Source organism: Pseudomonas sp. AD21 (assembly GCF_002878485.1).
In the GTDB taxonomy this organism is placed as follows: Bacteria; Pseudomonadota; Gammaproteobacteria; order Pseudomonadales; family Pseudomonadaceae; genus Aquipseudomonas.
Genome location: NZ_NQYG01000005.1, coordinates 136447 through 193782 on the forward strand (window position 1 = coordinate 136447; position 57336 = coordinate 193782).

Here is a 57336-nt window from a genome sequence, read left to right on the forward strand (position 1 = left end):
GCGCCGAATATTTCATGCCGTCCAACGGCGGCATCGGCAGCCAGATGATCGGCGCACAACAGTTGCTGCGCATGGACCTGATCATGGCCGGGATGCTGCTGGTCGGGCTGACCGGCGCCCTGCTCAACCTCATCGGCCAACGCCTGGAAATTCGCGCCACTCGCTGGAGACACGCATGAACGCACCGATTGTCAGCTTCACCCACGTAGGCAAATCCTTCGACGTCGACGGTTTCGAGCTGGAGGCGATTCGCGAATTCAATCTGGACATCGCCGAGGGCGAATTCGTCGCCATCGTCGGCTCCAGCGGTTGCGGTAAATCCACCTTGTTGCGCTTGCTGGTGGGCCTCGATACGCAATTTCGCGGACAGATCACGGTCGATGGCAAAGCCGTCAGTGGCATCGGCGGCGAGCGCGGCATCGTGTTTCAGGAGCACCGTTTGTTCCCATGGTTGACCGTGGCCGACAACATCGGCCTGGGCCTGGTCAACGAGCCACTGGCTGCCTCCGAAAAGCAGCGGCGCATCAACGATTTCATCGATCTGGTCGGCCTGCGCGACTTCACCCGCGCCTATCCACACCAGCTCTCCGGCGGCATGGCCCAGCGCGTGGCGATTGCTCGCGGGCTGGTCGCCAGCCCACGGATTCTGCTGCTCGACGAACCCTTCGGCGCGCTCGACGCACTGACCCGCCAGCAGATGCAGGACGAGCTTCTGGCGATTCGTGCTCGCGCAAAAATCACCACGATTCTGGTCACTCACGATGTCGAGGAAGCGATCTTTCTCGCCGACCGCGTGGTGGTAATGGAGCCGCGTCCGGGACGGATCAAACAGGTGGTCGACATCGCCCTGCCGCATCCGCGTCAGCGCAGCAGTTTCGACTTCCATCAACTGCGTGAAGAGCTGCTGCACGAACTCACCAGTGACGACCATTACCAACCGAGCGTGCCGGTACAGATCCGCGATCTGCCGCTGTCGTTCATTGCCTATTGAGAGGAGCTTCATCGATGCCGCAACGACCCAATTTTCTGGTGATCCTGGCCGACGATCTCGGCTTCTCTGACCTCGGCGCCTTCGGTGGCGAAATCGCCACGCCGAACCTGGATGCCCTGGCCAGCAACGGCCTGCGTCTGACCGATTTCCACACCGCGCCAACCTGTTCACCAACCCGCTCGATGCTGTTGACCGGCACCGATCACCACATCGCCGGCATCGGTACCATGGCCGAGACCCTGACCCCGGAACTGATTGGCAAACCGGGTTACGAGGGTTACTTGAATGACCGCGTGGTCGCCCTGCCCGAGCTGCTGCGCGAGGCCGGTTACCAGACGTTGATGAGCGGCAAATGGCACTTGGGCCTGAAGGCCGAACAGGCGCCGCAGGCCCGTGGTTTCGAGCGTTCGTTCTCGTTGCTGCCGGGGGCGGCCAACCACTACGGTTTCGAGCCGACTTACGATGAGCACACCCCGGGCCTGCTGAAGTCGACCCCGGCGCTGTACATCGAAGACGACACATTCCTCGACGAATTGCCCAAGGATTTCTATTCGTCCGATGCCTTCGGCGACAAGCTGCTGCAGTACCTCAAGGAGCGCGATCAGAGCCGGCCGTTCTTCGCCTATCTGCCCTTCTCCGCACCGCACTGGCCGTTGCAGGCGCCGGCTGACATCGTCGAAAAATACCGTGGCCGCTACGACTCAGGTCCCGAGGTGTTGCGTCTGGAACGCCTGGAAAAACTCAAAACCCTCGGGCTGATCGAGCCCGACGTCGAACCGCACCCGCTGATCCAGCTGAGCGCGCAATGGGATGCGCTGAGCGCTGAGCAAAAACAGATTTCCGCACGGGCGATGGAGGTCTACGCAGCAATGGTCGAGCGCATGGACTGGAACATCGGCCGGGTGGTCGATTACCTGCGCCAGCAAGGGCAACTGGACAACACCTTCATTCTGTTCATGTCCGACAACGGAGCCGAAGGCGCGCTGCTGGAAGCCTTCCCCAAGTTCGGCCCGGAGTTGATGACCTATCTGAACCAGCACTACGACAACAGCCTGGACAACATCGGCCGGGCCAATTCCTACGTCTGGTACGGGCCGAACTGGGCGCAGGTGGCCACCGCGCCGTCACGGCTGTTCAAGGCGTTTACCACCGAGGGCGGGATTCGTGTGCCGGCGCTGCTGCACTACCCGCAACTGCCGATCAAAGGGCAGATCAGCCACGGCTTCGGCACGGTGATGGACATTACCCCGACCATTCTCGACCTGGCCGGCGTGCGTCACCCGGGCAAGCAATGGCACGGCAAACCGGTGGCGCCGTTGCGCGGCAAATCGTGGCTGGGCTTTTTGTCCGGCGAGACGGCGCAGGTGCATGACGAGCACACCGTCACCGGTTGGGAATTGTTTGGACGGCGGGCGATTCGCCAAGGATCGTGGAAAGCGGTGTGGATCCCCGGGCCGGTGGGGCCGGCGACCTGGCAGCTTTATGATCTGGCCAGTGATCCGGGGGAGATTCATGATCTGGCGTTGAGTCAGCCTGATCGGCTCAGCAGCTTGATCGGGCATTGGCAGAGGTATGTGGAAGAGACCGGGGTGATTCTCAGTGCTTCGCCGTTTCAGCCGGATTGAGGTTGCCTGACAAAAAGCTATCGCGAGCAGGCTCACTCCCACAGTTGGAATGCGTTCCCCTGTGGGAGCGGGCTTGCTCGCGAAGAGGCCCGTAAACTCACCCATCAAGCCCGGGCAGTGCGCACCTCTTCCTGCACCACTTCATCCCGACGAACAAACCGGTTTGCCCGCCCAAACGTGCCGAAATCATTGAACCGCACCCCCATCTCACGCATCACTTTATGCGCCACCGGCACCGTCATCTGGCGAATGTAGAACGGTTCCTTGACCACGAAATGGTGAATCCCGTGGCTGCTGCCGAAGTTGAAGCAGAACGCCTGCAACGGCCACAACCACCACGGATTCAGCACCTGACATTGCTGCAGCACATTGCCTGGCTCGACATCACCGTAGTAATGCATGTTCGAGCTGATGAAGTGCAGGCAAAACGTGCGCAGTACGTTCGGGCCGATGATCACCACTGCCGCAATGTCGATCACCTGCATGACCGACAGCGTGGTCGCCGACCATTCAATCGGCGACCCCATGAGGTAGGCGACCCCATTCGCCGCGTGGAAGCCGAGAAACACGTACCACGCGCCCCAATGCACCAGCGCCAGCGGCGCGTAGACCTTCAGCGAGCGTTTGATGATGCTGATTTTGTGCGCCCAGGTTTTCGCCCGCAGCATGCGGATGAACGCCGACATCACGTTGTCACCGACCATCAGCAACCGGGCAAAGCCCCACGGTTCGCCGTTGGTGATCGCCCGTTCCTCCATGTCGGTTTCGGTGCCGGAAACCTTGTGGTGGTTGAGGTGCAAGTGCCGGCGAATCCACGGATTGATCGTACTCGGCCGCGCCAGCCACACCAGGCCCATCATCAGGTTGTGCGGCACGCGCTGTTTGCGGAAATACATGCTGTGGATCAGGTCGTGTTCCAGCTCATGGGTCAACGAGGCAAAAAACGCGTTGAGCAGCAGGCATACCCACCACGCCATGTGGCCAGTGATGTACAGCGCCGCCGAACCGATCATCCCGGCCAGGGCAAAGGCCAGAATCCCCGCACCCAACGCATCCTGATGCTGCAGGATCGGGTAGCGCTCACGCAGTTCAACGCCCTTGGCCAGCACCACTTCGCGAATATGCGCTGATCGCTGGGCAGCATTGTGTCGCTGGGGGCTTGCAGAAGTACGGTCCATGCTTCCATCCTCTGGTTATCGATGTTCGCATCCTGCGCTGTGCAGTTGCAGAACACGCTAGCCGAGAACGCCAACCTGTTGACCGGAAGCGCCAATCAGCATGAAGGAACCGACCTCCCTCGCCAGCTGGACCCGTGCCTTGCGCAAGCAACTCGATGCGCTGGGGCTGGACAGCATTGCCCTGTGCCAACAGGCCGGCCTCGACCCGCAGCTGATGGACGATCCGAACGCGCGCTATCCGCTGTCCGGCACCACGCGCCTGTGGGAGCTGGCGGTGCAGACCAGCGGCGATCCGGCAATCGGCCTGCGGGTCTCGCGGTTCGTCAGCCCGACCACGTTCCATGCGCTCGGTTATGCGCTGGTGGCCAGCGGCAGCCTGCGCGAGGTGTTCGAGCGCATCGTGCGTTATCACCCGGTGGTCAGCGATGCGCTGGAGCTGGAACTGAGCCGCAGCGATGACCGCTATCTGTTTCGGCTGAACATCCCGTCAGGCAATCCGGCGCCGGCCTTCGAGGCCATCGATGCGTTTGCCGCAATCTACGTGCGCACCTGCCGAAATCGCCTGGGCCGTGACTACGCGCCGCTGGCGGTGTACTTGCGCCGTCCGGAGCCGGGCGATGCGCATCAATGGCACAAGGTATTCCGCGCCCCGGTGCACTTCAGCGCCGCCGAGGATCGTCTGGAGTTCGCCCTCGCCGACTTCGACAGCCACCTCGACGACGCTAACCCGGAACTGGCCGAACACAATGAAGCGGTGCTCAAGCGCACCCTGGCCCAGCTCAAGCCGCTGACCTGGGAACGCAAGGTGCGCGACGCCATCGAAGAACAACTGCCCGAGGGCGAGCCCAGTGCCGAGCGCATCGCCCAGGCGCTGCACCTGAGCCTGCGCAGTTTGCAAAGGCATCTGGCGGATGAAGGGTGTCGCTTCGACACGCTGCTCAACGAGAGCCGCGAGAATCTGGCGTTGCTGCACCTGCGCGATCCGCAGTGTTCGTTGAGTGAAGTGAGTTATCTGCTGGGGTTTGCTGACACAAGCAGCTTCAGTCGGGCGTTCAAGCGCTGGACGGGGATGACGCCGGGGCAGTTTCGCGATCAGTTACGTTGATTGATCCGGAATTTGTGCTGAATCGACTGGCCTCTTCGCGGGCAAGCCCGGCTCCCACAGTGACCGTGTCGTACACAAAATTCATATACGCCAGATAAACCTGTAGGAGTGAATTTTAGAGTGTGGCGAGAGCTCGCAATCGCTCGGCATCGAGGATCTCGATCTCGCCGTAACCCAGCCCGATGATCCCCTGCCCCTGCAAATCCTTGAGGATCTGGTTGGTGGTCTGGCGTGACAGCGACAGCATCGACGCCAGCTGTTCCTGAGGCAGTTGCAGTACCCGACGCGGCGGGTCGATCTCGCCGTAGCCTTCGGCAATCATCAGCAGGCGATGGGCCAGGCGCGCCGGGGCCGGCAGCAAACTGAGCTGTTCGAGGTTGATGAAGGTCAAGCGCAATTTCTGGCTCATCAGCAGCGCCAGATGCCGCCAATAAAGCGGGTGCTCGTCGAGGATTTTCAGAAGCGTGTTTTGCGCAATGTTCAGCAGGGTGCACGGCCCGACGGCGTAGGCGTCATGGGTGCGCGGCTGGCCGTCGAACAGGCAGATCTCGCCGAACCAGTGCGGCGCTTCCACCAGGCTCAACAACGCCTCCTTGCCCTGCTCACTTACTGCACCGATACGGATCGCGCCGTCGAGCACCGCGTACAAACCGCACGGCGCATCACCGCGCTGAAACAGCCGCTGCCCCGCGGTCAGCCGGCGTTCCCGGGCCGCCGTCAGCAGACTATCCTGAAAGGATGCAGGCAGATGACTGAACCATTGCCCGGTCATCAGCTGTGAACGCTTATCCATGAACACTCCAAATTGTCGCCTGCCTGACAGAGCTAATGCCGAACCCTGGGCATGCTGCTCTCACCCTACAGGAGGAACAACAATGAAAAGCCTCGTCGATCATTTGAGTCAATACGCCGCGTATCACCGTGACCCGCGCAACATCGCCAGCCACTTTATCGGCATTCCGCTGATCGTGGTGGCGGTGGCAGTGTTGTTGTCGCGACCAGAATGGTCACTGGGCGGCTTGTGGCTATCGCCGGCGGTGCTGCTGGCACTGGCCTCTGCGTGGTTCTACCTGCGCCTGGAAGTGAAACTCGGCGTGTTGATGACGGTGCTGATGGGCCTGTCGGTCTGGGCCGGGCACACGCTGGCGCAGCAGAGCACCACGGTCTGGCTGAGCAGCGGTCTGGCGATGTTTGTGATTGGCTGGGTAATCCAGTTTGTCGGGCACCACTACGAGGGGCGCAAACCGGCGTTTGTCGATGACGTGAGCGGGCTGATCGTCGGGCCGCTGTTTGTGGTGGCGGAAGTGACCTTCCTGCTCGGCATGCGCCATGAGTTGAAAGAGCAGATCGAGGCGCGGGCGGGTGTGGTGCGGGTCAATCCGAATCGTGCAGCCGTGTAGACCGCTTTCGCGAGCAAGCCCGCTCCCACAATGGAATGCATTCCAAAGGTGGGAGCGAGCCTGCTCGCGAAGCTTTTGATCTTAAAGGCTGGCGACTTTCTGCCAGACCTTCGGTTTGAAGAACAGCGTTTCACCCTTGGCCAGACCGATCAGGCTGTCATGGTCTTTCACCACTTCAGCCTCGATCAGATCCGTCTGCCCTTCCACCTTCAACGTCACCCGCGTGGTTGCGCCCAACGGGCGGATATCGCGCACTTCAGCGGCGTGGTGATCTTCCAGCTCATGTTTGGACAACGACACTTCGTGCGGGCGGAACAGCACGTGGTTGTCGTCACTGAGCAGCAAGCGGTTCGAGTCGCCGAGGAAGTGATAAACGAAATCGCTGGCCGGGTTTTCGTAGACGTCGCCCGGTGAGCCGATCTGCTCGATCACACCCTTGTTCATCACCACGATGCGGTCAGCGACTTCCATCGCCTCTTCCTGGTCGTGGGTCACGAATACCGAGGTCAGGTTGATGTCTTCGTGCAGACGCGCGAGCCAGCGGCGCAGCTCTTTACGGACTTTGGCGTCGAGGGCGCCGAACGGTTCGTCGAGCAGCAGCACTTTCGGTTCCACCGCCAAGGCGCGAGCCAGGGCGATACGCTGACGCTGGCCGCCGGACAATTGCTCCGGGTAGCGATCCGACAGCCAGTCCAGTTGCACCATGTTCAGCAGTTCGTGGACCTTGACCGCGATCTGGCTTTCGCTCGGGCGCTGGTTTTTCGGTTTCATGCGCAGGCCGAACGCGACGTTGTCGAACACCGTCATGTGGCGGAACAGCGCGTAGTGCTGGAACACGAAACCGACGTTGCGATCACGCACGTCGTGGCCAGAGACGTCTTCACCGTGAAAGACGATGTTGCCCTGATCCGGGGTTTCCAGACCGGCAATAATGCGCAGCAAGGTGGTTTTGCCGCAGCCCGACGGACCGAGCAACGCGACCAGCTCACCGCTGTGGATGTCCAGGCTGATGTTGTCCAGCGCCTTGAACGCATTGAAATTCTTGCTGACGTTACGCACTTCGATCGACATGAATTATTCCTCCGCGGCGCTGGCGCGCAGGCGGTTGATACGGTTTTCGCTCCACTGCTTGAGCAGCAGGATGAAGAGCGCCAGGATCAGCAACAGGCTCGCCACGGCGAACGCGGCCACGTGGTTGTATTCGTTGTAGAGGATCTCGACGTGCAGCGGCAAGGTGTTGGTCACCCCGCGAATGTGCCCGGAGACCACCGACACCGCACCAAACTCACCCATGGCCCGCGCGGTGCACAGCACCACGCCATAGATCAGGCCCCATTTGATGTTGGGGACGGTGACGTGCCAGAACATCTGCCAGCCGTTGGCGCCGAGCAGACGTGCGGCTTCCTCTTCCTGCGTACCTTGCTCCTGCATCAGCGGGATCAGTTCGCGCGCCACGAACGGCACGGTGACGAAGATCGTCGCCAGCACAATGCCAGGCAGGGCGAAAACGATCTGGATGTCGTGATCCTGCAGCCACGGCCCGAACAGGCCCTGGGCACCGAACATCAGCACGTAGACCAGACCTGCGATCACCGGCGATACCGAGAACGGCAGGTCGATCAGCGTTACCAGCATGCTCTTGCCGCGGAACGAATATTTGCTCACGCACCACGCGGCGCTGACCCCGAACACCAGGTTCAGCGGCACCGAAATCAGCACGGCAAACACGGTGAGTTTCAGCGCCGACAGCGCATCCGGCTCAAAGATCGCGGTGAAGAACGCACCGAGGCCGTTTTTCAAACCCTGCGACACCACGATGAACAGCGGCAGCAGCAGAAACAGGAAAAAGATCAGCCAGCCAAGACCGATCAGGACTCTGCGCGAAGTGGCACTGCCACGGCGCGCAGCGTTGGCCGAGGACGCGGCCGCAATAGACGATTGGGACATGGTTCGCGCCTCCTTATGGGGTTTCGATGCGCCGCTGCAGCAAGTTGATCAGCAGCAACAGAACGAAGGAAACCACCAGCATCAGCACGCCGATGGAAGTGGCGCCGGTGTAATCGTATTGGTCGAGCTTGACCATGATCAGCAGCGGCAGGATCTCGGTTTTCATCGGCATGTTGCCGGCAATGAAAATCACCGAACCGTACTCGCCGACACCCCGCGCGAACGCCAGGGCAAAACCGGTCAGCCAGGCGGGCAGCAGCGCTGGCAGCAGGATGTGGCGGAACACCTGCAGTGGCTTCGCCCCGAGGCAGGCGGCGGCTTCTTCGACTTCACGCGGGATGTCGGCCAGTACCGGCTGCACCGTGCGCACCACGAACGGCAGCGTGACGAAAGTCAGCGCCAGGGTGATGCCCAACGGGGTGTAGGCGATTTTGAAACCGAGGTCGGCGGCGAACTGCCCGACCAGGCCGGTCGGGGTGTACAGCGCGGTCAGCGCAATACCGGCCACGGCCGTCGGCAGGGCGAACGGCAGATCGATCATCGCGTCGATCACCTTGCGCCCGGGGAAGGTGTAGCGCACCAGCACCCAGGCCAGCAGCGTACCGATGATGCCGTTGATGATTGCCGCACACAGTGCGGTGCCGAAACTCAGCTTCAGAGCGGCCAGCACGCGCGGGGCGGAGATGATCGTCCAGAACTGATCCCAGGTGAGTTGGGCGGCGTGGACGAACATCGCCGCCAGCGGGATGAGCACAATCAGGCTGAGGTACACCAAGGTGTAACCCAGCGTCAGCCCGAAGCCGGGTATGACGGGGGAGATACGACGCGACATAAAAGTCCCTGGTTAAAAACGCATCAATGTGGGAGCGGGCTTGCTCGCGAATGGGCCCTATCATTCAACATTTATGCCGTCTGACACACCGTCTTCGCGAGCAAGCCCGCTCCCACATGTTTTGTGCCTGAACATCAGGCTCGTTTCATTTGAGATTACTGCGCCTGATAGATCTGGTCGAACACGCCACCGTCGTTGAAGAATTTCGGCTGCGCGGATTTCCAGCCGCCGAAGTCCTTGTCGATGGTCACCAGTTCCAGTTTCGGGAACTGCTGGGCGTACTTCGCCGCCACGTCCTTGTCACGCGGGCGGTAGAAGTTCTTCGCGGCGATCTCCTGACCGGCCGGGCTATACAGGTGCTTCAGATAGGCTTCGGCGATCTGCTCGTTGCCCTTCTTCTCGGCATTCTTGTCGACCACAGCCACTGGCGGTTCGGCGAGGATCGACAGCGACGGCACAACGATGTCGAACTTGTCGGCGCCGCCTTCTTCTTTCAGCGCCAGGAACGCTTCGTTTTCCCAGGCCAGCAACACGTCACCCTGACCGTTGTTGACGAAGGTGATGGTCGAGCCACGGGCACCGGTGTCCAGTACCGGAACGTGCTTGAACAGGGTCTGTACGTACTCTTTGGCTTTTTCTTCGCTGCCGCCGTTGGCTTTCAGGCCATAGGCCCACGCGGCGAGGAAGTTCCAGCGCGCACCACCGGATGTTTTCGGGTTCGGGGTGATCACCGAGACGTCGTTCTTGACCAGGTCACCCCAGTCCTTGATGCCTTTCGGGTTGCCCTTGCGCACCAGGAACACGATGGTCGAGGTGTACGGGGTGCTGGCGTCCGGCAGACGCTTCTGCCAGTCGGCCGGCAGGGTCTTGCCGAGTTTGGCGATTTCGTCGATGTCGCCGGCCAGCGCCAGCGTCACGACGTCGGCCCGCAGACCGTCGATTACCGCGCGACCCTGCTTGCCCGAACCGCCGTGGGACTGCTGGATTTTCACGGTATCGCCGGCATGGTCCTGCTGCCAGAACTTGATGAATTCGGCGTTGTAGTCCTGATACAGCTCACGGGTCGGGTCATACGACACGTTGAGCAGTTCGTAATCCTTGGCAACCGCGGAACCGGCAAACACAGCACTGGCCAGGGCGGCCAAAGCGTAACGGCGAATCGACGACATGGTGAAAGCTCCTGGAATTCTGGGTGGTGGCTTTTTCTTATGTGTTGCTGGAGTCGGGTTGCTCATTCAAAGATCGCCGCCTGCGACAGCTCTTGCGCACAGCCCCCCTGCAGAAGCTGGCGCAGGCTGCGATCTTTTTCAGCTCGGTTTGTTGCCCGGCTGCTGCAAACGGAATTTCTCTTTGCGTTCGATCTGTACGACCTGGGCGTTGTGCACAGTGATCTCCACCGCGCCGAAACGCAGATCGCGCAGGGCGCTCTGGATTTCACGCAAGATGGTGGTTTCGTCCTGACCGTCAACGCTGCGAAGGGATGCGCTCATGGTGCTGCTCCTTTGAATGGGATATGCCTGGCAGTGGGCGGCACTGCGTTCGGCGTGGGAGCAATATAAGAGAGGCGCAGATATTCTTAAAAAGACTATTTAAGAATGTTTATATAACTAGAAAACATTATCTGGCGGGGCAAGGGTTTGCGCAGATTCGGGACCGACAGATAACCCTGTGGTGAGGGGATTTATCCCCGCTGGACTGCGCAGCAGTCCCAAAATTTTCAGAGTCGATTCGCAACCCAATGGGGATAAATCCCCTCGCCACAGGTTTTGTACTCACCACAGATACTGGATTCAGCCGATAACAGGAGCCTTCGCCCAATCAATCTCCCCCGCCGGCACCGGCCGCCCAAACCAGTAGCCCTGGCCCAGATCACATTCCTGATCCAGCAGAAACGCCGCCTGCTCGGCCTGCTCGATGCCTTCGGCGTGCACCTGCATGCCCATGCTGCGGGCCAGCGCGATGATCACGCGAACGATCGCCACATCGTCCTCGTCAGACGGCAGCCCGGCGACAAAACCCTGATCGATCTTGAGCTTCTGCACCGGCAGGCGCTTGAGCCGCAGCAGCGATGAATACCCGGTGCCAAAATCGTCGATGGCCAGGCGAATGCCCAACTCGCGCAACCGATGCATTTGCTCAAGCGCCACTTCCGGGTCGTCCATCACCGCACTTTCGGTGACTTCCAGCTCCAGACAGGCCGGATCCAGCCCGGTCTCGTGCAGCACCTGCGCCACCTGCTGATACAGCTCGCGCCGGGCAAACAGCCGCGACGAGACGTTCACCGCGACGAACGACAGGACAATCCCGGCCTGCTGCCATCGGCACATCTGCGAACACGCCTGGCGCATGACCCAGGCGTCGATTTCGGCAATCAGCCCGGTGCGCTCGGCAATCGGAATGAATTCCGCCGGCGACACCACCCCCCGCTGCGGATGCTGCCAGCGCACCAGCGCTTCGACACCGATCAGGCGACGGGTACTCAGATCGTGAACCGGTTGGTAATAGACGCGCAGTTCCTGCTGCTCCAGCGCGCGTCGCAGTTCGAAAGCGATCTCGACCCGTTGCTGCGCATGGGCGGTCAGTTCTTCGGTGTACAACGCATAACCGTTGCGCCCGCTGCTCTTGGCCTTGAACAGCGCGGCGTCGGCATTGCGCAACAGTTGGTCGGCACTCAGCGCGTCGCTGGGGAACAGGCTGATGCCGATACTGGCGTTGATGAACAGCTCGTGCCGGTCGATGCCGAACGGCTCCTTCAGCGCATCGAGAATGCGCTGGGCCAGCGCCGCAGCCTGCACCAGTTGTGGACAACTTTCCGCCAGCACCGCGAACTCGTCACCGCCGAGCCGCGCCAGGGTAATCCCGGGGCCGAACAGGTCCTGCAGGCGCGCCGCTACCGCTTTGAGCAAACAGTCGCCGACGTTGTGCCCGAGGCTGTCGTTGATCATCTTGAAGTGATCGAGATCGATCATCAGCAAGGCGCAGCCGCGCTTGTGAATCTGCGCCGAGGCCAGCGCCTGCTCGGCGCGGTCGCTGAACAGCAGGCGGTTGGGCAGGTCGGTCAAAGGATCGTGGTGGGCGAGGTGCTTGAGTTCGTGTTCGGAGTCCTTGATCGCACTGATGTCGGAAAACACCGCCACGTAGTGACTGAGGCGATTCTGGTCGTCGTGAATGACGCGGATGGTCTGCCACTGTGGATAAATTTCACCGCCCTTGCGCCGGTTCCAGATTTCCCCGCTCCACTCGCCGTGGGCCTGCAGGGTGGCGAACATCGCCTGATAGAAGCCCGGTGGATGGTGGCCGGACTTGAACAGGCTCGGCTGATGGCCGAGGACTTCTTCGCGCTGGTAGCCCGTGATCTCCATGAACGCACGGTTGACGTGCACGATCAGGCCCTCGCGATTGGTGACCAGCACCCCTTCGCGGGTGCAATCGAACACCGCTGCCGCCTGGCGCAGGCGCTCACGGTCGGCCTGACGCTCGCGCAACCGCGCACCAATGCCGAGAAACTCACACAGACGCACGCGCGCCAGAAAGATCAACCCGGCACTCAGCGCCGCCCAGACGTAACCGTTGATCAGTTGCCATCGCAGTTGATCGACGGACTCATCGAAGAAATTGTTTAATAAATAACCAGTCCCTTGCAGCCAAGCGGCCGCAAGCACGAGATAAAGCAGCGCTGCACGCAAGGCATCGCGATATGTGGCAGACATTCGGCTGTCCATGTCCCTACAAAAAGGTTGGAATTATAGGTCAAGAAACATCCAGCGACTCTTATCTGAAAGGGCGACTGGTTTTATCTGTGTGCTTGGTGATAATGCAACGGCTGTTTTTTTCTTTTTCGAGGGCCCTATAGCCTATGTGGTACGAAGGTTTTCTTGGCTTGTCGGCCTGGTCACTGGTCGCGGTCACCCTGCTGATGACCCACGTGACAATTGTCGCCGTCACGGTCTATCTGCACCGTTACTCGGCCCATCGCTCGCTTGAACTGAACGCTGGCCTGAAACACTTTTTCCGCTTCTGGCTGTGGCTGACCACGGCGCAGAACACCCGCGAGTGGACCGCCATCCACCGTAAACACCACGCCAAATGCGAAACCGAAGATGACCCGCACAGTCCGGTCATCAAGGGCCTGTCCACCGTGCTGCGCAAAGGCGCCGAGCTGTATCGCGCCGAAGCCGAGAACCCGGAGACCCTGCGCATCTACGGCAAGAACTGTCCCGAAGACTGGATCGAGCGCAATCTCTACAGCCGCTATCCGCTGCTGGGCGTGGCGATCATGGGCGTCATCGACCTGCTGCTGTTCGGCACCATCGGCATCACCATCTGGGCGATCCAGATGATGTGGATCCCGGTCTGGGCTGCCGGCGTGGTCAACGGTCTGGGGCATGCCATCGGCTACCGCAACTTCGAATGCCGCGACGCGGCGACCAATCTGGTGCCGTGGGGCATCCTGATCGGCGGCGAAGAGCTGCACAACAACCATCACACCTACCCTAACTCGGCCAAGCTCTCGGTGAAGAAGTGGGAGTTCGACCTCGGCTGGGCGTGGATCAAGGTCTTCAGCTTCCTCGGTCTGGCCAAGGTGCAGCGTGTGGCACCGATCGCCCACCGCGTCGAAGGCAAGGGCAATCTGGACATGGACACCGCCATGGCGATCCTCAACAACCGCTTCCAGATCATGGCCCAGTACCGCAAATTGGTGATCGGCCCGCTGGTCAAGCAGGAGCTGGACAAGGTCGATCATTCGGTACGCCATCAATTCCATCGGGCCAAACGCCTGCTCTCGCGGGAAACCAGCCTGCTGGAAGACCGTCATCACTTGCGCATCCAGAACATGCTCGAGCACAGCCAGGCGCTGAAGGTAATCTACGAAAAACGCCTGGCCCTGCAGCAGATCTGGGTCAAGACCAGCGCCAATGGCCACGACATGCTCGCCGCCATCAAGGAATGGGTGCACGAGGCCGAGGCCAGCGGTATCCAGTCCCTGCGGGAATTCGCTGACCAGTTGAAAACCTACTCGCTGCGTCCTGCCGCAGTTTGACCGCGGTGAATGAATCCCCTGTGGTGAGGGGGTTCATCCCCGATCGGTAGCGCAGCTAGCGCAAATCTGACGACGCGTTCTCATTGATGAAACGCGTCATCCCTACCGCCCGGCGGGAGCACGCTCCCTCGCCACAAAAGCGCGGAACTTAGCACCGAAAGCCCTATCTCAAAGACACTTCGCCACCCCGGCGGGCTGTACTGTGGCCGTTGTCGAAATCGCGGCACGCCCTTTGAGATATGTGCCGATGGTCAACAACAATCAAAAAGACTCATCCCTTGCGCAGTGGCCCGAGGCCGCGCAAACCCTGATGGCGCTGATGCACGCCCAAGGCGAAGTCGCCCGGCTGAGCGAGCGCGAACAGCTGTTCAGTTCACTGCTGGTGAGCGTCAACGCGGTGCTGTGGGCGTTCAACTGGGAAACCCGTCAGGTGCTGTACGTCAGCCCCGCGTATGAGCGGATTTTCGGGCGCTCCGCAGGGCTCTTGCTCGCCGACTACAACCAGTGGCGCGACAGCATCTACCCCGACGACCTGGAATACGCCGAACGCAGTCTCGCCGAAGTCCTGCACAAGGGCGCGGTGGAGGACCGCGAATACCGGATCATCGCCGCCGACGGCCAGGTTCGCTGGCTCAGCGACAAATGCTTCATCAACCGTCAGGACGAGCCTGGGCAACCGGTGATCATTGTCGGCATCGCCGAGGACATCACCGACAAGAAGCACATGGAAACCGAGCTGCAACGCCTGGCGACCACCGACGTGCTGACCCAAAGCAGCAACCGCCGCCATTTCTTCGAATGCGCCAACCGCGAGTTCGAAGAGGCGCGCCTGCAAGGTTCGCCACTGGCCTTTCTGCTGCTGGATATCGATGACTTCAAGCTGATCAACGACAGCTACGGTCACCCCGAGGGCGACAATGTGCTGCAACGGATCGCCGAGTGCGGGCGCGGCTCGTTACGCCGGGGCGATCTATTCGGACGCATTGGCGGCGAGGAGTTCGCCGCGGTGTTCCCCGGTTGCGCACCGGACATGGCGATGCAAGTGGCCGAGCGGCTGCAGCAGGAGATTCAGCGCTTGAGTTTCAGCCATGACGGGCAGACGTTCGGCATCACCGTCAGTCAGGGCCTGACCAGCCTCAAGGAAGGCGACGACAGTCTCGACAGCCTGTTCGCCCGGGCGGATGCGGCGATGTACGAGGCCAAGCGCCAGGGCAAGAACCGGATTATCTCTGCCTGAACCCGGATTCCGATTCAACACATAACCCTGTAGGAGTGAGCCTGCTCGCGATTGGATCTGACATTCAGCATTGATGCTGACTGACAATCCGCAATCGCGAGCAGGCTCACTCCTACAGGGGTTTGGTGAAACTCCGGTTATTTACGCATCCGCATCAACTCCGGCAGCCCGATCTTCAGCAGCCGCGCCGTGCGACTCTTGCCCAGCGCCTCGACGCCCTCATGCTCGGTCAGGCGGGCCATCTGCGCCGCCATGTTCATCACCAGCGCCTCACGGGAGTAGACCCCGCCACCGAGCTGGTAGACCGACGCAATCAACTCACGCAGCTCCAGCGGCAAGCGCCAGCGAGTGCGCAATGCCGAACCGTAGGCCGCGCCAAATTCCGCCAGCGCGTCGCCCACCTCTTCCCACTCATCCAGCTCTCCGCCGGCCTGTTTCCATTCCTGCAAACAACGCAGCAACGCCAGATCGCCGAGACGATGCAGCATGCCGGCGCAATAACAGCGCTCCTGATCCAGATCGAGCAGGCGCGCCAGCGTGCGCGCGTATTCGGCCGTGTGCAGCGACAGCCCCCAATAGCGTTCGGCGTAGTCCGCCAGACACGGGTCGCTGAGTTTGGCGCTGCGCTTGAGCGCCAGGCCGAGAATCAGGTTCATGCTCTGCCCGGTGCCGAGCCGATGCAGCGCTTGCCCCAAGGTCTGCACCGCCGCGCCATGATGCTGCGCTGCGCTGTTGGCCGCCGCGATCAGTACGGCGGTGATTTGCGGGTCAGTGCGGATTTCTTCTTCCAGCAGCTTCAGATCAAGGCCGCTCGGGTTCAGGCTGCGCTTCACCGCCACCTGCACATCGGTCATCAACGGCGCACCGTCGGCCTGTTCGCGGCGCCGCTCAAGGAACACCGACAGGGTCATGCCCGGCGCCAGGGTCGGCACCTCGCAGAACACCTCTTCGCCGGCATCCAGCAGCAGGCCCTGCAAGCGCTCGGTCAGGCTTTCCATGTTCAACGGTTTGGTCAGGTAGGCCGTGGGCGCCAGCGGTATGGCTTCGCGCACGCTGGCGCTGTCATTGCGGCTGCTCATCAGAATGAACGGCAGCGGCGGATTGCGTTTGCGCTGCCGCACACTGCGCAGCACGCTCAAGCCATCGATGCCCGGCAACTCCCAATCGACGATCGCCAGGTCATACGGCACTTCGCTGAGCAATGACAGGGCTTGCTGACCGTCGGCACACAGGTCCAGCCGCGCATCGCAACGGACGTTGAGCAACACTTGTTTGAGCAGGTCCCGAGACCACGGATCGGCCTCGGCAATCAGCACTCGGGGTACGGCGGGTAAATCAACGGCAGTCATGCGCGCTCTCCCTTGCAATGCCTGAACCTTAGCCAATGCTGGCCTTTCGATACAGCGTAAAAGCACTGGATGTGTTTCAAGCGGCGTAAAAAAACCCGCCGAAGCGGGTTTTTTGTCTATCCGGTCACACAGTGCGCGACTTACAGCTCCGAGAAGCACTCTTCGATGATCGCCAGGCCTTTGTCCAGTTGCTCGTCCGGCGAGGTCAGCGGTACGAGTACGCGCAGAACGTTGCCGTAGGTGCCGCAGGACAGCAGGATCAGGCCCTTGTCACGCGCCTTGGCCACAACGGACGCTACAGCGGCGGCGTTTGGCTTGTGGCTGTCGCCGTTTTCGAACAGCTCGACCGCGATCATCGCGCCCAGGGCACGCACTTCGCCGATCACCGGGTACTTGGCCTGGATGGCCTTCAAGCCGGTTACCAGACGCTCGCCGACAGCCTTGCAGCGGTCCAGCAGTTGCTCTTCTTCGAACACTTCCATCACGGCCAAGGCCGCGGCGCAAGCGATCGGGCTACCGGCGTAGGTGCCGCCCAGGCCGCCAGGGGCGATAGCGTCCATGTATTCGGCCTTGCCGCAGACACCGGCCAGCGGGAAGCCGCCCGCGATTGATTTTGCGAAGGTGGTCAGGTCGGCAGCAACGCCCATCTGTTCCATGGCGAAGAAGGTGCCGGTACGGCCAGCGCCGGTCTGCACTTCGTCAGCGATCAGCAGGATGCCGTGCTGGTCGCACAGGGCGCGCAGACGCTTCATGAATTCTTTCGGCGCGACGTAGAAACCACCTTCACCCTGCACAGGCTCGATGATGATCGCGGCGATGTCTTTCGGCTCGGCGTCGTTCTTGAAGATGCGTTCGATGGAAGCGATCGAGTCGTCGATGCTCACGCCGTGCAGTTCGTTCGGGTACAGCGCGCGGAAGATGCCGCCTGGCATCAGGCCCATGCCGGCCGAGTAAGGTACGACTTTACCGGTCAGGCCCAGGGTCATCATGGTGCGACCGTGGTAAGCACCGGTGAACGCGATCACGCCGGCACGACCAGTGGCGGCACGGGCGATTTTCACGGCGTTTTCCACGGCTTCGGAACCGGTGGTCACCAGCAGGGTTTTCTTGGCGAAATCACCTGGCACCTTGGCGTTGATCTTTTCGCACAGCTCAACGTACGGCTCGTAAGCCAGCACCTGGAAGCAGGTGTGAGTCAGCTTGTTCAACTGTTCGGTCACGGCCGCGATGATTTTCGGGTGCACGTGGCCGGTGTTCAGCACAGCGATACCGCCGGCGAAGTCGATGAATTCACGACCTTCGACGTCAGTCACGGTAGCGTTCTTCGCCGACTCGGCGAAGATCGGGTGAATCTGGCCAACACCACGTGGAACAGCTGCGGTACGGCGGGCCATCAGTTCAGCGTTAGTCTTGCTCATTACAGTCCTCATTCACCGCTCATCGGGCGGCGTGGCTCAAGGATTAAGCGGGAGGAATCGGCGGTGGCAGCATGCGATGATCGACTGCCACGGCGTTCCCGGCCGCAGAGAAAATTCCGGTTTGAAACGACGCAAAGGGACAGCGCTCTCGTGCCCTTTGCGTTTACAGCGATCCCTTTCTCGGCTTAGATGCCCAGGCAGAGGTATTTGATTTCCAGGTAATCTTCGATGCCGTACTTGGAGCCTTCACGGCCCAGGCCCGAGGCCTTGATGCCGCCGAACGGCGCGACTTCATTGGAGATCAGCCCGGTGTTGACGCCGACCATGCCGTATTCCAGCGCTTCAGCGACACGGAACACACGACCGAGGTCGCGAGCGTAGAAGTAGGAGGCCAGCCCGAACTCGGTGTCGTTGGACATCGCGATCACTTCGGCTTCATCTTTGAAGCGGAACAACGGCGCCAGTGGCCCAAAGGTTTCTTCCTTGGCCACCGCAGCGTTTTTCGGCACGTTGGTCAGGATGGTCGGCTCGAAAAAGTTGCCTTCCATTGGCTTTCCGCCAGCCAGCACGGGGGCGCCTTTGGCTACAGCGTCAGCGATGTGCTCTTGCACCTTGGCCACGGCTTTTTCGTCGATCAGCGGGCCCGTGGTGGTGCCTTCTTCCAGACCGTTGCCGATCTTCAGTTTGGCAACTGCCACCTTCAGCTTCTCGGCGAACGCATCGTAGACCGAATCCTGAATGTACAGGCGGTTGGCGCAGACGCAGGTCTGGCCATTGTTGCGGTACTTGGAAATGATCGCGCCTTCGACGGCCTTATCCAGGTCCGCGTCGTCGAACACGATGAACGGCGCGTTGCCGCCCAGTTCCAGCGAGACTTTCTTGATGTCCTTGGCGCATTCCGACATCAGTTGACGACCGATTTCGGTCGAACCGGTGAAGGACAGCTTGCGCACGATCGGGTTGCTGGTCAGCTCGCTGCCAATGTCGCCGGCGCTGCCGGAGACCACGCTGAACACGCCTTTCGGAATGCCGGCACGCTGGGCCAGCTCAGCCAGGGCGAACGCGGAGAATGGAGTTTGCGAAGCCGGCTTGAGCACCATGGTGCAACCGGCGGCCAGCGCAGGGCCGGCTTTACGGGTGATCATCGCCGCCGGGAAGTTCCACGGGGTAATCGCGGCGGTCACGCCGATCGGCTGCTTGATCACGATCAGGCGCTTGTCCGGCTGGTGGCCTGGAATCACGTCACCGTAGATGCGCTTGGCTTCTTCGGCGAACCACTCGATGAACGAAGCGGCGTAAACGATTTCGCCCTTGGCTTCGGCCAGCGGCTTGCCCTGCTCGAGGGTCATCAGACGCGCGAGGTCGTCCTGGTTCTCGATCATCAGTTCGAACCAGCGACGCAGCTTGCCTGCACGCTCCTTGGCGGTCAGTGCACGCCAGGCCGGCAGCGCTTTATCAGCGGCTTCGATCGCGCGGCGGGTTTCAGCGGCGCCCATTTTCGGCACAGTACCGAGGATTTCGCCGGTGGCCGGGTTGTTGACCTTGATCGTCTGACCGTTGTCCGCATCGACCCAAGCGCCATCAATGAAGGCTTGCTGGCGGAACAACAGGGTGTCTTTAAGCTGCATGTCGGCTTTCCTTAACAGCACCGCGGCCTGCGCGGAGCAAAATTATGATTGTAGAAAGGCGCCTCGCAAGGCTGCCGTCAGGGAAATCAGAGACCGGGTCAAGCCCATCAATCGTGCACGATTCGAAACACGTGCGGCTCAATACCCAGTCAAAGAGCGTTTGAAATCTCAAACGGATCGTAGGATCAAAGGGGTTAAAGGACAATAGGTCGTTCGAAAAAAAGAACAAAAACGACGTGTTTGTGGAAATTTCCAGATCAACGAGCAAAAAGCCCCGGCCGCAGCCAAACCATAGAACAGCCCGGCAAAAGCGCCAAGCGAGGGTTTTGCAGAACGTTACAGCTTTAAGGAATGCAGCGATTTCTCCCGACACGCGCCCTGACAAAACCCGCCAAAACCCAGCATGGACGCCCCGAGCCGACCTAGGTATGATGTCGCCCGCTGCACCAGTAGCTCAGCTGGATAGAGTACTGCCCTCCGAAGGCAGGGGTCGTGGGTTCGAATCCCGCCTGGTGCACCACTGATTTAAACGAGAAAGCCCCGGACTGTGATGGTCCGGGGCTTTTTTGTTGGGTGCTGATCCTTCATGCGACGGCGGTTACTCCGTCGTCCAGTCAAACTCATCGTAATCGTCGTCCTCGTCATCCTCTTCCTCCCCAACTTCCTCAAAAACCTCGTCTTCTTCCACGACGTCTTCTTCCGACTGGTTCAGCAGAAACTCCTTACGCGCTTCAGTAATCGCGCGCCGCATCTCCTCGCCCTTCTGCGGGCAGTTGAGGAGTTGGGCGATGCGGTCGATTTTTGGTGCCACGGAGTTCTCCAGCGTTCAGCCATGGCCCGATAGTGCGCGTTTTTGCCGGGCAATGCCAAATGGCTGGGCGATCAGGCGGTCAGTTATGGCGGATTTGTTCGAGTCGCCGGTCGAGGTCCACGTCGGGGTAGCGTTTGTGCAGGTTGTTGTACAACGCATCAGCGGCTTGCGACTGGCCGGATTCGCGCAGGCGCAGGACTTCGCGCAGTTGCGTGTCGAGGCCGTTGGCCGGGGCGGCGGCGCGTTTGCTGACTTTGGCTTCGTCGGCGCTGATTGCGCCGCTTTGCATCGGTGCAGCCATTTCCATCATCGGCGCCGGCGCGGGCATGGCGCCAGCGGGGGCTGCCAGCGACTGCGCTTCGGGGGCTTGTTTGCGCGCCAGTGGTGCGGCGGGTTTGGCGGCCGGGGCGAAGTCGAATCGAGGTTGCGGCTCCGGTGCACGTTGCACCAGCGACAACATCAGGGCCACGCCGACCAGGCTGGCGAACGCGACCTGCCAACGGGGTTTCTGGCAGGCTTGCAGCCAACGTTGCCACAGGCTTGGCTTGGGTGCCGGGGCGGCGCGGTGGGCAGCGGCGAGAATCAGCGCATCGAGGTGCTCTGGCGGTTCGCCGGTGTGTTGCTCGCGGTAATGCCTGAGCAGTTGTTCTTCGGGTGTCTGGCGGGCGTCAGTCATGTCAGTACCTCCTCGGCCAGCAGCCGACGCAGTTTTTGCTGGGCGTAGCGCAAGCGGCTCTTGACGGTTTCCAGCGGTGTTTCGGTGAGGCTGGCGATTTGCGCCAGGTCGAGGTCGCCATGGGCGCGCAGCAGGAACACTTCGCGCTGATCGGCGGGCAGGGTTTGCAGGGCGCTTTCCAGGCGCTGGCTGTCGCGGCTGAGGTTCAGCAGTTGTTCGGGATCGTTGGTCTCGTCGCCAACCGCATGCAGCTGTTCGTCGTAGCTGTCATGCAGCGGCTGATGAGCACCGTGTTTGCGCCAGTGATCGATCAGGCGATTGCGCGCAATCTGGAACAGCCACGTACGAAACGTCGCCCTCCCCTGAGGTTGACTGGCGCTGCGGATCAGGCTCAGCCAGGTGTCCTGAAACACCTCGTCAGCCAGTTCCGGTTTGCCGCTCAATCCCAGCAGAAACCGATACAACCCCTGACGATGGCGGGCGTACAAAATCTCGAACGCCGCGCTGTTGCCGCCGCGATAACGCGCCAGCAGCGTTTCATCGCTGCTGGCGGCCGGGCTGTCTGACGAAGCAAACAGCTGACTGATGAGGCCTTTCAGACGGCTCACTATTCAATCCGTCGCTCAGCGGGCATCGCATTCGACGCGGTTGAGGTGCGCAGGCTCTGCGCCAGTTCCACCAGTTGCACGAACTCGTTGCGCAAGCCGAAACGGTCATCGCCGCGCGCACCACGGGCCAGCGCTTCGGTGTCCTTGAGGCTGAAATCGCCGGTGTAACGACCATCCTTGAGTTGCTGGGAAAACGCCGCGACGGCGGCGGCAAAGCGCAGATCCTCGCTGGCCGGTGCGACCTGATTGGCAATCGGCCGCTCGATCAGCAGACTTTTCCCACCTTCGGGCTGTTGATAACGCACACGCAGCATCGCCAATTCCCCGTCCTTCGCCGCAACCGCCGCCTCCGATTTACCGTAGCGCAGCGGTTCCAGCCAGCCCCTCTCACCTGCCGGAACAATTTCATACAGCGCAGTCACCGTGTGTCCTGCGCCGACTTCACCGGCATCGACTTTGTCGTTGCTGAAGTCCTCACGCTTGAGCGCGCGGTTTTCGTAGCCGAGCAGGCGATATTCAGTGACCTGCGCCGGGTTGAATTCCACCTGCAGTTTGACGTTTTTCGCCACCACCGCGAGGGTCGAGCCCAGCTGATCCACCAGCACTTTGCGCGCCTCGCGCAAGTTGTCGATGTAGGCGTAGTTGCCATCGCCGGCGTCGGCCAACTGCTCCATCAAGTGTTCATTGTAGTTATCCACACCGAAACCCAGGGTGGTCAGGGAAATCCCGGTCTTGCGTTTATCCACAGCCATTTGCTTGAGGCTGTCGAAGTCGCTGATGCCAACGTTGAAGTCACCGTCGGTGGCCAGCAGGATGCGGTTGATGCCCTTGGGGATAAACGCTTGCTGCGCCATTTGATAGGCCAGTTCGATGCCCGACGCGCCAGCGGTTGAACCGCCTGCGGTCAATTGCTCGATGGCGGTGCGAATTTTCGCTTTCTCGCGTCCGGAAGTCGGCTCCAGCACCACCCGGGATTCGCCGGCATACACCACCAGTGAGACCCGGTCTTGCTCGCGCAATTGATCGACCAGCAACTTCAGTGTGCTTTTGACCAGTGGCAGACCTTCGCGGCGATCCATCGAGCCGGACACATCCACCAGAAACACCAGATTCGCCGGGGCCAGGTCCGCCGCAGCGCGGTCGGAGGTCTTGATGCCGATGCGCAGCAGACGGGTGTGCGGATTCCACGGGGTGGCGGCCAGTTCGGTGGTCACGCCAAATGGCGAATCATCGGTTGGCAACGCATAGTCGTAGGGAAAGTAATTGACCATTTCCTCCAGTCGCACCGCGCCTTCTGGCGGCAGACGCCCCTGATTGAGCAAACGCCGGACGTTGGCATAGGCGCCGGTGTCGACGTCGGCGCTGAAGGTCGAGACCGGGGACTCGGCGACGCTATGGATCGGGTTGTCGGCCAGCGCCTGATACTGCTCGCGCTGCTCGTCGCGGTAGCCCTGTGGATTACTGTCCGGGGCCGGCATCGCGGTGAAACTGGCGATCGGCGCCGCACGCGCACTGCGTTTGGCCATGGCGACATCGGCCATAACCGCTTCGTGCTGAATCGAAGCCTGCGGCTGGGCGGGCGCCGGGACGGCGGCCGACTCCGGATTGGAAGACACGCCGCAACCGGCGACGGCCAACAGCACACCGACCGCAACAGGTCGCAGGAAAGGCAGAGAACGGGACATGGGGGCTGACCTCGGGATGAAAGTGATCCATTCATCCTCTGAGACGGGCAACCCCTTCAGTTCGGGTTAAACGCCGCGGAAATTATTTTCAGCGGTGATAACGCCGCACCACACTGCTGTTACGCAGGACGTGGCCTTTGATCTTGTCCATCAGCTCGGCACGGGTCAGGCCGGCCGGCAAGGCGTCCGGGGCGAGGTCCAGGGCGTAGATCTGGATGATGTAGTGGTGAGCACTGTCGCCAACCGGTGGGCAAGGCCCGATGTAATTTGTAGTGCCTTTGCTGTTGGTACCGCCCACACCTTCGAGGTTGGACTTGGCGCCGACACCGGCCGGGATCTGCCGGGTAGTGGCCTTGATGCCGTAGTGAATCCAGTGATCGACACCCATGCCTTTCTGACCGTCCGGGTCATGCATGACGATCGCGTAGCTCTGGGTGGCGCTGGGGCCAGCGTTCCAGGCCAGCGCCGGCGACTGGTTCTTGCCGCCACAGCCGGCCGAATCGCTCGCTGCGGCCGAGGTGAACAGGCGATTGTCCGAGACTCCGGGGATGTCGAGGGTAAAGCGCTCGGCTGCCTGCGCCGGAAACTGCACGCAAAGGGCGACGGCAACGGCCGCCAGCCAAGGGTTGAGAGAGGTCAATCGGGTCATTCCGGGAGCACCTTGTGCAGTTGGGCCTTCGTCGGCCTGCAAACTATAGCTGTACCGTTGATGCTGTGGCAGTAGCAATTGGCTGAACCTCGCACTGTGCCGCAAACTCGTAAGAGAAATACCCGCGAGGAAGCCGATCATGTCCCTGCACCGTGTCGCCCTTTTCGCCGATGTTCCTGCAGACCGTGGCCTGCCAGTCGAAATCGGCGACTGCAAGATAGTTCTGCTGCGCGCAAACGGCCAGCTACGGGCCTTTCAGGGCGAATGCCCACATGCCGGCGCGCCGCTGGCTGACGGCGCGCTGTGTCACGGACGCCTGATCTGCCCGTGGCACAAGGCGGCGTTTCGCGCCGAAGACGGTGCATTGTGCGAACCGCCGGCCCTCGACAGCCTCAAGCGTTATCCGCTGGAGTTACGGGGCGAGGAGGTCTGGGTCGACGATCAACCGATGCCGGATGCGCATACACCGCCGGCAGATGATCCGCGCACGTTCGTGGTTGTCGGTGCGGGCGCAGCCGGTACCGCGTGTACGGCGGCACTGCGCGAGAAAGGTTTTGGTGGCCGAATCATCATGATCGACCGCGAACCGGACGCCGCTTACGACCGCACGGTGCTGAGCAAATTTGTCCTCGCCGGTGAGATGACCGCGCAGGACACCCCGCCACTGCGTGATGAAAATTTTTATAGAGAGCAGCGCATCGAACGCCGGCAAGGCGAAATCACTGCCCTCGATGCCTCAGCGCAAACCCTGCAGTTTGACGACGGCCAGTCCCTGCACTACGACGCGGCAGTGCTCGCCACCGGCGGCGCGCCCAACCCCCTGCTATTGCCCGGTGCCAATCTGCCGCAGGTGTTTGTCCTGCGCTCGAAAGCGCAGGCCGAACAGATCATGCGCGCGGCCAGACCCGAGCAGCGTGCGGTAATCATCGGCGACAGCTTCATCGCCCTCGAATGCGCCTCGGCCTTGCGCCAGTTCGGTCTCGACGTCACGGTCATCGCCCGCCACGTCATTCCGTTCGCCGCACAGTTTGGCGAAGCCGTGGGCAAGGCGATCCGTGCACTGCACGAGGCGCACGGGGTGAAATTCATCACCGATCACGAAGCCCGGGAAGTCACTGGCGACGGCAAGGTCGAGGCGGTGTTGCTGGACAACGGTTTGCGCGTGTCGGCGGATCTGGTGCTGGCGGGGGTCGGCGTGCATCCGGCCACCGAGGCATTTGCATCGCTGCCAAGGGAGAAAGACCAGTCGCTGCACGTCGATGCCGGCCTGCGCGTCTGCGCAGGGTTATGGGCGATTGGCGATATCGCCACCTTCACCCTGAACGGTCAGCCGCAACGCATTGAACACTGGCGTCTGGCACAGCAGCACGGGCGCATCGCCGCCGCCAACATGCTCGGCGCTGATGAGCATTATCTGGATGTGCCGTTTTTCTGGACCTGGCACTTCGGCAAGAACTACGACTACCTGGGCCATGCCAGTCAGTGGGATGAGGTCGAGTTCAAGGGCGAACCCGAACAGCCGCCCTTTATCGGCCTGTTCGGTCACAACGGCGTGGTGGTCGCCGCCGTGGCCTGTGAAGAAGAGCGGGCCATGGCGATGCTGGCCGAACGAATGAAGCAGCCGCTGCCCATGGAAGAGGCGTGGCGGCTGATTCGCGCGCTCAGCTAGGCCGATTCAGCGGATCACGGTTATCGTCGTCCTCGGCGTGCAGAAAGATCACCCGAGGGTGCTCCAGCGGCGCCAATGGAGGTGGTAACTCCGCCGCCCCCAGCGGACGGAAGTTCAGCACCACATGGCTGATATCACCGTCCTGATCGTTGTGAATGGTCATCACCCCAGGCGTGCGCAACGTCTGCAAACGCCCATCGCACAGGCGGAAGCTCTTGCTCAGCCCTTCATCGTCCACCACTGGCGCCGGCAAACGGCGCTGGGCAAAGCTTCTGCTCTTGCGCTGTTGATAGCGAGCCCAGGCAATCAGGATCACCGCGTTGACCAGCGCCACCCACAGGTAGATGTGCAAGGTGCCCAGTGCTTCGAACGCCGAGTTGTCGATTCGCGGCCCACCGGCATGAGTGTCGATCAGCGGCCACAGCCCGCGTATCAGCAGAAACAGCAAGCCGACCCAGGCCAGTACGGTGAGGATCACATCGATCACGACCAGAAAGGGGCGCTGACGGGTCCGGATGATTTTCATTTGATGACCTCCTCTTCGTCGTCTCCCGCCGGTTTGATACCCCGGTCAGGGCTGACCCAACGCGCACGCTTCTGATGCTGCCCGAACAACACCTTGGGGAAGCTGACCAGCGTGGTCAGCAGGCTGATGAACCAGAACACCAACGGATACCAGACCACCCAGAACATGGTGCGTCCCAGGCCCGGTTCGTAGCGCCGATCAATGATGATGCTGACGGCAAACTGCACCAGACAGACGAACGCCAGCAGCAGCCCGGTGAACGCCGGCGGCATCAGATGGTGAACGGCAATGGCATCCGGCATGACCACGAACTTGCCCACCGCCCAGAAAATCACCGACAGCAGGAAGGTGAAAGCCCAACCGGTCGACAGGCAGTATTCGAACAGCAGCGGCCATAGGTAACGATGGCGGTACTGCCAGATCCCGCGAATGTTCTTGAACAGCACCTCGGCACCGCCCTGGGCCCAGCGCAGGCGCTGTTTCCACAGGCCGCCGAGGGTTTCCGGCATCAGGATCCAGCACAAGGCGCGCGGCTCGTAGAAGATGCTCCAGTGATCGAGTTGCAGCTTCCAGCTGATGTCGATGTCTTCGGTGATCATGTCCGGGCTCCAGTAGCCGACCCGGTTCAATGCGGTACGGCGGAACGCGACGATGACGCCGGAAACGGTGAAGATCCGTCCGAATACCCGCTGCGTGCGCTTGATCAGTCCGATGATCGAGGAGAACTCACCGACCTGCACCCGCCCGACCAGGGTCGAACGTGTGCGAATCCGTGGGTTGCCGGTCACCGCGCCAAGCCGCGCATTGTCGAGCATCGGCGCCACCAGATAGGCCGCGGTGTTCGGCGCCAGCAGCGCATCACCGTCGATGCACACCAGATATTCGCTACGTGCAGCGATGGCGCCCATGCGCAGGGCCACGGCCTTGCCCTGGTTTTCCGCCAGATGCAGGACCCGCAACCGTGGGTCTTCCTTGGCCAGCGCGTCCAGCACTTGCGCGGTGTTGTCCTTGGAGCCGTCGTTGATCGCAATGACTTCAATGTTCGGGTAATGCTGACCCAGCGCCGCGTGAATCGTGTCGGCGGCGTTGTCGCCTTCGTTGTAGCAAGGGATCAGGATCGAGATCAGCGGCTCGCCTTCCAGCGGCGGCGGCAGGGTGTCGTCCTTCCACGGCCAGTGGCGCTCCCAGTGCAGCCAGAAATACAGGCCGCCGGAAATCCACAGGCCGGACATGAACAACGGGTAGAAGAACACGAAGTCCATCAGGAACTGCCCGGTGACCAGAAAGATCAACCCCAGCGGCACGCCGAGGACGAGCGCCAGAACAAGCAGGGCTAACAGTCTATCCAGCATGTCATGGGTTCCATTTGTTGGAGAGCGCAGGCCTTACGGTTTTCAGGTCCGGCAGGTTGTCGAGGAAGTTGTCCGGGTAGTAACCGAAACTGTTCGCGCCCTGGCGCTTGAGCCGGCCCATCCAGTCGGCCAGTCGTGCGCCGTCAATGTCGGCCTGGTCCTTTTTCGTCCAGTCGCGGGCCTGCAGTTCGAACACCGTGTGATCCAGTGCACCGGGGCGCTGCTTGATCTTCGCCACCAGTTCTTCGAGCCACGGGCCGGATTGCGCCAGGGTCTGCTTCTCCATCAGCGGCATGGCCATCGGCGCCGTCCAGTCGTAGGTCACGAGGAAGTCGTCGAGGTTCTGTGCAAACCAGGCTTCGCTGTCGGGGTTGAGGATCGGTTCGGCAAAGATGTTGCGTGCGGTCTCCACCTGCGGGCCACGAATCGCCCGGACCTTGGCGGTCAGTTCATTGGTGAAATCGATCAGGTAGCGGCTCTTGAAGCGCGTCCAGCGCTGCATCGCTGCCGGATCATCGCGAAGCGCGGCAATCGACCCCGGCAAACCCTGCGCGGCATAGGCTTTCAAGGCCTGGGGGCTGGCGTCTTCGAAGTCCGAGAGCACCGCGTCGTCGTGGTAGAGAATGCCGTCGACCGAGGTCAGGCGCGCCACGTCTTCGTAGATTTCACCGATGATCCTCCGTACTTCCGGATCGAACGGCGACAGGCGCTGATACTGATCCGGATCGACCGCAGTGGTGCCAGTCTTCGGATCCCAGCGAGTCACACGCGGCAGTTTCGCATCGAGGCCAAAACTGAGCACCGGCATCCAGGCGAACACCTTCACATGGGCGCGGGTGCGCAGTTGCCAGGCGACGCGGTCGAAGATGTCGGCGCGTACTGGCAGGTGACGGTTGGGGAAGTACAGCGAGTGCACCAGACCGTCACCCTTCGGATCAGCGAAGGCCTGCAGGAACACGGTGTTGGCGCCCATGTCAGCCATGCGCTGGATCAGCTTGCCAAGGTTGATTTCCTGCTGCGCCGGGTCCGGGTCATAGACATTGTCCAGATCGACGTGGACCACGCGCATGGTGAAATCCGCCTGCGCCGCGACGATGCTGTTGGCGAAATGCTCGCCGTCAGGATCGGAGGCCACCAGGAAGCGCGGGCTGCTCATCAGGTTGTCGAGGGCGTCGAGACCGTCGTCCAGAGTCAGGGCCATTTCGTAGCCCTGCTCGCCGACCACCGCCAGCGAAGTGCCGTCCGCCGCGCCGTACGGCCAGACCCAGATGCGCGGTTTCTTGCCGGTGACCTTGCGGATCTTTTCCGAAATGGTCGCGACGTCGTTGCGGATCCGTGCACGGAAATCCTCTTCGGACTCGTAGCGCTTGGTGACCGGATCGTAGCGGCGGGTCGCCGCCGCCGGCTGCAGGTTGCCCTGCGGGTTGGCGAGGATGCCTTTGTGACTGGCGTCCGTGTGCGCGGCGATTTCCACCAGCCCCGACTGCGAGATTTCCCGCACCTGATCCCAGGTCAGGAAGTCGGTTCGTGCCCGTGGCGCGCCGGCGAAATCCACCGGTTGATTGAGCGGCGTGTCGATCCACACGCCGACCGGCGCCAGCAAGGCGTGCCAGTTGTAGGCGCGCAGCAGCGGCAGCACGCGGGTATAGAAGCTTGAGTAACCGTCGTCGAAGCTGAGCAGGATCGCCTTCGGTGGCAGTTCCGGGCCGCCTTTGCGCGCGGCCATGATCTGGTCGACGGTGACCGGTTTGTAGCCGTTCTCGCGCAGCCACGCGAGTTGCTCGATCATGCGCTCGGTGCGCACCGCCACCACGGCCTGATCGGGGTCACGGTCTTCGACGTCGTGATAGGCGATACCCAGCACATGGTTTTTCGGCCACGGCTTTTCATTGGCCGCTACCGGACGCTGCGACGGCGGCGCGAAGGCCGGAGCTTGCTGGGCGCAGGCGCTGACCAGCAGCACTCCCAGCAAAAGGATGAAACGCGTAATCAAAGGCATCTTCAAACTCTTCTAGAAGCGGAAAGTGAGGTCGACAAGCAGACGCAGATCGGTCTCCCGATCACCGTCGTAGGGCCGGTTGATCACACTGAACAAGCCGCCCACCTCGAACACGTCGTTCCAGGCATAACGCTGGCCGTAGCCGAGCATCGCCATGCCGCCGGTGCCGTGATCACGCTGGCTGTAGGTGCCCGCACCGGCCTGAAACTGCTGGCTCCACGAGGTTTCGTAACGGTGGTAGAGCACATGGTTGACGTTGACCGTCGGCATGACGCTGAAGTCCGACTTCGGGTTGAAGTACGGCACATCCTCGGAATTGGAGTTGTGGCTGGGACCGACTTCCAGACCGGCATCGACCTGCACGTTCGGCGCGCTGTAAACGCCCTCGCGTCCAGTCAGTAAAGCCTCGACGCGATTGTTGCCATCGCTGAAGTGCGACGGGCTGACCGACAGCCGCCACTCACGGCTCTCGTTGGCGCGCCAGCGGATGAACGCGTTGCCGCCATTGGCCTTGATGTCGCTGTTGAGGGCGCGCAATGGCGTATCGGCCGACAGATAAGCGAAGCTGCCGCCGTACTGCCAGTGGTCATCGATGTCGCGGGCAATCGCGATGCGCGCGCCCTGCTTGGCGCCGTAACCGTAATCGTGGTTGGAGACTTCGGCTTCCAGGCTCATGTCGCGGGTGCGCCGTTCCAGGCCAACGCGCTGGAAACGGTCGGTGCCGGTGCCTTCGGCAAAGTCGCCGGTGGCATAGCCGGCGCCGACGAACACACGCCAGTCTTCATCGATCGGCGGGCTGTACAGGGTGCTCTGGATGCCGAAATCGCGGCTGCCACTGACCGCACCTGCACCACCGCTACCGCCGCCTCCATTGGCTTTGCCACCGTAGGCTTCGACGCGCAGTTCGGACATGTCGTGCACTTCGCGCTCACGGGCCGCGCGTTGTACCTGACGGTTGTCCGGGAAACGCTCGACCACGTCATCGGTCAGCGCATCCATCTGCCGCCATTCCTGCAAGGTCATCGCGGTGCGCGCCTGGGCCACCTCCAGACCCATGTCACGGGGCACCATGCTCTCGGTTTCCTTGAGCTGGTTTTCGGCGCGGCGTGGCCACTGACGGGCCAGATACAGGTCGGCCTGGGCCAGACGCAGGCCGACGTTGCCCGGCGCCTGATCGACCAGTGTCTGCAGGCGTTCCTCGCCGTGCGGCAGGTCGGAGCCGTAGGTACCGGCCTGCGCCGCGAGTTGCTGGGCGTCCATCCATTCGTCATTGGGGTTGCCGATCGGCAGGCCCTTGAGCTCGACCCTTGGATTCTGGCTCTTGGCCAGATCCTCGGCGACTTTGCGCGCCTCTTCGGCGCGGTCGCTTTCCAGCAGCGAGTAGTACAACGCCGTGGAGTCTTCGAGGCGATCACCCACATCGGCATCCGGCGCTGACAGCACCTGACGATACAGGTCGGTGGCGATTTCCGGCTGGCGCTGATCCAGATACGACGCCGCGACCCACCGCAGGGCGTAGGTCGGAATCTTCACGCCTTCGGCTTGCAGCTTTTGATATTCGGTAATGACCTGGGCGGTGCGTGCCCGGGCCTTGAGCGCGCCCATGCGGTCGATGCGCCAGCGAATCACGTCATCGTGGGCGCTGGCATCCGGAGTCCAGGTGGCGAGCAATTTGTCGTAGTCGGCCAGCGCGCGATCAGCGATCACGTAGCGTTCCTTTTCGCTGCGGGCCGCGAACTCGGCCAGACGCACGCGCTCGGCGGCCAGATCGCCTTCGAGACGACGCAGGGTCACCGGGTCGATCAGCCCTGGCCGTTGATTGGCCAGGCGCAGCGCCGGTTCCGGCAGACGCGCCTTTTGCAGGGCGACCACGTATTCACGTGCGACTTCCGGCTTGCTGCCGGCGCGGATGAACGCCTGATCGTATTCAAACAGGGCGTCGTACTGCTTGCCGGCGCGGGTCAGGGCATAGCCCAGCGCGAGTCGACGGGAGGGATCATCCGGTTTGGCGGCAACCAGCGCCTTGGCGCGGGTCACGGCTTCGTCGGGTTTGCCCGAGTCCGCCTGAGTCAGGGCCAACCCCAGTTGCAGGTCGGGGTTGCCCGGCTCCAGCGCCAGGGCCTTGTTGTAGACCTGAGTCGCCTGATCCCAACGCTTGAGGTTGCGATAGGCGCGTGCGGTGGCGGTCAGTGCCTGCACCGGCAGCACCCGGTCACGGCCCTGGGTTTCATAGACCTGCACCACTTCGGCGTCGAGACCCGCCCAACTGGCGATCTGCAGGTGGTCGCTGATCTGGCCGGTGGTCGACTGGCCAGGCGGCACCTGACGCAGCACGTTCAGCGCCGGCGTGGTCTGCCCGGCACGGGCATCACGCACCATCTGATCATAGGGAGTATCGGCAAACGCCAATGCCGGCCAGAGCAACTGGCTGCACAGCGCAACGCGAAACAACGGGCGTAGACCACGATGTAAAACGGGAACATCAATACGCGGCATTCGTCAGCATCCTTACATGGCCAGCCGGGTCGCAATGCCCCCCTTGCCCATTCGTAACGGAGACTGAGCCAATAAAGACTCAGCCAAGCTTAGTCAGGCAGTCTTGCATGCAAGCGTAGTTGAATATCCCGATCACAATAATTGTTCAGAATCGTGGCGCCGGATCAGCCGGACACCAGACAGCAAAACGCCCGGCGTCTGCGGGATACAGAGGCCGGGCGTTGTTATTTAGAACGCAGTATTACTGCACTTGCGTGACGCCAGCGAACTTGCTCATCAGGAAGCCGACGAACTGCTCAACGGTCATCTTCTGGCCGTTGAATTCCACTTGATTGGCGGCGTAATGCAGTTTGGTCACAACATTGGTGCCGTCGATGGTCGCCAGCTGCGAGCCGACCGCCATGCCAGAGAACATGTCGGCACCGGCGCTCGCCTGGTCGACAATGGCTTTGGCGTCAGTCTGGCCGTCAAGTTGCGCCTGGACGCTGAGCAGATCGATCAGCATCGGCTTGGACACCTGGACATTCAGATCCAGCAGCGCGATCAACTGTTTGCCCAGTTGATCTGGCGGCAGGTCCATCGACGGCGGCTTGGTCAGGTCGATCACCAGACTGGCGCGGCTTTCACCATTGGCGGTCTTCAGCGACAGGTTTTCCAGCGCAACCTGTGGGCCGGCGCCCAGCAGTTTCTGCAGATCCGCCTTGACCTGCGCCGATTCGGCTTCGGTCAGGTTCAACTCCGGTGCCGGCAAGCCAGCTTCGGCAGCGGCCGCCGCTTCTTTCTCGTACGGCTGCAATTTGGTCTGGTAGATCTGCATCAGCGACATTGTCGACGGGATGTCGAGGTTCTTCAGGCTCATGGCCATGCTGGCCGAGCCGATTTTCTTGTCGTTGAGGGTCACTTCACTGACCTTGTAGTCGGCACGGCCAGAGGCGTTACTGCCGCTCTCTTCGGTGAGGTTCTTCATTTCGAAGTTCTTCACGCCGAGAACCGACTGCTTGGGACCGAAGGTGGTTTTGCTGCTGGTCAGCTCAAGAGTGTTTTCCCCGGTGTAGTAGCCGTAGCTGCTCTTGGTCAGGTTGCTGGCCAGGGTCAAACCGTTGAGTTCGACCTGCACCGGCGCCTGGTCTTGCGCCACGGTGACCAGCTTCAGGTTGTCCATGTAGCCGTCAGCCTTGACCTTCTGCGCCTGGGCACTGGCGGAGATGTTCAGGGTCAGGCCGGAGAATTTCAGGCTCGACTGCTCGTCCAGCGCAGTTTCCAGCGGCAGCAGTTCGACGCTGCTGGTGGTGGATTCGTCGTAGCCGATGTTGGTCACGCCTTTGAGCGGCGCGGCGCCCTTGGCGGCGGCAAACCATTTTTCGGTGGCCGGGTTCTTTTCCAGCTCGAAGTTGCTGGTGGCCATGACCGGCAGCCACTTCAGCGACACCAGACGCGAGAACGGCAGCGGGCCGTGCTCGATGTGGTCGACGAACAGCAGCTCGACCGGCGCGTCACCGAACATCTCGCCTTCGCCCTTGAGGCGGTAGTGCGCGGTGCTGGTGAAGGTGTGACGCTCCAGCGACACCAGTTCCAGCGATGCACTGCCATTGGAGCCGGCCATCGCGGTCTGCAGCTCTTTGTTGGCGTTGGTCACGGCGTTGTTCAGCACGCCTTCAATCTTGGTCCCGGTATACCAGGCCCCGCCGGCACTGATGGCGCCGATCGCTACAACAATCCCGAGAAGCACGCCTGCTGATTTATTCATGAATGACCTGATCAATGTCCGTGGCTGAAAGTGTGGTCGTCTTCCCTGAACCCGTGACCGGGTTGCGGCTCGACTCCGCTGAAATTAACGATGGAGATTAGCACTGGGTGCGCGAGACGGCCCAATGTTTAAAGGTTAAAGAGTGTCTATGGGGAGTGTGGACAGTCGACAGGCAGGGAGAGTTGCAGTGTTTTCAGGCCGTCTTCGCGAGCAGGCTCGCTCCCACAGGTACAGCGTTGTCCTTGTGGGAGCGAGCCTGCTCGCGAAGAGGTCAGTGAAGGCAATGCACATCAGGAATACTGGACCTCGATCTCATCGAGTTGATGATCAAAGCTCTTGAGCCGCGCCGTCCAGGTATACACCAGCACTTCAAAATCCCGATCGATCACCGCCCCGCCCGGCCCGTCGGCCCGGGGATCGCAGAAGTCCAGCTGATAACGTTCACGGGCCATGGCCGTGGCGACATCCGACAGTTCACGGGCGTTGTTGAGCCAGTGCCAGCCTTCATCGGCAATTTGCTTGTCGAGCTCCAGGCACTGTTTTTTCAGGGCTTCGAGGCTTTTTTCCAGCGGTGTGCCGGTGAGTTCGCCCATCACCTCGGCGAAGGTGCGCCCCGGTTGCCAGTAGCTGCCCCAGAAGTAGCGATCAAACACGGTTTCGACCCGGCGCAGGGCGACTTTGGTGTCCCAGATCAGCACCAGAGTCTTGCCTTGTTCAAGCTGCCGTTTCTTGACCCGCTGCACCTGGATCGACGCCCAGGCCACCACCACGATTGCCATCACCGCGATCAACGCGGTGGCGCTGTCGAGGAAAACCATGGCCTTGTCGATCTGGTGGGCCAGCATGATGCCGTAGAAATAGGTGGCCGATAGCAGCACCAGCGCTACCAGGGCGCACCAGAAGCCGAGAGCGTAAGGGTTTTTCATTATTGGTTTCCCCTAGACCAGCGCTAGCAATGTGCGCTGAAAGGGTGCGTTGCACGGGGCACCCTTTCAACACTTCAAAGCATAGCAACGGGTTCAGGGTTTGCTGGCGCTTGAGGCTTGCGTTCGTCCGCTTTCCCAACCGCCGCCCAGCGCGAGGAACAAATCGATCTGGCTCATGGCAACCTGAGTGTTGGCGGCGGCCAACTGCGCGGTGACATCGGTGTAGGTGCGGGTCGCCTGCAGGTCGGCGAGGAACGACTCACGCCCGGCCTGGAAGAAGCGGTGGGTCTGGTCGGCTGCCAGCTTCGCCGACTGCTCGGCATCGGCCAGTGCGTCGCGGCGTTGCAGCAGCGCGCTGTACTGGGCCAGACCGGTCTGGGTTTCGCGGATGGCGTTGAGCACCACGCCGTCAAAATGCGCCAGCGCGCCCTGGGTGTTGGCTTCAGCTTCGCGGATACGCGCGCGGGCACCGTTGGTCGGCACTTTCCAGCTCAGCGACGGACCGAAGCCCCAGCGATTGGTCGACGGATCGCCCAGGTCGGAAACAATGCCGACGGTGCCGATGGTCGCGCCGATGCTGATGTCCGGGTACAACTCGCCAGTGGCGATACCGATGCCGGCAGTGGCGGCGGCCAACCGACGTTCGGCCTGACGCACATCGGGCCGGCGCTTGAGCAGTGCCGCACCGTCACCGACCGGCACCAGTTGAGCGATTTTCGGCAGTTCGGCGCAACTTGCGGTGCCGGCCGGCAGTTGATCGACCGGTTTGGCCAGCAGCATCGACAGGCGGAACAGCCCGGCCTGACGCGACGCTTCATAACGCGGCATATCGGCGCGCAACGACTTGAATTGGGTTTGCGAACGGGTGACCTGGGTTTCATCGCCACGCCCGGCATCGCGCAGGCGCTGGATCAGGGTGGTGCTTTGCGATTGCAGGTCGAGGGAGTGCTGGGCGATTTCCCGCTCTTCATTGGCGGCACACACCTGGGTGTAGGCCCGCACCACGTCCGCCACCAAGGTGATGCGCGCGGTATCGGCCGCCGCTTGCGTGGCATCGGCGTTGGCTTTCGCCGCTTCGATGCCGCGCTGCAACGTGCCCCACAGGTCGAACTGATAAGAAGCACTGATGCCGATGTCAGCAACGTTGGCCACCGGCACTTTTTCCGGCAGCAGGAACGCCTGACCGGATTCCTGCAAGCGCTGCGCGCCCATCTTCACGCCGCCGCTCCAGCCACCGGCCGCTTCAGCTTCATCGACCTGCGCGCGGGCCCGCGACAGGTTCGCCGCCGCCACCCGCAAGTCGGTGTTGGAAGCCATGGCCTGCTGCACCAGTTGGTCCAGACGCGGGTCCCGGTACAGGCGCCACCAGTCCGCCGGCACCGGCGCCGAAACCACTGGCTTGCCATCCACGGCCAGCTCGCCCTGCAAGTCTTTGCGCTGAACCGCCGCGTCTGCGGGCAGGTGATAGTCCGGCCCGACCATCTGACACGCCGAGAGCATCACGCCCAACCCGGCGATCATCAGGACCCTGTTCATTGCGCAGGCTCCTGCTTCTGGTCGTCGATGATCGAGACTGTAGCGGTACGTCCGGCGATCATTCGGAAGTCTTCCGGCACGTCGTCAAAGGCGATGCGCACCGGAATCCGCTGCGCCAGACGTACCCAGCTGAATGCCGGGTTGACGTTGGGCAGCAGGTTATTGCCGCTGGTACGGTCGCGGTCTTCGATACCGGCGACGATGCTTTCAACATGCCCGCGCAGCTTGGCTTTATCGCCGATCACGCGGATATCCACGGACTGGCCGACATGAATGCCGTCGAGTTTGGTTTCTTCGAAATAGCCGTCGATGTGAAACGAATTGCTGTCGACCACCGACAACACCGGACGCCCGGCGGTGACGAACTCCTGCACACGTGGCGCACGGTCGTTGACGTAGCCGTCCACCGGGCTGCGGATCACCGAGCGCTCGAGATTAAGCTGTGCGCTGTCCACCGACACCAGCGCTTCGGCCAAGGCCGATTGCGCCCGGGCGACTTTCGACTGGCTTTCTTCCAGCTGTTCGGCCGGCACCAGGTTGCCCAGGCCACGGTTACGCTTGGCTTCGCGCTGCGCCTGGGCGAGGGTTTCTTCGCGGTCGGCGACCGCTGCCTTGGCCTGACGCAGGGCCAGTTTGAAGCGGTCCTGGTCGATGCTGAACAGCACCTGGCCGCGCTTGATCAACTGGTTGTCCTTGACCTCGACCTGCTGGATCAGTCCGGACACGTCCGGGGCGATCTGGATGATGTCGGCGCGAATGTGGCCGTCGCGGGTCCACGGCGCAAACATGTAATACATCACCATGCGCCAGACGAGGACGACGGCGAAAGTCACGATCAGCAGGGTCAGTACCACGCGACCGATGGTCAGAAACGGTTTTTTCATGTCATCAGGTATCGACTGAGTGAGTCCACGCCATACAACAGCACAGCGTAGAGAGCCACGTTGAACAATGCCCGGTGCCAGACCAGACGGTAAAAGTGCAGACGCGTGAGCACGCCGTGCACCAGCAGAAACAACACATAGGTGATGCCCATCAGCACCAGCAGGGTCGGCAGGAAAATGCCGCTGATATCCAGATCACCGATCATAGGGGCGCTCCATCGGGCAGCGGTTCTTCGGCATCGCTCGTGCTGACAAATTCCACGCCGGGCAGCAGCGCCAGGCGCAAACCGCTCAAGGCATGCAACAGGTTTAGACGGGTTTCCTCGTCGCCGTGGCCTTTGAGCGCACGGCGCGCGCGGTCCATCGTCATCAATAAGGGACTCGGTGCCGGCAAGCGTTCGCCCGCCTTCAGACAAGCACGGAAATACTCGCCAACCTCGGCCACCACTTGTTGCAGCAAGGCATTCGGCGCGCCTTCGACACGCGGGGTGTAGGCCAGCAAATCCAGCAGGTTCAGGCCCACGCGCACTTCACGCATGGCAATCCCGGTGTCCTGACCGGTCATCGCCAGACGTGGCAGGTGCTGCATCAGACGGTCGAGCAACTGCACGCCCAACTGCCGGTGTTCGGCGAGGTTGGCCGGCTCGGTCATGTGCACGATGTCTTTCCAACTGAAGCGAGTCAGGCGCTTGGCCGCCAGCTCGACGCCGAACGGACGGGCAATCAGGGTCCAGATGAACGCGAACAACAAACCCATCGGGCCGGCCAGGTTGGAGTTCACGAAAGCGAAGAAGTCCGCGTCGTACGCGCCCTGAATGCTGATGAACGACGAGGTGTTGACCAGCGTCAGAAGCATGCCGAGGTAGAAGCGCGGCTGCACGGTCAGGGTGCCGACACAGATGAACGGGATCGCAAACGCCAGCACCAGCATCGGAAAATCGTGCAGGTTCGGCAGAATCAGAAACAGATAGAGACTGGCGAACAGCACCGACATCCCGGTCCAGAAAAAGAACCGGTAGATCTGCGGCGCCGGGTCGTCCATCGAGGCAAAGAAACTGCAGGCCACCGCCGCCAGAATCACCGCACTGCCGCCGTCCGGCCAGCCGAGCAGAATCCACAACGTCGAGGCAACGATGATCGCCAGAATGGTCGAGGCCACCGAATACAGCATCATCCCGCGGTCGAGAAATGGCGTCAGCCGCCCCAGGCGCCAGTGCCGGTACACCGCGCGCCAGCTGTCCTGCCGCTCGCACAGAATCGCGTCCTGCAGGCTGCGACAGTCCTGCCACAGATCGATGAATTCACCGAGGCGATAAATCGAGTTGGAGAACAGCAATTGCTTGCGGTCTTCCAGCGCCTCGCAGCTCGGCTGCAAGGCCTGAAGCTGATCCTTGAGAGCCTGCCAACGCGCCAGATCGGCGTCTTTATGGCCGAGCCACTCACGGGTTGCCGCCAGCAGCGGCGCAAACTTTTCCACCAGTTCCGGCGTGCGCCGCTCAAGGGCATAGAGCGAGTCTTCAAGGGCGTCGATCACCGGCAACAGGTGGATCATCCGTCCGCGCAGCTCCTTGGTGTTGCGCACGGTTTGCGGCCGGGAGCCTTCGTGGGGCAACTGGCCGATCATCAATTCCAGGCTGTTGAAACTGGCAACCATGGCCATGCGCAAGGCCGTGACTTGCTCCGGCTGAACATCGCGGCTGAGAAATTTCAGGCTGTACGTGGTGGCATCGGCGAACCACTTGCCCACCGCGTCGTTGAACACCGGCGCCAGCCGCCGCGGCCAGAACATCGCGCCGATCACCGCCGCCACGGCGATGCCAAGGAAAATCTCTTCGGTGCGCGCTTCCGCCACATCCCACACCGCCAGTGGGTTATCCACCGTCGGCAAGGCAATCAGCGGCAGGGTGTAGCCGGCCAGCATCAGCGCGTAGTTATTGGCAGTACGCAGGTGCAACGACAGGAACAGCAAGATCCCCGTCCACAAGGCGATGACCACCACCAGCACATACGGACTCTGCACGAACATCGGCACAAACAGCACTGCCGCCGCCGCCCCGAGAAAAGTACCGATGGCGCGGTACAGCGCCTTTGAACTGGTCGGGCCGAGAAACGGGCTGGAGACGATATACACCGTGGCCATCGCCCAATACGGACGCGGCATCTGCATGAGCAAGGCGATGTACAGCGCGATCATCGACGCTGCAAAGGTACGGACCCCGTAGAACCAGTCCCGGGCCGGAGGAATGCCGGAGAAAAAACCGTTCAAGAATTGATCACCAAAGGCGGATTGGCCGCCTCAAAAGCTCTCAGTACCCGAAGCGTAGCTTCCAGATCACTCCGGTCGATGCCTTCAAGCACTTCATGACGCAGACGGACCAGTTCGACTTCCACCGCCTGCACCAGCTCGCGGCCAGTGTCGGTCAGGCTCAAGCACTTGGCTCGGCGATCCTGCGCATCTTCGGTGCGACAGACATATCCGGCGTGGCACAACTGATCGAGCAGGCGCACCAGAGACGGACTCTCCATCCCGGCCGCCTGCGCCACCTGCACCTGGCGAACGCCCTCACCCAGCCGCCCGATCATCAACAACGGCACGGCGCAGGCTTCGGAGATACCGTAGTTGACCAGCGTGGTCTGGCAGATCTTCCGCCAGTGCCTGGCGGCCACCACCATGGCACTGCTGATGTTCATCTGGAGAGCGTCGAGGGGATTCGGCACGGGGAAATGCACACTGTTAGTTTGCTAACTATCAATATCGCATTGGCGGGGAATTTCAGTCAAGTTTTGAAACAAATCTTCATTCAGGCGTTTCAGCACCTCTTTACGCATCGCGCCCCTTACGCAGCAGCACATTCAACTGATCCACCACCTCCGCCCAATCTGCATCATCAAGAATCTCGCTGCGCAAAAAATCCGCCTGGCTTTTGCTCCAGAAGAACGCGTCCGCCAGGTGCAGTTCGGGTTTGAGTGGCGAGTGGGTGGCGATGAATTGCTCGATGCTGGTCGGGTCGCTGCTCAGGCCGAGTTGGTCGAACAGGGACGGCAGGCTATGGCTTGGCTGCTCCATTGGAGGACTCCTTCAAAAAATCGGTGCGAGGAAGATTCGCGAACAAGCCCGCTCCCACAGGGGATTGCGGTGAACCTGTGGGAGCGGGCTTGCTCGCGAAGGCGTCAGTGACAACACCACACCCCTATTGACTCAACTCCCGCACCTGCGCATGCGGCACCATTCTCAGGAACTCGGGCATGCTCATGTGCAGCAGATAGTTGTGGTTGCCGGCTTCCAGGTAGATGTCTTTCTGCCGGGTCAGCAGCGGATCGATGACCATGTCCAGACCATAGGAATCACCCAGCGGCGGCACCGCGCCGCGTTCGCAGTCATCGAAGATATGCGCCAGATTGCTTTCCCGGGTGATCTGCCATTCACCGTTGCTGCGCACTTTGCTCAAGTCCAGGTGCCGGCTGGCCGGCAGCACGGCCATCAGGTAATGCCCGTGGTGGTCGTCGAGGATCACCGATTTGGCTACCCGTTCGGCGGGCACCCCGCTAACCCGTGCGGTTTCCAGGCTGCTGGCCGAGTGTCGGTGGGCCACGACGTCATATTCACAGTGCGCCCGGTTCAGGCTGCTCTGTACTTTTTTTGCCATACGCATGATGCACCTCGGTGTCACGCTGACCGTTGTTGCTGTTCTGCTGAGTCTAGTTCGGCATGCCGCTGGCGACGGGAAATCCGCTCACCGGACACATCCGCTCATTGATCAAAATTCATCCAGCGCCAGGCTCAACTAGACTTAAAGAACCACCCCAGGACTCTCCCGGAGGGTCACGTGAACAGCCGATGTTGTGCGTTTGCCTTGTTACTGCTGCTCAGCGGCTCAGCCCTCGCGGCGGATGTCCCGCTGACGGCGGTGAATCCGGTCGGCCTGTGGCTGATCACGCTCGGCATTGCCTTTCTGATCGCCGAAGCCGCGCTGCCCAACTACGGGGTGATTGGCCTCGGCGGGATCATCATGTTCGTCATCGGCGCGCTGATTCTGGGCAACGCCGAGTTGCCGGTGCCGATGATCATCGGCCTTGGCCTGATCAGCGCCCTGCTGCTGATCGCCTTGATCGTCCGCGCCTTGAAACCCCGCCCCCGCCACGCCGTCAGCGGTGATGCCGGGCTGGTCGGCAGCGTGACGGCGGTGACCACCGTGCAAACGGAAAACGCTCACAGCGGCTGGGTGCAATTGCAGGGCGAACATTGGCAAGTGCACAGCACGACACCGCTGCACACCGGGCAATCGGTGCGCGTAGTCGGACGAAATGGCTTATTGCTGAAAGTCGCCGCGACTGACGCGGTGCGACACGGAGAGTGATCATGGGTCTGCAAATCGGTTTTGTTGCACTGCTGCTGTTGGTCATCGCCCTGGCCGGGTCGACGTTCCGCATCCTGCGTGAGTACGAGCGCGGCGTGGTGTTCCAGCTCGGACGCTTCTGGCAGGTCAAGGGGCCGGGGCTGATCCTGCTGATTCCGGTGGTGCAGCAAATGGTCCGGGTCGACCTGCGCACCGTCGTCCTCGATGTGCCGCCGCAGGATGTGATCACCCGCGACAACGTCTCGGTGAAGGTCAACGCAGTGCTGTATTTCCGCGTGCTCGACCCGCAGAAGGCGATCATTCAGGTCGAAGACTTTCTCTCGGCCACCAGCCAACTGGCGCAGACCACCCTGCGCGCGGTGCTCGGCAAACATGAACTGGATGAACTGCTGGCCGAGCGCGAGCAGTTGAATATCGATATCCAGCAAGTGCTCGATGCCCAGACCGACGCGTGGGGCATCAAGGTCGCCAACGTCGAGATCAAGCACGTCGACCTCAACGAGTCGATGGTGCGCGCCATTGCCAAACAGGCTGAAGCCGAACGCGAGCGCCGGGCCAAGGTGATCCACGCCGAAGGCGAACTGCAGGCCTCGGAAAAACTCATGCAGGCCGCCGAAATGCTCGGCCGCCAGCCCGGTGCCATGCAGTTGCGCTACATGCAGACCTTGAGTTCGATTGCCGGCGACAAGAGCTCGACCATTGTCTTTCCGTTGCCGATCGAGTTGCTTAAGGGGATGGCGGACCTGTCGGGCAAGACTTGAGCCTGCGCAGGCCAGCGATCATCCACCCGATTTTTCGGCGCTTGGCACCCTCACATACAGGCGGGCAAAAGCGCCTCCGGCATGGACATCGCTCTGCCGCTGCCAGCCCTCGGGCAACGCTGCAAACTCATTCGGCTCATCCAGTGTGCCGATCAGCCAGACTCGATTGCTGCCCTTGGACACGTCTGCGAGTTGATCGAGGTAAACCTCCTCGCTGACCAGCGTGCCGAACCCGTAAGCGTTGGGACGCGTGGAGCGCCCGTCCGGCGCAGGTGGCGTGTACAGGCGGACCTGCGCGTCGGTGCGGTTGTAGTAGATGTAACTGAGGTACCACATCATGTCGCTGGTGACGATCCGGTCACCCTCAGTGAAGTGCCGGTTGACGTAGTCGACCACTACGCTGAACTGATCATTGCTGTCGACCGTGGCGTTGTTCTTCACGCCCACCAACTCGACGCCCACGAACAGCACCAGAATCGCCAGCGCCAGCACGCGAAAGCCTGTGTACAAGCGATCGACCGCCAGCGCCACCAGCATCGGCAGCCCCAGCGCGTAGACCGTCACGTAACGTTCGATGAACACCGGCGAGATGAACGACACGCCAAACACCAGCAGAATCGGCACCACGCTGTAGGACAGCAGCAACAGGCTACCGCGAAACACACTGCGATCACGACGCAGGCCAACGACGATCACTGCCGCCAGCGCCACTGGCAAGAGCCAGAACAGCCACGCCGGCAGGGTTAAACCATCGTCCTGAATCAGCAACGACCAGACCATCGACGGCAACGAAACGAGGGTCACCGGGTCTTCCCAGCCGATGTCGTTACTGGCCTTGAGCTCCGGGACGTGCTGCAGCAGATCAAGCAGGTTGGGCACCCACGGCAGGTAAAGCAACGCGATGCTCAGGTTGGCCAGCCACCAGCCCGGGCGCTGGATATGCCGCAGCCGATACCCCGGCTGCACGCGCACCACCGCCAGGTACAGCCAATGGCTGATCACGCAGAGCACGGTGAAGTAATGGGTATAAAACGCTACCGTCATCAGCAGCGCATAGGCCACCAGATAGCGATGCCGCCGCGGTTGGCGGACCCAGTAGATCAGCGCAATCGTCGCCCCGATCAGCCACATGCCGAGCAGCGAATACATGCGCACTTCCTGGCTGTAGCGCACCGCGGTGGGCAACAGCGCCAGCAGCAGCCCGGCCAACAACGCGGCGCGGCGGGGGGCGAGCAGATCCACCAGCCACACGCCGAGGCCGACGGTGACGATCCCCGGCAACGCGCTCATCAGGCGAATGGACAGGATGCCGTCCCCGAACAGGCCGATCCAGCCGTGCAGCAACATGAAATACAGCGGCGGATGCACGTCATGGGCCGCATGCCCCCAGATCTCGGCCAGCGGAAACTGGCTCAGCAGGACACTGGAGCCTTCATCGAACCAGATCGCCGCCGCCGTCAGGTCGTAAAAACGCACCACCGCCGCCAGCAGCATGATCGGCAACAGCCAGTGCTCTCTGGCCCAGCGAATCAGGCGCAGGGCAACCAACCATGCCCCCGGGACCGCACGTGGATCCTGCGTGTCGCCAACCGGCGTTTCTCTGTGTGCCGCCATTGCATCCTCTTGCTGTGCCGGAATGTCTCGAACGGAAGGTCCCGAACCTGCCGTCACTTTAGGTCAGCCACAGCAGGGCCGTCGATGGCGGTGTGCGGTTTCACGATATCCGGCAATCCGCTCAAGCCGCTTCTACGCTCTGGCATAGCGAGAATCGGTTATGCCGGAACAGACATTGGCCATTAGCGTTGCGCCATCTCCGCCTCCGGATACACCGACTGCCATCCCCCACCCAACGCCTTGTACAACCCGACCATCGCCAGCGACACCCCGGTCGAACTTTCCACCCACTGCTCCTGCGTCGCCAGCAACGCGCTCTGCACGGTAAGGACGTTGACGAAATCGACCACGCCTTCGACGTATTGCTGTTGTGCGGTGCGCAGGGCGATCTGGTTCTGGCGTACGGCTTCGGCGAGGCTGTCGCGGCGGCGTTGGCTGGCGTTGTATGCGCTCAATTGGTCGTCGATTTCATGCCAGGCGCGCAGCACGGTTTGCTGGTAGGCGATGGCCGCTTCCTGTTGCTGGGCTTCGCGCAGTTGCAACATGCCGCGCAGGCGTCCGCCGTCGAACAGCGGCAGGCTGAATTGCGGGCCGATACCGAACGCGCGTGAACCCCAGGAGCCGAAATCACTGAGTTGCATTGCCTGTGAGCCGAGGCTGCCGGACAAGGTGATGCGCGGATAAAAATCGCCCTTGGCCACGCCGATGTTGGCGGTGGCGGCATGCAGATGCGCCTCGGCCTGACGGATGTCCGGACGGCGTTCGGCCAGCTGCGACGGCAGGCCAATGGCGACTTGCAGCGGCGACTGCGGCACCGCCGCGTCTGTGGATAACGCTTTGGCCAACGCTTGTGGCGGTTCGCCCATCAACAGGCTGATCGCGTTGATCAGCTGCGACTGGCGTTGCTCCAGGGCGGGCAGACGCGACTCGATGGCGGCGACCTGCGCGGCGGCTTCGGCGACGTCCAGATCGGTCGCCACACCATCGTTGAGGCGCAGTTGTGACAGTTTGAGGCTGTGCCGGGCGACATCGAGGTTCTGCTCGGTGACCGCACGAGTGTTCTGCACGCCGCGCAGCTGGATGTAGTTCTGCGCGGTGTCGGCAAGAACCGCCAGCAACACGCCGCGACGAGCGTTTTCGGCGACTTCAAGGTTGGCGTCGGCGGCTTCGGTTTCCCGGCGCACGCGGCCCCAGAAATCCAGTTCCCACGAGGCCGAGAAACCGGCGTCCCACAGGTTGAAGGCGGAATCGCCATTGTGTCCGGACGGATCACTCAGGCCTTCGCCGCTGTTGCGTTTACGCGCGTAGCTACCGGTAGCGACGCTGTTCGGGTAACGATCCGACGTGATCACCTGGCGCGCGGCGCGGCTTTGTTGCAAGCGGCTGCTGGCCAGTTGCAAGTCGAGGTTGCTCTGCATTGCACGCTGTGTGAGGGCCGAGAGCTGCGCATCATGGAAAACATCCCACCAGCGTTCGTTCAGCGGCTGACTGACCGCCTGGCTTGGGGCGGACCTGGCGGGTTTGGCCCAGTCGGCGATTTGCGTGGCCTGGGGTTTGTGGAAATCCGGGCCGACGGTGCAGGCGCTGAGGCCAAGGGCGAGCAAGGCACTGAAGGTGAGTTGCTGCCACTGGCCTCTTCGCGAGCAGGCTCGCTCCCACACGTTGGAATGCGTTCCTCCTGTGGGAGCGGGCTTGCTCGCGAAAGCGCCAGCCGATTCGACCTTGATCATCGCTGAGTCACCTCACGCACCGCCGGCGCCGAACGGCGGGTATCAATGCGCGCTTCAACCGACATGCCGACGCGTAGTCGCTCGGCCAACGGCTGACCCGGTTCAAGCAGGATCTTCACCGGAATCCGCTGCACGACCTTGGTGAAGTTGCCAGTGGCGTTATCCGGTTTCACGGCAGCAAAGGTCACCCCGGTCGCCGGCGCGATGCTTTCGACGCGACCGCTCAAGGCTTCGCCGCCGAGGCTGTCGACCCGTACCTCAACTGCCTGGCCCGGCTGCACGTCGGTCAGTTGGGTTTCCTGAAAGTTGGCGATCACATAGGCCTGGCGCAACGGCACCACCGCCAGCAGTTTGCTGCCCGGCGTGACATAAGCGCCGACGCGCACCGCCCGCTCGCCGACCATGCCGTCCTGTGGCGCAGTGATGCGCGTATAGGACAGCTCGAAACTGGCGATTTCCAGCGCCGCCTGCGAGTGCTTCAAACTGCCTTCGGCGGCATCGCGCTGAGCCGTAAGAATGTCGACCTGCTTGCGCTCCGCCGCCAGTTTCGCGGTTGCCGTGTCGAGGTGCGCAGTCGCCTGATCGATACGCGTGCGCGCCTGTTGCGCGTTCTGCACAGTCCCGGCACCGACGCCGGCCAAATGGTTGTAGCGATTCAATTCCTGCTGAGCAAAAGCCATTTCAGCCTTGGCCGACACCACCGCAGCCTGGGCCTGAGCGATCACCGACGTCTGCCGCTCCAGCGTCGCCCTGGCGTTTTGCAATTGCGCGCGGGCGACCAGGGTTTGCGCATCGGCGGCTTGCGCAGCGGCGCGCAGATCACGGTCATCGATCAAGGCCAGCAGTTGGCCGGCCTTCACTTGCTGGTTGTCTTCCACCAGCACTTCCTTGATGAAACCGGCCACGCGCGGCACCACCAGAGTGTAGTCGGCCGAAACGAACGCATCGTTGGTGTTTTGCTGAGTCCGTTTACCAAACAGGCCGGGCATCGCCAGGTACACCAGCACACCCACCGCCAGTGCGGCGGCCACGGCCACCGCGAGTTTCTGTTTTGCTTGAGTCGTCATAAAAACCTTCTGTTTCAGTACAGCCATCAGGTCGGCGCGCGCGGCGGAAAGATCCGCGTCGGCAGCCAGAAAATCAGCAGGATCAGCGTCACCGCGACGCCGGCCATGCACACATAGAGATCAGAAGAAGTCAGCACCACCGCCTGTTCGTGCAGGCGATGGGCGAGGCCCGGATCGCTGCCATCGGCCAACGGTGAATTGCCGAGGTTGTCGATCAACATGGTCGAGTGGAAATGCAGGCGCGCGGTGGTCAGCGCTTCGATCACACCGGTGGCGACCACCGCTGCCAAGCCTTTCACCGTGTTGAACCAGGCGGAAGCGAACGGCCCGTCCTGCGGTTGAATGCTGCCGGTGGACAACATCAACAGCGGCAGTACCGACATCGGCTGACCGAAGATCTGCAACCACTGCAGGACGTAGAAATTGTCGCGAATCCATTCCGAGGTCAGCAGCGAGCCGCCCAGGCAGGACAGCGTCAACATGCTCAAGCCGATGCCCAGCACCCAGCGACAATCGACCCAACGCAAGTTACACAGCGCCGCCACCAGCGGCAGCGCAATCAGCTGCGGCAATGCGGCGATCAGCATGATCGGCGCAGTCTGCACCGGGCGGTAACCCTGCACCTGCGCCAGATAGCTCGACGGAATCAACACCACCGCCTGCAACACCACCAGCACCCCGGCGAGGGTCATCAGCGCGAACGACAGGTTGCGGATGCCGAGCATCTGCAGCTTGAAAAACGGGATCGGCTGCGACCATTCGTTGATCAGAAACGCCAGCAACAACAGCGAGCCGGCGCCGAGCAGCGCGCAGATCAGGTCCGATTCGAACCAGTCCAGTCGATTGCCCTGGAGCAAGCCGATCACCAGCATGCAGATCGCCGGAAAGCCCAGCAGCAGCCCCTTCCAGTTGAAGGTCTTGAGGCGTTCCAGACGCAGCGGATCCTGCGGAATGCCCCAGGCGACCATCGCCATGGCAATCAGGCACGGCACGATGATTTGCCAGAACGTCCATTGCCAACCGACGTATTCACTCCACAAACCGGCCAGCGGCGTGCCGAGGCCGGGGCCGAAAGTCGCGGTCAGCGCGTAACCGGCCAGGCCATAGAGTTTGAAATTGGCCGGCAGGAACCGCAGGGCAACGGTCATCAGCATCGGCGGCAACGCACCGCCGGCCAGGCCTTGGAGGGTGCGCATCAGCAACAGGCTTTCGTAGTTCGGGGCGAACGGGCACAGCACGCCGAGCAGCGTGAACAGGCTGATCGCGCAGAGGGTGAAACGGCGTAGCGAAAAGGTCACCGAGCACCACGGCGCGAAAGCCATCGCTGCCACCGAGGTCGCGGCGTAGCAGGCGACCAGCCAGGTGCCTTCGTCGTACCCGATGTTCAGCGCGCCACGGATGTCGGCAAGCGCGACTTTGGTCACCATCTCGTTGAGGCCCGAGACCAGCACCGCCAGCAGCACGCCAATCAGGCCGGTGATGATCCGCGCCCCGAACACCGGTGGCGTGGCCGCCGTCGCCGGACTGGCCGCAGCGATGGGCGCCGGGACCGTCAGGGATGTCATGAATGCGAACTCCGGAGGGAAAATACCGGAGCATCTTAGTCGGGCTTACTGCTGACGAAAATTGACTTATCGGCAGGTTATAAGTGCGTCAGGCGCAATTATTTCCCCTGTAGGAGTGAGCCTGCTCGCGATGGCGCCATTTCAGTCGATATTTTCGGCGACTGGTACACCGCTATCGCGAGCAGGCTCACTCCTACAGGGTTTTTGTGGTTTCGGATCAGGGTTGCGCGGCCAGCCACGTTTCGTCGCAACACGCCTTGAGCGTTTCGCGCAGCCAGCGGTGCGCCGGGTCCTTGTCGAAGCGCGGGTGCCAGGCCTGGGTCAGCATCAGCGTCGGCAGCGGGATCGGCAGGTCGAACGAGCGCAGCTTCAAGCCCAGACGGCGCACGCTGAGCAGCGCTTCCTTGGGCACCGGCAGGATGAGGTCGGAATCGGGCAAGGCAAACATCGCCGCATGGAAGCTCGGCGCGATCACCGCCACCCGCCGCTCCAGGCCCAGGGCGTTCAGCGCGGTATCGATGGGCCCACGGGCAATGCCACGGCGCGACATGCTGATATGGGAGAACCCGGCATAACGCTCGGCGGTGATTTCACCGTCGAGCAACGGATGATCCTCACGCACCAGACCCACGAAATGCGTGGAGAAGAGGTTTTGCACTTTGACTTCCGGGGTCACCGGACGGGTGTTGCTGACGCTCAGATCGATGCGCCCTTCGCGCAGCGCTTCATCGTCACCATCGCCCTCGGGGACGAAGCGCAATTCACAGTGCGGCGCCAGTTGGTCGAGGGTGTCGAACAGCTTGCCGCCGTACACACCAATGAAAAAATCGTTGGCACGGATGCTGAAACGCCGGCGCAAAGTGCCCAGTTCCACGGTGTCGGCCGACCGGAACAACAGCGCCGCTTGCTCAACCACATCACGCACTTGTTCGCGCAGCTCGAGGGCTTTGGGGGTGGGCACCAGGCCACGGCCGGCGCGCACCAAGATCGGATCGCCGATGGCTTCACGGATGCGCGTCAGGGTGCGGCTCATGGCGGCGGGGCTGAGGTTCATGCGCCGCGCAGCACCGACCACACTGCCTTCGTCGAGCAAAGCGTCGAGGGCGACCAGCAGGTTCATGTCCGGGAGTTGCATGCAGAGCACTCGTGGCCGATCTGGATTGATCTGGGTGCAATGCTAGCAAACATCCTTGAAACAGGTGGCGTATGAACCGACGCCTTCGCGAGCAAGCCCGCTCCCACATTTTCGAATGCGTTTCCCCTGTGGGAGCGGGCTTGCTCGCGAAGGGGCCAGTCCTGCCAACAGAAATCTCAGCGCTGCATACCCCAGCGCTTCACCGTCACCCGCTCCAGCGTGTCGAACACCAGATTCTCCACCAGCAACCCGATCAGGATCACCACCGCCAACCCGGCGAACACCTTGTCGGTGTATAACTCGTTGCGGTTCTGGAAGATGTACCAGCCCAAACCGCCTTTGCCACTGGTCGCACCAAACACCAGCTCAGCGGCGATCAGCGTGCGCCAGGCAAACGCCCAGCCGATTTTCAGCCCGGCGAGAATCGACGGCAGCGCCGCCGGTATCAGGATGAACAGCACAAAACGCATACCCTTCAGCCCATAGTTGCGCCCGGCCATGCGCAGGGTTTCAGACACACCGAGAAAACCGGCGTAAGTGTTCAACGCCAGCGCCCACAGCACCGAATGCACCAGTACGAAGATCAGGCTGTTCTGCCCCAGCCCGAACCAGAGCAAGGCCAATGGCAGCAAGGCGATCGCCGGCAGCGGGTTGAACATCGAGGTCAGGGTGCTCAGCAGATCGCGGCCAAACTGGGTCGACACCGCCAGCGTGGTCAGGGCAAACGCCAGCACGATGCCGATCAGGTAACCCTTGATCAGCACCACCAGAGATATCCACACCTTGCCCAGCAATTCACCACTGAGCAGGCCGTCGTACAACGCATGACTGGTCTGCAGAAAACTCGGCAGCAACAAGTCGTTGTTCTGCACCCGGGCGACGATTTCCCACAACACCGCAAGCAACATCAGGATCAGGCTTTTACGCAGCCAGCCCTGTTGCCACAGGCGTTGGCCCAGCGGTAATTCGCGCTCGAGCGGCACGCTGGTCAGCGGTTCAGGGACGGTCTCAAACTCTTGTCGTACAGACGATCGTTGGCTCATCGGGCAATCCTCCAAAACGCTCAATAAGCGATGCGAATGTCGTTGAAGTCGTGGTCACGCTCGGTTTCCGGCGACTGGCCTTCATCGAACAGCAAACGGTGAATGCGCCGTGCCGACTCCTGAAACGCCCCGCCGCCGAGGCTTTGCAGATCGTATTGATGGCTGTGCACTTCAGCGCGCACCCGCCCCGGATGTGGCGACAGCAGCAGGATGCGATTGCCGACCACCAGCGCCTCTTCGATCGAGTGGGTGACGAACAGCAAGGTGAAGCGCACCTCTTCCCAGAGCAGCAGCAATTCTTCCTGCATCTTGCGCCGGGTCAACGCGTCCAGCGCGGCGAAAGGCTCGTCCATCAAGAGGATTTTCGGCTGCATCGCCAGCGCTCGGGCAATCGCCACCCGCGCCTTCATGCCGCCGGACAGGGTGTGCGGATAGGCATCGGCAAACGCTGCCAGACCGACTTTTTCCAGATAGTGCAGCGCGCGCTCTTCGGCGTCTTTTTTGTTCAAGGTTCGCGAGGCGAGCAGCGGAAACATCACGTTCTGTTTGACGGTTTTCCACGGCGGCAGTTGATCGAATTCCTGGAACACCACGATCCGGTCCGGACCCGGCCCATCGACACGCTGACCTTGCAGGCGGATCTCGCCTTCACTGGGCGCAATGAAGCCGGCGGCCGCCTTGAGCAAGGTCGACTTGCCGCAGCCCGACGGGCCGAGCAGCACGAAACGGTCCGCCGGATCGATTTCGAAACTGACCTGATGCGTGGCCCGCACCACCCGTTGCGGGGTGCGGTATTCGAGGCTGACGTTATCCACCGCCAGTAGCGCCTGGCTGCTGGCGATCGGGTTGCTGGCCGCGTGGCCTTGCAAGGGAGCGTTCATCTCGATCAGCTCCCTTGCAACGGTTTGGCGTCCTGGAAGAAGTAGTCCTTCCAAGATTCAGGTTTGTTCTTGATCGCGCCGACGCGGTAGAGGAATTCGGCCAGTGGATACGTATTTTTCGGCGTGACGCTGAATTCGAACTGCGGGTTGTCGATGATTTTCAGCAGCTCGGCGCGGTCGATCCTGGCTTTGGTCACGCGAATGTAGGTGTCCGCTGCGGCGCCTTTATCGTTCTGGGCGAATTGCGCGGCTTCGGTCAGCGCTTCGACGAAGGCTTTGTAGGTCTTCGGATTGTCGTTGCGGAATTTTTCGGTGGCGAACAGCACCGTCGGCGAGTTCGGGCCAAGGATGTCGTAGGAGTTGAGCACCACGTGCACATTCGGATTCTGCAGCGCCTGATCCTGGAACGGCGGGTTGGAGAAATGCCCGGTCAGCTCGGTGCCGCCGGCAATCAACGCGGCAGTGGCGTCCGGGTGCGGGACGGCGATGGTGTATTTGTCGAGGCGATTGAATTCCTTGTCACCCCACTGCTTGGCCGCCGCGTATTGCAGGAAACGCGACTGCACCGAAACGCCCACCGCCGGCACCGCGATGCGGTCCTTCTCGGTGAAGTCGGCGATGGTTTTGACCTTGGGGTTATTGCTCACCAGGTAGTACGGGAAGTTGCCCAGCGAAGCCACGGCTTTGACGTTCTGCTTGCCGTGGGTGCGATCCCAGATAGTCAGCAACGGGCCGACCCCGGCACCGGCAATGTCGATGGAACCGGACAGCAGCGCATCGTTGACCGCCGCGCCGCCCGAGAGCTGCGTCCAGTCGACCTTGATGTCGATGCCTTCCTGCTTGCCGTACTTCTCGATCAGGCCCTGATCGCGCACCACGTTGAGCAATAAATAGACAATGCCGAACTGCTCGGCGATGCGGATTTCACCTTCGGCGTGGGCCACAGTCGGCGCCACCAGGCTGCCGGCAATCAGGCTGAAACCCAAGCCAATAGCGGCAGCCAGCGGTGCAAATGGAAGACGTTTGGACATGATCGGATCTCCGGCAAATCAGAAAGGCGCGTCGCCCTGAATGGTCGTGCGATACAGCTTGCGGCGCAGGTGCGCAGGGCAGCCGGCGGCAAGGTGGATCAGCGAGCGGTTGTCCCAGAACACCATGTCGTGGGGCTGCCACTGATGGCGATAGATGTTTTGCGGCAGCACGCTGTGGGCGTAGAGCTCGGCGAGCAGTTGTTTGCTCTCGTCCTCCGGCAAACCCACGATGCGCGTGGTGAAGCCTTCGCTGACGAACAAGGCCTGGCGGCCGTTTTCAGGGTGGGTACGGACGATCGGGTGCACCACTTCGGCGACCTGCGCCAGTTGCTCCGGGGTCAGGGTCGGGCGCCAGTTGCCTGCGAATTTGGTCTCGCTGTAGCGCGCCGTGTAGGAATGCGCGGCCGAGCGGCCTTCGACGGCTTTGCGCAACGCTTCGGGCAGGTGGTCCCAGGCTTTGTGCATGTCGGCAAACAGCGTGTCGCCGCCCTCGGACGGCAGCTCCTGGGCATGCAGCATCGAACCGAGACTCGGCAGCTCTTTATAGGAGAGGTCGGAGTGCCAGAACTTGCCGGCATCGCCGAGGCCGATGCTCTGGCCGTTCTCGACGATGTTGGAAACGATGAGAATTTCCGGGTGATTGGCCAGCAGGAACTGCTTGAGCACGTGAATCTGCAACACGCCGAAACGGCGGCTGAAGTCGATCTGCTGGTGCGGGGTAATGCGCTGGTCGCGGAAGACCACGACGTGGTGATCCAGATGCGCACGGTGGATGCGGGCGAAGTCCTGGTCGTTGACCGGGCGGGTCAGATCCAGACCGATGATTTCGGCGCCGACGGCACCGCTGAACGGGCGGATTTCAAAGGCTTGCGGCGCGGCAGTCGCGGCGCTTGGGGTGGCAGTAGCTGCGGACATCTTTCAATCTCCCACGCACGGCGCGCTCACGGGCGCGCACGTCGATCAGAAACTCACGCTGGATTACGTGTTGGTTCAGGTCGTGCGGCGCGCCGATTGGTCGGCAGGTACGCAGGGGGATGACTTTAAAGCTATAAGAACTTGAAATTAAATACCGTTAATGAATAACGATATGGCGGATGGTGAGGAATGGACGGTTTGGTGAGTGACGATTTGTGTCACTTATTGACAGATGTGTGGTGAATTGGCTGGCCCTATCGCGAGCAGGCTCACTCCCACAGTTGATCTCCAGTGACCGAAAATTTTGTGCTCGGTCACGATCCAATGTGGGAGCGAGCCTGCTCGCGAAGAGGCCGTCAGCAGCGCCGAAGACCTACCGCTCGTGCAACGCCTCGGCCCGCGCCCGGATGATCGGCTTGAGCAGATAACTCAACACCGACTTCTTGCCGGTGATGATATCCACCGACGCAACCATCCCCGGAATGATCAGCAGCGGCTTTTCATCGGTGCCCAGGTGGCTGCGCTCGGTGCGCACCTTGATGATGTAGTAGGTGGTTTTCTTGTCTTCGTCGGTGATGGTGTCGGCACCGATCTGCTCGAGCTTGGCTTTGAGTCCACCGTAAATGGTGTAGTCATACGCGGTGAACTTCACGATCGCTTCCTGCCCCGGGTGCAGGAAGGCAATGTCCTGCGGACGGATCTTGGCTTCGACCAGCAAGGTGTCATCCAGCGGTACGATTTCCACCATGTCGCTGCCCGGCTGGATCACCCCGCCGATGGTGTTGACCAGCAACTTGTTGACGATGCCGCGCACTGGCGAGGTGACCAGCGTACGGCTGACCCGGTCTTCCAGCGCCTTGCCGGTGGCCTGGGCCTTATTCAGGTCGGTGCGGGCTTCGTTGAGTTGGGTCAGCGCTTCACTGCGGAATTTGCCGCGAGTTTCATCAATTTTGCGCTGCACTTCCTTGATCGCCGATTCGGCGCGCGGGATGGCTAGCGTGGTTGCATCGAGCTGACCACGGGTTTCCACCTCGGCACGCTTGAGCCGCAGTACTTCCACCGGCGATACCGCGCCCTGGGCCACCAGCGGCTCGGACATGTTGATTTCCTGGCGTTGCAGGCCCAGTTGCTGGCGGTACTGCGCCTGCTTGGAGCTGAACTCGCGCAGCTCTTGCTGACGCTGGATCAACTGCTCCTGCAAACCACCGATCTCGTCGTGCAATTGCTGGCGGCGGCTGATGTACAGCGACTCTTCGCTTTTTGCCTGGCCCGGCACGGCTTTGAGTACGTCCTCAGGGAAATTCAGCGGACGGTCATCGACCTCGGCGCTCAGACGCTCGACGCGCAGCAGCATCGACAGTCGATCGGCCTCGGTTTCGCCGACGTTGGAAGCAAATCGCGTGTCGTCGAGGCGAATCAGCGGTGCGCCAGCCTCGACGATCTGACCTTCCTTGACGAACAGTTCGGAGACGATCCCGCCCTCGAGGTTCTGGATTTTCTGGATCTTCGACGATGGAATCGCCTTGCCGTCGCCCTTGGTCACTTCGTCGATCACGGCGAAGTTGGCCCACAGCAGCAGAAAGATAAAGAAGCCGATGATCGCCCAGATGGTCAGGCGCACGACGCGCGGGGCGTCCTCGATCAGCGCCTTGTTGACCTCCGGCAGCGGCTGGCCCTGCAGCGAGGCAGAACCCTTGAAGTAGCGACGGATCGACTCTTTGACACCCGACTTAAGCAACACTGATCTGCCCCTTCTTCAACGCTTCCATCACGGCGGCTTTCGGGCCATCGGCGAGAATCTGTCCACGGTCGACCACCAGCAGACGGTCGACCAGCGACAGCAGCGAGGCCCGGTGCGTCACCAGCACCACGGTCTTGTTTTCAACGACGGCGGCCAGGCGTTGCTTGAGGCGTTCTTCGCCGGTGTTGTCCATGGCGCTGGTCGGTTCATCGAGCAGCAGGATCGGCGGGTTGAGCAGCAGAGCCCGCGCCAGTGCGACGTTCTGCCGTTGGCCGCCGGACAGATTCTGCCCGCGCTCGCCGACTTGCAGCTCGTAGCCTTGCGGGTGCAGGCGGGCGAATTCATGGACACCGGCCAGTTCGGCGGCTTGCAGCACCAGTTCGTCTTCGACGTAACGTGCTCCGGAGACCAGATTGTCGCGCAGGGTGCCGGCCAGCAGCTGGATGTCCTGCGGCACGTAGCCGATGTTGTAGCGCAGCTCGCTGACGTCGATCTGACGGATATCCACACCGTCCACCAGCAACGCGCCGTCGTCCGGTTGATACAGGCCCACCAGCAGTTTCGCCAGCGAACTCTTGCCTGAGCCGCTGCGGCCAATGATGCCGATCTTCTCGCCGGGACGGATCACCAGGTTGATGTTTTTCAGCGCCGGGTTCTGTTGTTCCGGGTAGGTGAAGTTCAGCTGACGGCACTCGATCGCGCCCTGCAGCACCTTGCGGCTCAGCGGACGCTCTTCGAAATTGCGCTCCTGCGGCAGCTCCATCATCTGGTCGACCGAGGTCATGGTCACCCGCGCCTGCTGGTAGCGGGTCAGCAGACCGGACAGTGACGCCAGCGGGCTGAGCGCGCGGCCACTGAGCATGTAGCAGGCAATCAGGCCGCCCATGCTCAGGTTGCCGGCGATGATCTGGTACACGCCGAAGACGATCATGATCACCCCGGCCAGTTGCTGGATCAGCAGGGTGATGTTCATCGCCAGACCGGAGAGCATTTTCACCCGCAACTCGAGACGGCTGAGGGTGCCGATGGTCTGTTCCCACTGGTATTGGCGTTCACTTTCGGCGTTGTTGACCTTGACCGCGTCGAGGCCGGCGAGGGTTTCGATCAGGCTCGACTGCCGCTCGGCACCGAGGGCCATGGTGCGCTCCATGGTCGCTACCAGCGGCTTCTGCAGCGCATAGCCGATCAACAGCGCAATCGGGAACGCCAGCACCGGAATCCACACCAGATGCCCGCCGAGAATGGCGATGACGATGAAGATCAGGATGGTGAACGGCAGGTCGATCAGGCTGGTCAGGGTCAGCGAGGCGAGGAAGTCGCGCAGGCTCTGGAACTCATGGATGTTTTGCGCAAAGCTGCCGACCCGCGCCGGGCGGTACTTCATGGCCATACCAACGATGCGCTCGAACAGCGTGGCGGAGATGATCAGGTCGGTTTTCTTGCCGGCCAGATCCAGGCACAGGCTGCGCAGGCTTTTGAGTACCAAGTCGAAGATGTAGGCACCGGTGATGCCCAGCGCCAGCACCCACAGGGTCGCTTCGGCCTGGTTCGGCACCACGCGGTCGTAGACATTCATCACGAACAGCGGCGCGGCCATGGCGATGATGTTGATCAGGAAACTGGCGGCGATCGCGTCGGCATACAGCCAGCGGGAACGCTTGAGGGTGTCGCGAAACCACGAACGCGCACGCGGGATCAGTGTGCCGTGGTTGACGTCGAATTTGTGCTGCGGCTGGGCGAAGAACACTTTGCCGGTGTAGTCGTCGGCCAGCAGTTCGCGGCTGACCACCGATTCGCCGCCGTCGCTTTCGCTGAGCAGCACCCGGGCTTCGTTCTCGCCTTGCCAGCCGAGCAGGACCGCACTGCGGCCATCCTTGAGCAGCAACAGCGCCGGCATGGCAATCGCCGGAATCTCTTCCAGCTTGCGTTGCAGCACCCGGCCCTGCAGGCCGGCGCGAGCCGCTGCGCGGGGCAGCAACTCGACACTCAGGCGTTGCTTGGGCAGCGGCAAACCGGTGGTCAGCATCGCCGCGCTGGCGGGTTTCTGGTGCAGCATGCACAGAGCGAGCAGACCATCCAGTAACGGATCGTCGTGCATCGCGCGCGGATCATGAATGAGTTGAACTCGACTGACTTCTGATTCCACGCTCGGCACTCTTGGCTAACAATTGAACAATGAA

The 57336-nt window shown here is 61.8% G+C and carries 50 protein-coding genes and 1 tRNA gene (1 of these 51 only partly in view); 11 read left to right on the plus strand and 40 right to left on the minus strand.

Features of this window, described 5'->3' with window-relative positions; all coding sequences use genetic code 11:
* The 3 genes in view from PseAD21_RS04920 to PseAD21_RS04930 are tightly spaced (at most 14 nt apart) and all read left to right on the plus strand, a layout consistent with a single transcriptional unit that may run on beyond the window.
* Nucleotides 1-179: the final stretch of an ABC transporter permease gene (locus tag PseAD21_RS04920; RefSeq protein ID WP_102354725.1), read on the plus strand. 1420 nt of this gene lie to the left of the window's left edge; 179 of the gene's 1599 nt are visible here — the last part of the coding sequence; the start codon falls outside the window, past its left edge; it ends in the stop codon at nt 177-179.
* Nucleotides 176-991 (plus strand): ABC transporter ATP-binding protein, encoded by an 816-nt coding sequence (locus PseAD21_RS04925; RefSeq protein WP_102354726.1) that lies wholly within the window; start codon nt 176-178, stop codon nt 989-991. Before PseAD21_RS04920 ends, PseAD21_RS04925 begins: the two co-directional genes overlap by 4 nt.
* A 14-nt stretch (nt 992-1005) precedes the next feature.
* Nucleotides 1006-2616, plus strand: a complete 1611-nt coding sequence (locus tag PseAD21_RS04930) for an arylsulfatase (protein ID WP_102354727.1) — start codon at nt 1006-1008, stop codon at nt 2614-2616.
* A gap of 104 nt (nt 2617-2720) precedes the next feature.
* Here the strand turns inward: PseAD21_RS04930 and PseAD21_RS04935 are convergent, their stop codons facing one another.
* On the minus strand, nt 2721-3794 hold the full coding sequence (locus PseAD21_RS04935; protein ID WP_102354728.1) for a fatty acid desaturase: 1074 nt from the start codon (nt 3792-3794) through the stop codon (nt 2721-2723).
* A gap of 100 nt (nt 3795-3894) precedes the next feature.
* Here PseAD21_RS04935 and PseAD21_RS04940 point away from each other — a divergent pair, with 100 nt between their 5' ends.
* Entirely contained in the window at nt 3895-4899 is a 1005-nt protein-coding gene (locus tag PseAD21_RS04940; RefSeq protein ID WP_102354729.1) for an AraC family transcriptional regulator, read from the plus strand.
* Between the two features lie 115 nt (nt 4900-5014).
* Here the strand turns inward: PseAD21_RS04940 and PseAD21_RS04945 are convergent, their stop codons facing one another.
* Nucleotides 5015-5692 carry a Crp/Fnr family transcriptional regulator gene (locus PseAD21_RS04945; protein ID WP_102354730.1) on the minus strand — a complete coding sequence of 226 codons (678 nt, stop codon included), beginning with the start codon at nt 5690-5692 and terminating at the stop codon, nt 5015-5017.
* An 82-nt stretch (nt 5693-5774) separates the two neighbouring features.
* Here PseAD21_RS04945 and PseAD21_RS04950 point away from each other — a divergent pair, with 82 nt between their 5' ends.
* The gene (locus tag PseAD21_RS04950; protein WP_102354731.1) at nt 5775-6299 is read left to right on the plus strand and encodes a DUF962 domain-containing protein; all 525 of its coding nucleotides are present in this window, start codon (nt 5775-5777) and stop codon (nt 6297-6299) included.
* A gap of 81 nt (nt 6300-6380) precedes the next feature.
* Here the strand turns inward: PseAD21_RS04950 and PseAD21_RS04955 are convergent, their stop codons facing one another.
* The 6 genes from PseAD21_RS04955 to dibA form a co-directional block, all read right to left on the minus strand.
* Nucleotides 6381-7370 carry a sulfate/molybdate ABC transporter ATP-binding protein gene (locus PseAD21_RS04955; RefSeq protein WP_102354732.1) on the minus strand — a complete coding sequence of 330 codons (990 nt, stop codon included), beginning with the start codon at nt 7368-7370 and terminating at the stop codon, nt 6381-6383.
* A 3-nt stretch (nt 7371-7373) separates the two neighbouring features.
* Nucleotides 7374-8246 carry a sulfate ABC transporter permease subunit CysW gene (gene cysW / locus PseAD21_RS04960; RefSeq protein WP_041477435.1) on the minus strand — a complete coding sequence of 291 codons (873 nt, stop codon included), beginning with the start codon at nt 8244-8246 and terminating at the stop codon, nt 7374-7376.
* A gap of 13 nt (nt 8247-8259) precedes the next feature.
* Nucleotides 8260-9078, minus strand: coding sequence for a sulfate ABC transporter permease subunit CysT (gene cysT, locus PseAD21_RS04965; RefSeq protein WP_007952818.1), 819 nt, complete (start codon nt 9076-9078; stop codon nt 8260-8262).
* A 155-nt stretch (nt 9079-9233) separates the two neighbouring features.
* Nucleotides 9234-10247: a sulfate ABC transporter substrate-binding protein gene (locus PseAD21_RS04970; protein WP_102354733.1), complete on the minus strand. Its 1014-nt coding sequence runs from the start codon at nt 10245-10247 to the stop codon at nt 9234-9236.
* A 138-nt stretch (nt 10248-10385) separates the two neighbouring features.
* Nucleotides 10386-10568, minus strand: a complete 183-nt coding sequence (oscA, locus tag PseAD21_RS04975; RefSeq protein ID WP_003220508.1) for a sulfur starvation response protein OscA — start codon at nt 10566-10568, stop codon at nt 10386-10388.
* A 300-nt stretch (nt 10569-10868) separates the two neighbouring features.
* Nucleotides 10869-12788: a phosphodiesterase DibA gene (dibA, locus tag PseAD21_RS04980; RefSeq protein ID WP_102354734.1), complete on the minus strand. Its 1920-nt coding sequence runs from the start codon at nt 12786-12788 to the stop codon at nt 10869-10871.
* Between the two features lie 146 nt (nt 12789-12934).
* Here dibA and desA point away from each other — a divergent pair, with 146 nt between their 5' ends.
* Entirely contained in the window at nt 12935-14119 is a 1185-nt protein-coding gene (gene desA, locus PseAD21_RS04985) for a delta-9 fatty acid desaturase DesA (protein ID WP_025113401.1), read from the plus strand.
* 247 nt (nt 14120-14366) lie between these two features.
* A complete protein-coding gene (locus tag PseAD21_RS04990; RefSeq protein WP_102354735.1) occupies nt 14367-15356 on the plus strand; it encodes a sensor domain-containing diguanylate cyclase in 990 nt (329 codons plus the stop codon).
* Between the two features lie 137 nt (nt 15357-15493).
* On the opposite strand, the gene PseAD21_RS04995 is transcribed toward PseAD21_RS04990, so the two are convergent.
* The 3 genes from PseAD21_RS04995 to gabD form a co-directional block, all read right to left on the minus strand.
* Entirely contained in the window at nt 15494-16705 is a 1212-nt protein-coding gene (locus tag PseAD21_RS04995) for a response regulator (RefSeq protein WP_102354736.1), read from the minus strand.
* 140 nt (nt 16706-16845) lie between these two features.
* The gene (gene gabT / locus PseAD21_RS05000) at nt 16846-18123 is read right to left on the minus strand and encodes a 4-aminobutyrate--2-oxoglutarate transaminase (protein ID WP_007917687.1); all 1278 of its coding nucleotides are present in this window, start codon (nt 18121-18123) and stop codon (nt 16846-16848) included.
* Nucleotides 18124-18308: 185 nt separating this feature from the next.
* Nucleotides 18309-19751, minus strand: a complete 1443-nt coding sequence (gene gabD / locus PseAD21_RS05005) for an NADP-dependent succinate-semialdehyde dehydrogenase (protein WP_102354737.1) — start codon at nt 19749-19751, stop codon at nt 18309-18311.
* 443 nt (nt 19752-20194) lie between these two features.
* On the opposite strand from gabD, the gene PseAD21_RS05010 reads away from it, so the two are divergent.
* Nucleotides 20195-20271, plus strand: a tRNA-Arg gene (locus tag PseAD21_RS05010).
* 78 nt (nt 20272-20349) lie between these two features.
* Here PseAD21_RS05010 and PseAD21_RS05015 read toward each other — a convergent pair.
* The 5 genes from PseAD21_RS05015 to PseAD21_RS05035 form a co-directional block, all read right to left on the minus strand.
* Nucleotides 20350-20562 (minus strand): hypothetical protein, encoded by a 213-nt coding sequence (locus tag PseAD21_RS05015; protein WP_102354738.1) that lies wholly within the window; start codon nt 20560-20562, stop codon nt 20350-20352.
* A gap of 79 nt (nt 20563-20641) precedes the next feature.
* On the minus strand, nt 20642-21238 hold the full coding sequence (locus tag PseAD21_RS05020) for a hypothetical protein (RefSeq protein WP_102354739.1): 597 nt from the start codon (nt 21236-21238) through the stop codon (nt 20642-20644).
* Nucleotides 21235-21816 carry an RNA polymerase sigma factor gene (locus PseAD21_RS05025; RefSeq protein WP_178082090.1) on the minus strand — a complete coding sequence of 194 codons (582 nt, stop codon included), beginning with the start codon at nt 21814-21816 and terminating at the stop codon, nt 21235-21237. Before PseAD21_RS05025 ends, PseAD21_RS05020 begins: the two co-directional genes overlap by 4 nt.
* Before the next feature lie 29 nt (nt 21817-21845).
* Nucleotides 21846-23531, minus strand: coding sequence for a VWA domain-containing protein (locus PseAD21_RS05030; protein ID WP_102354741.1), 1686 nt, complete (start codon nt 23529-23531; stop codon nt 21846-21848).
* A gap of 88 nt (nt 23532-23619) precedes the next feature.
* On the minus strand, nt 23620-24180 hold the full coding sequence (locus tag PseAD21_RS05035; RefSeq protein WP_102354742.1) for a YbhB/YbcL family Raf kinase inhibitor-like protein: 561 nt from the start codon (nt 24178-24180) through the stop codon (nt 23620-23622).
* Nucleotides 24181-24319: 139 nt separating this feature from the next.
* Here PseAD21_RS05035 and PseAD21_RS05040 point away from each other — a divergent pair, with 139 nt between their 5' ends.
* Complete coding sequence (locus PseAD21_RS05040) at nt 24320-25849, plus strand: FAD-dependent oxidoreductase (protein ID WP_102354743.1); 1530 nt, start codon at nt 24320-24322, stop codon at nt 25847-25849.
* Here PseAD21_RS05040 and pgaD read toward each other — a convergent pair.
* The 13 genes from pgaD to PseAD21_RS05105 form a co-directional block, all read right to left on the minus strand.
* Nucleotides 25842-26375 (minus strand): poly-beta-1,6-N-acetyl-D-glucosamine biosynthesis protein PgaD, encoded by a 534-nt coding sequence (gene pgaD / locus PseAD21_RS05045; protein ID WP_102354744.1) that lies wholly within the window; start codon nt 26373-26375, stop codon nt 25842-25844. The two genes, PseAD21_RS05040 and pgaD, sit on opposite strands and share 8 nt — an antisense overlap.
* On the minus strand, nt 26372-27727 hold the full coding sequence (gene pgaC / locus PseAD21_RS05050; RefSeq protein WP_102354745.1) for a poly-beta-1,6-N-acetyl-D-glucosamine synthase: 1356 nt from the start codon (nt 27725-27727) through the stop codon (nt 26372-26374). Before pgaC ends, pgaD begins: the two co-directional genes overlap by 4 nt.
* Before the next feature lies 1 nt (nt 27728).
* Complete coding sequence (pgaB, locus tag PseAD21_RS05055; RefSeq protein WP_102354746.1) at nt 27729-29726, minus strand: poly-beta-1,6-N-acetyl-D-glucosamine N-deacetylase PgaB; 1998 nt, start codon at nt 29724-29726, stop codon at nt 27729-27731.
* 12 nt (nt 29727-29738) lie between these two features.
* Nucleotides 29739-32222, minus strand: a complete 2484-nt coding sequence (gene pgaA / locus PseAD21_RS05060; RefSeq protein WP_102354747.1) for a poly-beta-1,6 N-acetyl-D-glucosamine export porin PgaA — start codon at nt 32220-32222, stop codon at nt 29739-29741.
* 241 nt (nt 32223-32463) lie between these two features.
* Nucleotides 32464-33969, minus strand: coding sequence for a YdgA family protein (locus tag PseAD21_RS05065; RefSeq protein WP_102354748.1), 1506 nt, complete (start codon nt 33967-33969; stop codon nt 32464-32466).
* Between the two features lie 290 nt (nt 33970-34259).
* Nucleotides 34260-34895, minus strand: a complete 636-nt coding sequence (locus tag PseAD21_RS05070) for a hypothetical protein (RefSeq protein WP_025113416.1) — start codon at nt 34893-34895, stop codon at nt 34260-34262.
* Nucleotides 34896-34988: 93 nt separating this feature from the next.
* On the minus strand, nt 34989-36431 hold the full coding sequence (locus PseAD21_RS05075) for an efflux transporter outer membrane subunit (RefSeq protein WP_102354749.1): 1443 nt from the start codon (nt 36429-36431) through the stop codon (nt 34989-34991).
* On the minus strand, nt 36428-37315 hold the full coding sequence (locus PseAD21_RS05080) for an HlyD family secretion protein (protein WP_102354750.1): 888 nt from the start codon (nt 37313-37315) through the stop codon (nt 36428-36430). Before PseAD21_RS05080 ends, PseAD21_RS05075 begins: the two co-directional genes overlap by 4 nt.
* The gene (locus tag PseAD21_RS05085) at nt 37312-37521 is read right to left on the minus strand and encodes a DUF1656 domain-containing protein (protein WP_027611129.1); all 210 of its coding nucleotides are present in this window, start codon (nt 37519-37521) and stop codon (nt 37312-37314) included. The genes PseAD21_RS05080 and PseAD21_RS05085 overlap by 4 nt, the downstream gene beginning before the upstream one ends.
* A complete protein-coding gene (locus tag PseAD21_RS05090) occupies nt 37518-39581 on the minus strand; it encodes an FUSC family protein (RefSeq protein ID WP_102354751.1) in 2064 nt (687 codons plus the stop codon). Before PseAD21_RS05090 ends, PseAD21_RS05085 begins: the two co-directional genes overlap by 4 nt.
* Complete coding sequence (locus PseAD21_RS05095) at nt 39578-40006, minus strand: MarR family winged helix-turn-helix transcriptional regulator (protein WP_178082086.1); 429 nt, start codon at nt 40004-40006, stop codon at nt 39578-39580. Before PseAD21_RS05095 ends, PseAD21_RS05090 begins: the two co-directional genes overlap by 4 nt.
* 130 nt (nt 40007-40136) lie before the next feature.
* Nucleotides 40137-40382 (minus strand): DUF2789 domain-containing protein, encoded by a 246-nt coding sequence (locus tag PseAD21_RS05100; protein WP_102354752.1) that lies wholly within the window; start codon nt 40380-40382, stop codon nt 40137-40139.
* Nucleotides 40383-40506: 124 nt separating this feature from the next.
* A complete protein-coding gene (locus tag PseAD21_RS05105; RefSeq protein ID WP_102354753.1) occupies nt 40507-40968 on the minus strand; it encodes an aminoacyl-tRNA deacylase in 462 nt (153 codons plus the stop codon).
* Between the two features lie 174 nt (nt 40969-41142).
* On the opposite strand from PseAD21_RS05105, the gene PseAD21_RS05110 reads away from it, so the two are divergent.
* Nucleotides 41143-41673 (plus strand): NfeD family protein, encoded by a 531-nt coding sequence (locus tag PseAD21_RS05110; protein WP_102354754.1) that lies wholly within the window; start codon nt 41143-41145, stop codon nt 41671-41673.
* A gap of 2 nt (nt 41674-41675) precedes the next feature.
* Nucleotides 41676-42434: a slipin family protein gene (locus tag PseAD21_RS05115; RefSeq protein ID WP_041070974.1), complete on the plus strand. Its 759-nt coding sequence runs from the start codon at nt 41676-41678 to the stop codon at nt 42432-42434.
* A gap of 18 nt (nt 42435-42452) precedes the next feature.
* Here PseAD21_RS05115 and PseAD21_RS05120 read toward each other — a convergent pair whose 3' ends face one another.
* From PseAD21_RS05120 to PseAD21_RS05175, 11 genes are all read right to left on the minus strand, one after another.
* Nucleotides 42453-44048 carry a glycosyltransferase family 39 protein gene (locus PseAD21_RS05120; RefSeq protein WP_102354755.1) on the minus strand — a complete coding sequence of 532 codons (1596 nt, stop codon included), beginning with the start codon at nt 44046-44048 and terminating at the stop codon, nt 42453-42455.
* 182 nt (nt 44049-44230) lie between these two features.
* Nucleotides 44231-45778: an efflux transporter outer membrane subunit gene (locus tag PseAD21_RS05125; protein ID WP_178082087.1), complete on the minus strand. Its 1548-nt coding sequence runs from the start codon at nt 45776-45778 to the stop codon at nt 44231-44233.
* Entirely contained in the window at nt 45775-46845 is a 1071-nt protein-coding gene (locus PseAD21_RS05130) for an HlyD family secretion protein (RefSeq protein WP_102354757.1), read from the minus strand. Before PseAD21_RS05130 ends, PseAD21_RS05125 begins: the two co-directional genes overlap by 4 nt.
* Nucleotides 46846-46871: 26 nt before the next feature.
* A complete protein-coding gene (locus PseAD21_RS05135; RefSeq protein ID WP_102354758.1) occupies nt 46872-48410 on the minus strand; it encodes an MFS transporter in 1539 nt (512 codons plus the stop codon).
* A 217-nt stretch (nt 48411-48627) separates the two neighbouring features.
* On the minus strand, nt 48628-49545 hold the full coding sequence (locus PseAD21_RS05145) for a LysR family transcriptional regulator (protein ID WP_025113444.1): 918 nt from the start codon (nt 49543-49545) through the stop codon (nt 48628-48630).
* A gap of 176 nt (nt 49546-49721) precedes the next feature.
* Nucleotides 49722-50588, minus strand: a complete 867-nt coding sequence (locus tag PseAD21_RS05150) for an ABC transporter permease (RefSeq protein WP_102354759.1) — start codon at nt 50586-50588, stop codon at nt 49722-49724.
* Between the two features lie 20 nt (nt 50589-50608).
* Nucleotides 50609-51469, minus strand: a complete 861-nt coding sequence (locus PseAD21_RS05155) for an ABC transporter ATP-binding protein (protein WP_102354760.1) — start codon at nt 51467-51469, stop codon at nt 50609-50611.
* A 5-nt stretch (nt 51470-51474) separates the two neighbouring features.
* Nucleotides 51475-52500, minus strand: a complete 1026-nt coding sequence (locus PseAD21_RS05160; protein ID WP_102354761.1) for an ABC transporter substrate-binding protein — start codon at nt 52498-52500, stop codon at nt 51475-51477.
* A gap of 18 nt (nt 52501-52518) precedes the next feature.
* Nucleotides 52519-53415: a TauD/TfdA family dioxygenase gene (locus PseAD21_RS05165; protein WP_102354762.1), complete on the minus strand. Its 897-nt coding sequence runs from the start codon at nt 53413-53415 to the stop codon at nt 52519-52521.
* Between the two features lie 373 nt (nt 53416-53788).
* Nucleotides 53789-55156, minus strand: coding sequence for an HlyD family type I secretion periplasmic adaptor subunit (locus PseAD21_RS05170; protein WP_102354763.1), 1368 nt, complete (start codon nt 55154-55156; stop codon nt 53789-53791).
* On the minus strand, nt 55146-57302 hold the full coding sequence (locus tag PseAD21_RS05175) for a type I secretion system permease/ATPase (RefSeq protein ID WP_102354764.1): 2157 nt from the start codon (nt 57300-57302) through the stop codon (nt 55146-55148). The genes PseAD21_RS05170 and PseAD21_RS05175 overlap by 11 nt, the downstream gene beginning before the upstream one ends.
* Nucleotides 57303-57336 lie beyond the last annotated feature (34 nt).

Excerpts from the sequence above, each read along its gene's own strand:
- PseAD21_RS04925 (WP_102354726.1), top strand. The coding sequence starts at position 176 with ATGAACGCACCGATTGTCAGCTTCACCCACGTAGGCAAATCCTTCGAC.
- PseAD21_RS04930 (WP_102354727.1), top strand. The coding sequence starts at position 1,006 with ATGCCGCAACGACCCAATTTTCTGGTGATCCTGGCCGACGATCTCGGC.
- PseAD21_RS04935 (WP_102354728.1), bottom strand. The coding sequence starts at position 3,794 with ATGGACCGTACTTCTGCAAGCCCCCAGCGACACAATGCTGCCCAGCGA.
- PseAD21_RS04940 (WP_102354729.1), top strand. The coding sequence starts at position 3,895 with ATGAAGGAACCGACCTCCCTCGCCAGCTGGACCCGTGCCTTGCGCAAG.
- PseAD21_RS04945 (WP_102354730.1), bottom strand. The coding sequence starts at position 5,692 with ATGGATAAGCGTTCACAGCTGATGACCGGGCAATGGTTCAGTCATCTG.
- PseAD21_RS04950 (WP_102354731.1), top strand. The coding sequence starts at position 5,775 with ATGAAAAGCCTCGTCGATCATTTGAGTCAATACGCCGCGTATCACCGT.
- PseAD21_RS04955 (WP_102354732.1), bottom strand. The coding sequence starts at position 7,370 with ATGTCGATCGAAGTGCGTAACGTCAGCAAGAATTTCAATGCGTTCAAG.
- cysW (WP_041477435.1), bottom strand. The coding sequence starts at position 8,246 with ATGTCCCAATCGTCTATTGCGGCCGCGTCCTCGGCCAACGCTGCGCGC.
- cysT (WP_007952818.1), bottom strand. The coding sequence starts at position 9,078 with ATGTCGCGTCGTATCTCCCCCGTCATACCCGGCTTCGGGCTGACGCTG.
- PseAD21_RS04970 (WP_102354733.1), bottom strand. The coding sequence starts at position 10,247 with ATGTCGTCGATTCGCCGTTACGCTTTGGCCGCCCTGGCCAGTGCTGTG.
- oscA (WP_003220508.1), bottom strand. The coding sequence starts at position 10,568 with ATGAGCGCATCCCTTCGCAGCGTTGACGGTCAGGACGAAACCACCATC.
- dibA (WP_102354734.1), bottom strand. The coding sequence starts at position 12,788 with ATGTCTGCCACATATCGCGATGCCTTGCGTGCAGCGCTGCTTTATCTC.
- desA (WP_025113401.1), top strand. The coding sequence starts at position 12,935 with ATGTGGTACGAAGGTTTTCTTGGCTTGTCGGCCTGGTCACTGGTCGCG.
- PseAD21_RS04990 (WP_102354735.1), top strand. The coding sequence starts at position 14,367 with ATGGTCAACAACAATCAAAAAGACTCATCCCTTGCGCAGTGGCCCGAG.
- PseAD21_RS04995 (WP_102354736.1), bottom strand. The coding sequence starts at position 16,705 with ATGACTGCCGTTGATTTACCCGCCGTACCCCGAGTGCTGATTGCCGAG.
- gabT (WP_007917687.1), bottom strand. The coding sequence starts at position 18,123 with ATGAGCAAGACTAACGCTGAACTGATGGCCCGCCGTACCGCAGCTGTT.
- gabD (WP_102354737.1), bottom strand. The coding sequence starts at position 19,751 with ATGCAGCTTAAAGACACCCTGTTGTTCCGCCAGCAAGCCTTCATTGAT.
- PseAD21_RS05020 (WP_102354739.1), bottom strand. The coding sequence starts at position 21,238 with ATGACTGACGCCCGCCAGACACCCGAAGAACAACTGCTCAGGCATTAC.
- PseAD21_RS05030 (WP_102354741.1), bottom strand. The coding sequence starts at position 23,531 with ATGTCCCGTTCTCTGCCTTTCCTGCGACCTGTTGCGGTCGGTGTGCTG.
- PseAD21_RS05035 (WP_102354742.1), bottom strand. The coding sequence starts at position 24,180 with ATGACCCGATTGACCTCTCTCAACCCTTGGCTGGCGGCCGTTGCCGTC.
- PseAD21_RS05040 (WP_102354743.1), top strand. The coding sequence starts at position 24,320 with ATGTCCCTGCACCGTGTCGCCCTTTTCGCCGATGTTCCTGCAGACCGT.
- pgaD (WP_102354744.1), bottom strand. The coding sequence starts at position 26,375 with ATGAAAATCATCCGGACCCGTCAGCGCCCCTTTCTGGTCGTGATCGAT.
- pgaC (WP_102354745.1), bottom strand. The coding sequence starts at position 27,727 with ATGCTGGATAGACTGTTAGCCCTGCTTGTTCTGGCGCTCGTCCTCGGC.
- pgaB (WP_102354746.1), bottom strand. The coding sequence starts at position 29,726 with ATGCCTTTGATTACGCGTTTCATCCTTTTGCTGGGAGTGCTGCTGGTC.
- pgaA (WP_102354747.1), bottom strand. The coding sequence starts at position 32,222 with ATGCCGCGTATTGATGTTCCCGTTTTACATCGTGGTCTACGCCCGTTG.
- PseAD21_RS05065 (WP_102354748.1), bottom strand. The coding sequence starts at position 33,969 with ATGAATAAATCAGCAGGCGTGCTTCTCGGGATTGTTGTAGCGATCGGC.
- PseAD21_RS05070 (WP_025113416.1), bottom strand. The coding sequence starts at position 34,895 with ATGAAAAACCCTTACGCTCTCGGCTTCTGGTGCGCCCTGGTAGCGCTG.
- PseAD21_RS05075 (WP_102354749.1), bottom strand. The coding sequence starts at position 36,431 with ATGAACAGGGTCCTGATGATCGCCGGGTTGGGCGTGATGCTCTCGGCG.
- PseAD21_RS05080 (WP_102354750.1), bottom strand. The coding sequence starts at position 37,315 with ATGAAAAAACCGTTTCTGACCATCGGTCGCGTGGTACTGACCCTGCTG.
- PseAD21_RS05085 (WP_027611129.1), bottom strand. The coding sequence starts at position 37,521 with ATGATCGGTGATCTGGATATCAGCGGCATTTTCCTGCCGACCCTGCTG.
- PseAD21_RS05095 (WP_178082086.1), bottom strand. The coding sequence starts at position 40,006 with ATGAACATCAGCAGTGCCATGGTGGTGGCCGCCAGGCACTGGCGGAAG.
- PseAD21_RS05100 (WP_102354752.1), bottom strand. The coding sequence starts at position 40,382 with ATGGAGCAGCCAAGCCATAGCCTGCCGTCCCTGTTCGACCAACTCGGC.
- PseAD21_RS05105 (WP_102354753.1), bottom strand. The coding sequence starts at position 40,968 with ATGCGTATGGCAAAAAAAGTACAGAGCAGCCTGAACCGGGCGCACTGT.
- PseAD21_RS05115 (WP_041070974.1), top strand. The coding sequence starts at position 41,676 with ATGGGTCTGCAAATCGGTTTTGTTGCACTGCTGCTGTTGGTCATCGCC.
- PseAD21_RS05120 (WP_102354755.1), bottom strand. The coding sequence starts at position 44,048 with ATGGCGGCACACAGAGAAACGCCGGTTGGCGACACGCAGGATCCACGT.
- PseAD21_RS05125 (WP_178082087.1), bottom strand. The coding sequence starts at position 45,778 with ATGATCAAGGTCGAATCGGCTGGCGCTTTCGCGAGCAAGCCCGCTCCC.
- PseAD21_RS05130 (WP_102354757.1), bottom strand. The coding sequence starts at position 46,845 with ATGACGACTCAAGCAAAACAGAAACTCGCGGTGGCCGTGGCCGCCGCA.
- PseAD21_RS05135 (WP_102354758.1), bottom strand. The coding sequence starts at position 48,410 with ATGACATCCCTGACGGTCCCGGCGCCCATCGCTGCGGCCAGTCCGGCG.
- PseAD21_RS05145 (WP_025113444.1), bottom strand. The coding sequence starts at position 49,545 with ATGCAACTCCCGGACATGAACCTGCTGGTCGCCCTCGACGCTTTGCTC.
- PseAD21_RS05150 (WP_102354759.1), bottom strand. The coding sequence starts at position 50,588 with ATGAGCCAACGATCGTCTGTACGACAAGAGTTTGAGACCGTCCCTGAA.
- PseAD21_RS05155 (WP_102354760.1), bottom strand. The coding sequence starts at position 51,469 with ATGAACGCTCCCTTGCAAGGCCACGCGGCCAGCAACCCGATCGCCAGC.
- PseAD21_RS05160 (WP_102354761.1), bottom strand. The coding sequence starts at position 52,500 with ATGTCCAAACGTCTTCCATTTGCACCGCTGGCTGCCGCTATTGGCTTG.
- PseAD21_RS05165 (WP_102354762.1), bottom strand. The coding sequence starts at position 53,415 with ATGTCCGCAGCTACTGCCACCCCAAGCGCCGCGACTGCCGCGCCGCAA.